The organism is Bifidobacterium sp. FKU (genome assembly GCF_026016385.1).
GTDB lineage: Bacteria > Actinomycetota > Actinomycetes > Actinomycetales > Bifidobacteriaceae > Bifidobacterium > Bifidobacterium infantis.
On sequence record NZ_CP092888.1, the window covers coordinates 230,305 to 287,975 of the forward strand.

The 57,671-nt window shown below is 59.9% G+C and carries 50 protein-coding genes, 2 tRNA genes and 1 pseudogene (2 of these 53 only partly in view); 36 read left to right on the forward strand and 17 right to left on the reverse strand.

The annotated features are described in order from the left end of the window. From MMB48_RS01035 to MMB48_RS01055, 5 genes are all read left to right on the forward strand, one after another. Positions 1-1,038, forward strand: the 3' portion of a protein-coding gene (locus MMB48_RS01035) for a DUF2318 domain-containing protein (protein WP_032744948.1). It extends 231 nt beyond the left edge of the window; only the last 1,038 of its 1,269 coding nucleotides appear in the window; its start codon lies beyond the left edge, outside the window; its stop codon occupies positions 1,036-1,038. 21 nt (positions 1,039-1,059) lie between these two features. Then, positions 1,060-2,364: an ABC transporter permease gene (locus tag MMB48_RS01040; RefSeq protein WP_032744947.1), complete on the forward strand. Its 1,305-nt coding sequence runs from the start codon at positions 1,060-1,062 to the stop codon at positions 2,362-2,364. A 33-nt stretch (positions 2,365-2,397) separates the two neighbouring features. Next, positions 2,398-3,621 carry an ABC transporter permease gene (locus MMB48_RS01045; RefSeq protein ID WP_032744945.1) on the forward strand — a complete coding sequence of 408 codons (1,224 nt, stop codon included), beginning with the start codon at positions 2,398-2,400 and terminating at the stop codon, positions 3,619-3,621. 15 nt (positions 3,622-3,636) lie between these two features. Continuing rightward, on the forward strand, positions 3,637-4,434 hold the full coding sequence (locus tag MMB48_RS01050) for an ABC transporter ATP-binding protein (RefSeq protein ID WP_032744943.1): 798 nt from the start codon (positions 3,637-3,639) through the stop codon (positions 4,432-4,434). Between the two features lie 113 nt (positions 4,435-4,547). Continuing rightward, positions 4,548-5,111, forward strand: a complete 564-nt coding sequence (locus MMB48_RS01055) for an FMN-binding protein (RefSeq protein ID WP_032744941.1) — start codon at positions 4,548-4,550, stop codon at positions 5,109-5,111. 5 nt (positions 5,112-5,116) lie between these two features. Here the strand turns inward: MMB48_RS01055 and MMB48_RS01060 are convergent, their stop codons facing one another. The 3 genes from MMB48_RS01060 to MMB48_RS01070 form a co-directional block, all read right to left on the reverse strand. Continuing rightward, positions 5,117-5,716 (reverse strand): TetR/AcrR family transcriptional regulator, encoded by a 600-nt coding sequence (locus MMB48_RS01060; RefSeq protein ID WP_012576652.1) that lies wholly within the window; start codon positions 5,714-5,716, stop codon positions 5,117-5,119. Positions 5,717-5,830: 114 nt separating this feature from the next. Continuing rightward, the gene (locus MMB48_RS01065; protein WP_032744939.1) at positions 5,831-7,993 is read right to left on the reverse strand and encodes a YhgE/Pip domain-containing protein; all 2,163 of its coding nucleotides are present in this window, start codon (positions 7,991-7,993) and stop codon (positions 5,831-5,833) included. Beyond that, complete coding sequence (locus MMB48_RS01070) at positions 7,990-10,620, reverse strand: YhgE/Pip domain-containing protein (RefSeq protein ID WP_032744938.1); 2,631 nt, start codon at positions 10,618-10,620, stop codon at positions 7,990-7,992. Before MMB48_RS01070 ends, MMB48_RS01065 begins: the two co-directional genes overlap by 4 nt. Before the next feature lie 741 nt (positions 10,621-11,361). Here MMB48_RS01070 and MMB48_RS01075 point away from each other — a divergent pair. Continuing rightward, positions 11,362-12,648 carry a putative ABC transporter permease gene (locus MMB48_RS01075; RefSeq protein ID WP_032744936.1) on the forward strand — a complete coding sequence of 429 codons (1,287 nt, stop codon included), beginning with the start codon at positions 11,362-11,364 and terminating at the stop codon, positions 12,646-12,648. A gap of 202 nt (positions 12,649-12,850) precedes the next feature. Next, complete coding sequence (gndA, locus tag MMB48_RS01080) at positions 12,851-14,308, forward strand: NADP-dependent phosphogluconate dehydrogenase (protein WP_032744934.1); 1,458 nt, start codon at positions 12,851-12,853, stop codon at positions 14,306-14,308. Positions 14,309-14,369: 61 nt separating this feature from the next. On the opposite strand, the gene pgl is transcribed toward gndA, so the two are convergent. The 3 genes from pgl to zwf all read right to left on the reverse strand — a co-directional run bounded on the left by pgl (position 14,370) and on the right by zwf (position 18,057). Then, positions 14,370-15,212, reverse strand: coding sequence for a 6-phosphogluconolactonase (pgl, locus tag MMB48_RS01085; RefSeq protein ID WP_012576657.1), 843 nt, complete (start codon positions 15,210-15,212; stop codon positions 14,370-14,372). A gap of 293 nt (positions 15,213-15,505) precedes the next feature. Beyond that, positions 15,506-16,522, reverse strand: a complete 1,017-nt coding sequence (locus MMB48_RS01090; RefSeq protein ID WP_032744932.1) for a glucose-6-phosphate dehydrogenase assembly protein OpcA — start codon at positions 16,520-16,522, stop codon at positions 15,506-15,508. Further along, positions 16,519-18,057, reverse strand: coding sequence for a glucose-6-phosphate dehydrogenase (gene zwf, locus MMB48_RS01095; protein WP_032744931.1), 1,539 nt, complete (start codon positions 18,055-18,057; stop codon positions 16,519-16,521). Before zwf ends, MMB48_RS01090 begins: the two co-directional genes overlap by 4 nt. A 151-nt stretch (positions 18,058-18,208) precedes the next feature. On the opposite strand from zwf, the gene MMB48_RS01100 reads away from it, so the two are divergent. Together MMB48_RS01100 and MMB48_RS01105 are read left to right on the forward strand one after the other, a co-directional pair. Then, positions 18,209-18,281 (forward strand) — tRNA-Lys (locus tag MMB48_RS01100). Positions 18,282-18,468: 187 nt separating this feature from the next. Continuing rightward, positions 18,469-19,035 (forward strand): hypothetical protein, encoded by a 567-nt coding sequence (locus MMB48_RS01105; protein ID WP_032744929.1) that lies wholly within the window; start codon positions 18,469-18,471, stop codon positions 19,033-19,035. Positions 19,036-19,241: 206 nt separating this feature from the next. On the opposite strand, the gene MMB48_RS01110 is transcribed toward MMB48_RS01105, so the two are convergent. Then, the gene (locus MMB48_RS01110; RefSeq protein ID WP_230581274.1) at positions 19,242-19,445 is read right to left on the reverse strand and encodes a CopG family transcriptional regulator; all 204 of its coding nucleotides are present in this window, start codon (positions 19,443-19,445) and stop codon (positions 19,242-19,244) included. 152 nt (positions 19,446-19,597) lie between these two features. Between MMB48_RS01110 and MMB48_RS01115 the strand changes: the two genes are divergently transcribed. Beyond that, entirely contained in the window at positions 19,598-21,172 is a 1,575-nt protein-coding gene (locus tag MMB48_RS01115) for a C69 family dipeptidase (RefSeq protein WP_032744927.1), read from the forward strand. A 214-nt stretch (positions 21,173-21,386) separates the two neighbouring features. On the opposite strand, the gene MMB48_RS01120 is transcribed toward MMB48_RS01115, so the two are convergent. Together MMB48_RS01120 and MMB48_RS01125 are read right to left on the reverse strand one after the other, a co-directional pair. Next, positions 21,387-22,421 carry a glycosyltransferase family 2 protein gene (locus MMB48_RS01120; protein WP_032744926.1) on the reverse strand — a complete coding sequence of 345 codons (1,035 nt, stop codon included), beginning with the start codon at positions 22,419-22,421 and terminating at the stop codon, positions 21,387-21,389. A 23-nt stretch (positions 22,422-22,444) separates the two neighbouring features. Next, entirely contained in the window at positions 22,445-23,266 is an 822-nt protein-coding gene (locus MMB48_RS01125) for a TetR/AcrR family transcriptional regulator (protein ID WP_168928625.1), read from the reverse strand. A gap of 174 nt (positions 23,267-23,440) precedes the next feature. Between MMB48_RS01125 and MMB48_RS01130 the strand changes: the two genes are divergently transcribed. The 5 genes from MMB48_RS01130 (at position 23,441) to MMB48_RS01150 (ending at position 29,200) form a co-directional block, all read left to right on the forward strand. After that, positions 23,441-23,734: a DUF2089 family protein gene (locus tag MMB48_RS01130; protein WP_012576670.1), complete on the forward strand. Its 294-nt coding sequence runs from the start codon at positions 23,441-23,443 to the stop codon at positions 23,732-23,734. A gap of 326 nt (positions 23,735-24,060) precedes the next feature. After that, positions 24,061-25,323 (forward strand): signal recognition particle-docking protein FtsY, encoded by a 1,263-nt coding sequence (gene ftsY, locus MMB48_RS01135; RefSeq protein WP_032744923.1) that lies wholly within the window; start codon positions 24,061-24,063, stop codon positions 25,321-25,323. A 307-nt stretch (positions 25,324-25,630) separates the two neighbouring features. Continuing rightward, positions 25,631-26,926, forward strand: coding sequence for an ammonium transporter (locus MMB48_RS01140; RefSeq protein WP_015438322.1), 1,296 nt, complete (start codon positions 25,631-25,633; stop codon positions 26,924-26,926). Between the two features lies 1 nt (position 26,927). Beyond that, positions 26,928-27,266 (forward strand): P-II family nitrogen regulator, encoded by a 339-nt coding sequence (locus MMB48_RS01145; RefSeq protein WP_007051565.1) that lies wholly within the window; start codon positions 26,928-26,930, stop codon positions 27,264-27,266. A gap of 107 nt (positions 27,267-27,373) precedes the next feature. Further along, positions 27,374-29,200 (forward strand): nucleotidyltransferase domain-containing protein, encoded by a 1,827-nt coding sequence (locus MMB48_RS01150; protein WP_032744922.1) that lies wholly within the window; start codon positions 27,374-27,376, stop codon positions 29,198-29,200. A gap of 33 nt (positions 29,201-29,233) precedes the next feature. Here the strand turns inward: MMB48_RS01150 and MMB48_RS01155 are convergent, their stop codons facing one another. Further along, positions 29,234-30,679 (reverse strand): MATE family efflux transporter, encoded by a 1,446-nt coding sequence (locus MMB48_RS01155; RefSeq protein WP_032744921.1) that lies wholly within the window; start codon positions 30,677-30,679, stop codon positions 29,234-29,236. 205 nt (positions 30,680-30,884) lie between these two features. Here MMB48_RS01155 and dnaB point away from each other — a divergent pair, with 205 nt between their 5' ends. The 6 genes from dnaB (at position 30,885) to MMB48_RS01185 (ending at position 37,905) form a co-directional block, all read left to right on the forward strand. Then, the gene (gene dnaB / locus MMB48_RS01160) at positions 30,885-32,414 is read left to right on the forward strand and encodes a replicative DNA helicase (protein ID WP_032744920.1); all 1,530 of its coding nucleotides are present in this window, start codon (positions 30,885-30,887) and stop codon (positions 32,412-32,414) included. A 2-nt stretch (positions 32,415-32,416) separates the two neighbouring features. Then, positions 32,417-33,898: a Mur ligase family protein gene (locus tag MMB48_RS01165; protein ID WP_032744919.1), complete on the forward strand. Its 1,482-nt coding sequence runs from the start codon at positions 32,417-32,419 to the stop codon at positions 33,896-33,898. A gap of 100 nt (positions 33,899-33,998) precedes the next feature. Then, complete coding sequence (locus MMB48_RS01170) at positions 33,999-34,751, forward strand: type 1 glutamine amidotransferase (RefSeq protein ID WP_032744918.1); 753 nt, start codon at positions 33,999-34,001, stop codon at positions 34,749-34,751. 148 nt (positions 34,752-34,899) lie between these two features. Further along, complete coding sequence (locus MMB48_RS01175) at positions 34,900-35,187, forward strand: phasin family protein (protein WP_032744916.1); 288 nt, start codon at positions 34,900-34,902, stop codon at positions 35,185-35,187. After that, positions 35,184-37,004, forward strand: a complete 1,821-nt coding sequence (locus tag MMB48_RS01180) for an ABC1 kinase family protein (protein ID WP_032744914.1) — start codon at positions 35,184-35,186, stop codon at positions 37,002-37,004. The genes MMB48_RS01175 and MMB48_RS01180 overlap by 4 nt, the downstream gene beginning before the upstream one ends. 64 nt (positions 37,005-37,068) lie before the next feature. Further along, positions 37,069-37,905, forward strand: a complete 837-nt coding sequence (locus tag MMB48_RS01185) for a YggS family pyridoxal phosphate-dependent enzyme (RefSeq protein ID WP_032744913.1) — start codon at positions 37,069-37,071, stop codon at positions 37,903-37,905. A 77-nt stretch (positions 37,906-37,982) separates the two neighbouring features. Here MMB48_RS01185 and MMB48_RS01190 read toward each other — a convergent pair whose 3' ends face one another. Beyond that, positions 37,983-38,996: a ribose-phosphate diphosphokinase gene (locus MMB48_RS01190; protein WP_032744911.1), complete on the reverse strand. Its 1,014-nt coding sequence runs from the start codon at positions 38,994-38,996 to the stop codon at positions 37,983-37,985. Positions 38,997-39,254: 258 nt separating this feature from the next. Between MMB48_RS01190 and rpsF the strand changes: the two genes are divergently transcribed. The 6 genes from rpsF to MMB48_RS01220 all read left to right on the forward strand — a co-directional run bounded on the left by rpsF (position 39,255) and on the right by MMB48_RS01220 (position 41,779). Beyond that, the gene (gene rpsF, locus MMB48_RS01195; protein WP_003828111.1) at positions 39,255-39,545 is read left to right on the forward strand and encodes a 30S ribosomal protein S6; all 291 of its coding nucleotides are present in this window, start codon (positions 39,255-39,257) and stop codon (positions 39,543-39,545) included. Positions 39,546-39,601: 56 nt separating this feature from the next. After that, on the forward strand, positions 39,602-40,261 hold the full coding sequence (locus tag MMB48_RS01200) for a single-stranded DNA-binding protein (RefSeq protein ID WP_032744909.1): 660 nt from the start codon (positions 39,602-39,604) through the stop codon (positions 40,259-40,261). A gap of 60 nt (positions 40,262-40,321) precedes the next feature. Further along, on the forward strand, positions 40,322-40,570 hold the full coding sequence (gene rpsR / locus MMB48_RS01205) for a 30S ribosomal protein S18 (RefSeq protein ID WP_007051545.1): 249 nt from the start codon (positions 40,322-40,324) through the stop codon (positions 40,568-40,570). 19 nt (positions 40,571-40,589) lie between these two features. Beyond that, entirely contained in the window at positions 40,590-41,036 is a 447-nt protein-coding gene (rplI, locus tag MMB48_RS01210; protein ID WP_032683268.1) for a 50S ribosomal protein L9, read from the forward strand. Positions 41,037-41,239: 203 nt separating this feature from the next. After that, positions 41,240-41,313: transfer RNA gene (locus tag MMB48_RS01215), tRNA-Lys, on the forward strand. A 229-nt stretch (positions 41,314-41,542) separates the two neighbouring features. Beyond that, entirely contained in the window at positions 41,543-41,779 is a 237-nt protein-coding gene (locus MMB48_RS01220) for a transposase (RefSeq protein ID WP_003828118.1), read from the forward strand. Positions 41,780-41,826: 47 nt separating this feature from the next. Here the strand turns inward: MMB48_RS01220 and MMB48_RS01225 are convergent, their stop codons facing one another. From MMB48_RS01225 to MMB48_RS01240, 4 genes are all read right to left on the reverse strand, one after another. Beyond that, on the reverse strand, positions 41,827-42,519 hold the full coding sequence (locus MMB48_RS01225) for a hypothetical protein (protein ID WP_032744907.1): 693 nt from the start codon (positions 42,517-42,519) through the stop codon (positions 41,827-41,829). A gap of 25 nt (positions 42,520-42,544) precedes the next feature. Next, positions 42,545-43,249 carry an ABC transporter ATP-binding protein gene (locus tag MMB48_RS01230; protein ID WP_032744905.1) on the reverse strand — a complete coding sequence of 235 codons (705 nt, stop codon included), beginning with the start codon at positions 43,247-43,249 and terminating at the stop codon, positions 42,545-42,547. 1 nt (position 43,250) lies between these two features. After that, complete coding sequence (locus tag MMB48_RS01235) at positions 43,251-43,859, reverse strand: ABC transporter permease (protein ID WP_228429005.1); 609 nt, start codon at positions 43,857-43,859, stop codon at positions 43,251-43,253. Between the two features lie 158 nt (positions 43,860-44,017). Beyond that, positions 44,018-44,944, reverse strand: coding sequence for an ABC transporter ATP-binding protein (locus MMB48_RS01240; RefSeq protein ID WP_032744903.1), 927 nt, complete (start codon positions 44,942-44,944; stop codon positions 44,018-44,020). A 555-nt stretch (positions 44,945-45,499) separates the two neighbouring features. Between MMB48_RS01240 and MMB48_RS01245 the strand changes: the two genes are divergently transcribed. The 3 genes from MMB48_RS01245 (at position 45,500) to MMB48_RS01255 (ending at position 48,619) form a co-directional block, all read left to right on the forward strand. Next, entirely contained in the window at positions 45,500-46,102 is a 603-nt protein-coding gene (locus tag MMB48_RS01245; RefSeq protein ID WP_012576686.1) for a response regulator transcription factor, read from the forward strand. 11 nt (positions 46,103-46,113) lie between these two features. Beyond that, positions 46,114-47,280, forward strand: a complete 1,167-nt coding sequence (locus MMB48_RS01250; RefSeq protein WP_013140531.1) for a sensor histidine kinase — start codon at positions 46,114-46,116, stop codon at positions 47,278-47,280. 217 nt (positions 47,281-47,497) lie between these two features. Continuing rightward, a complete protein-coding gene (locus tag MMB48_RS01255; RefSeq protein WP_229773788.1) occupies positions 47,498-48,619 on the forward strand; it encodes an MFS transporter in 1,122 nt (373 codons plus the stop codon). A 105-nt stretch (positions 48,620-48,724) separates the two neighbouring features. Here MMB48_RS01255 and MMB48_RS01260 read toward each other — a convergent pair. Then, positions 48,725-48,895, reverse strand: a pseudogene (locus MMB48_RS01260) (IS30 family transposase); the annotation flags it as partial. A gap of 319 nt (positions 48,896-49,214) precedes the next feature. Here MMB48_RS01260 and MMB48_RS01265 point away from each other — a divergent pair. The 4 genes from MMB48_RS01265 (at position 49,215) to MMB48_RS01280 (ending at position 53,777) form a co-directional block, all read left to right on the forward strand. Beyond that, positions 49,215-50,432, forward strand: a complete 1,218-nt coding sequence (locus tag MMB48_RS01265; RefSeq protein ID WP_032744682.1) for an MFS transporter — start codon at positions 49,215-49,217, stop codon at positions 50,430-50,432. Positions 50,433-50,527: 95 nt separating this feature from the next. After that, entirely contained in the window at positions 50,528-51,877 is a 1,350-nt protein-coding gene (locus MMB48_RS01270; RefSeq protein WP_151497894.1) for an alpha-L-fucosidase, read from the forward strand. Between the two features lie 327 nt (positions 51,878-52,204). Continuing rightward, a complete protein-coding gene (locus MMB48_RS01275; RefSeq protein ID WP_032744541.1) occupies positions 52,205-52,705 on the forward strand; it encodes a single-stranded DNA-binding protein in 501 nt (166 codons plus the stop codon). A gap of 337 nt (positions 52,706-53,042) precedes the next feature. Then, positions 53,043-53,777 (forward strand): MIP/aquaporin family protein, encoded by a 735-nt coding sequence (locus MMB48_RS01280; RefSeq protein ID WP_032744542.1) that lies wholly within the window; start codon positions 53,043-53,045, stop codon positions 53,775-53,777. 83 nt (positions 53,778-53,860) lie between these two features. Here the strand turns inward: MMB48_RS01280 and MMB48_RS01285 are convergent, their stop codons facing one another. Continuing rightward, entirely contained in the window at positions 53,861-56,527 is a 2,667-nt protein-coding gene (locus tag MMB48_RS01285) for an HAD-IC family P-type ATPase (RefSeq protein WP_032744543.1), read from the reverse strand. Between the two features lie 110 nt (positions 56,528-56,637). Between MMB48_RS01285 and MMB48_RS01290 the strand changes: the two genes are divergently transcribed. Together MMB48_RS01290 and rmuC are read left to right on the forward strand one after the other, a co-directional pair. Continuing rightward, positions 56,638-56,919 (forward strand): metal-sensitive transcriptional regulator, encoded by a 282-nt coding sequence (locus MMB48_RS01290; RefSeq protein ID WP_012576694.1) that lies wholly within the window; start codon positions 56,638-56,640, stop codon positions 56,917-56,919. A gap of 206 nt (positions 56,920-57,125) precedes the next feature. Continuing rightward, positions 57,126-57,671: the 5' end (the start) of a DNA recombination protein RmuC gene (rmuC, locus tag MMB48_RS01295; RefSeq protein ID WP_032744544.1), read on the forward strand. The gene runs 879 nt beyond the window's last position; 546 of the gene's 1,425 nt are visible here — the first part of the coding sequence; it begins with the start codon at positions 57,126-57,128; its stop codon lies beyond the right edge, outside the window.

Consider the following 57,671-nt stretch of genomic DNA (forward strand, 5'->3'; position numbering starts at 1 on the left):
GCGATCATTGCCGACATCCTCACCATCGTCGTGGTGGTGTTCGCACGCCGCATCACCACCAATTGGCAGCAGCACAAGGTGTTCATGCACATTGCGAACGCCGTGGCCGCCATCGACATCGCGCTCACCCTGTTCTACGCGCTGCCGGACGTGATCCTGCAGCTGACCATCTGGGTGGAGCCCGGCGACCCGATCTTCACGTCCGACATGTTGCTGCGCGCGCTCGGCTTCGCGCTGGGCCTGGCCATGTCGATTATCGTGGCCGCGATCTTCCGTACGATGCGTTCGACCGCGGTGCGTGTCTCGTTCACCGCCGCCGTGCTCGCGGTGCTGGCGATTCTGTTCGTCCGGCACCTGACCGGTGTCATGCAGATCCTGCAGGCACGCGGTTTCCCGATGGGCCACACGGGATTCGTGGCCCTCGCCTGGTCGATCAACCACAACGACTGGATGATCATGGCCCAGGCGTTCGTGTTCCTGATTCCGGCCATCGCCTCCGTGGCGGCCGGCTTCCGTATGCCGCTGACCGGCGCGAACGAAGCCATCGGCCGCAAGCACAAGGCGTTCCGCCGTCGCGCCGTGGCCTCCGCTGTCTGGAGCCTCGTGGCCATGATCGGCGTCACGCTGACCCTCACCGTCGGCGTCGCCGCGACCCATCAGACCATCACTCTTTCGCCGCCGGAAGCCTACTCGCTCAAGGACGGCGTGGCCACCATCCCCTTCAGCCAGGTCGAGGACGGCCACCTGCACCGCTTCGAATACAAGGCCAAGGACGGCACCGTCATGCGCTTCATCATCATCCGAAAGAACGGTGGCGCGTACGGCATCGGCCTGGACGCCTGCGAGAACTGCGGTGACGCCGGCTACTACGAGAAGGACGGCAAGATCATCTGCAAGAAGTGCGAGGTGGCCATCAACCTGGCGACCATCGGCTTCAAGGGTGGCTGCAACCCGATACCATTCCCGTACAAGACCGGCCACGGCAAGATCACCATTCAAACTACGGATCTGGACGCGCTGAGCGCCCACTTCCAGTGAGTCAGGCAGGAGGCAAGAATCATGTTCTTTCTGCGTATGATTACTCGCTCGTTCACCCGACAGCTGCGCCGGCGCCTGCTTATCGCGCTGACCGTATGCCTGTCGGCGACCGTGTCCGTATCGATGCTGGGCGTCGTGTTCGACGTGGGCGACAAGCTCAACGCCGAGCTGTCCACCTACGGTTCGAACATCACCGTGCAGCCCAAGGCGGACGCGGTCGTTTCCGACCTGTACAACACCGAGTCGGGCGGTGCGGCGTCCACCAGCGACCCGACCGCTTTTCTGAAGGAGTCGGACGCGGCCAAGATCAAGACGATCTTCTGGTCGTTCAACATCACCAACTTCGCGCCGCAGCTCAACATCCGCGCCATGGTGAACGGCACCAACGTGCCGGTTGTCGGCACGTGGTTCAACAAGGACCTCAAGATTTCCACCGGCGAGACCACCGTCGTGGGCGTGGAAGGCATGCGCTCGTGGTGGCAGCTGAACGGCAAGTGGCCCAAGGACGATTCCGATCAGGGCGTGATCGGCAAGACGCTGGCCTCCGAACTCGGTGTGACCACCGGCGACACCATCACCCTCAACAAGACCACCGCCTCGGGCAAGAAGAACGAGCAGAAAATCAAGCTCACCGGCGTCTACGATTCCGGCGACGAGGACAACGGCTCGCTCTACATCGCCTCCTCCACGGCCCAGGTGTTCGCCGACCTGCCCGATTCGGTCGACAAAATCGAGGTCAAGGCCCTGACCACGCCGGAGAACGACCTGGCCCGTAAGGCCGCCGCGAATCCGGCCGCGCTGAGCCAGGAGGAATGGGAGACCTGGTACTGCACCGCCTACCCGAGCTCGATCGCCTACCAGATCGAAGAGGTGATTCCGGGCGCGGTGGCCAAGCAGGTGCGCCAGGTAGCCGCGTTGCAGGGCAATGTGCTGCAGAAGACGCAGGCCGTGATGATTCTGATGACCGTGCTGAGCCTGATCGCCGCAGCCGTGGCCGTGGCCAACCTGATGGTCGCCTCGATCGGCGAACGGTCGGGCGAGCTGGCGTTGCTCAAGGCGCTTGGTGCCACCGATGCCGCGGTATCCCGTCTGATGCTGGCCGAAACGGCGGCAATCTCGCTGCTGGGCGCGATTGTGGGCGCGCTGCTCGGTTCCGGCGTGGCCCAGCTGATAGGCCGGGTGGTGTTCGGTTCCGGCATTACGATGCGGCCGATGGTGTTCGCGCTGGTGTTCGTGCTGCTGGCCGTCACCGTGCTGCTGGCGTCCGCCTCATCGATTCGTTCGATTCTGAACCTCAAGCCTGCGGAGGTGCTCCATGGTCGCTGAGTCTATCTACGTAGGTGTGGAAGGAGGAAACCGATGACCAACACCGGTATGTTCTTCAGAATGCTGTTCAGCGCCGTGTTCCGCCGGCGTTCGCGCGCGGTGATGGCTGTGGTGGCGTCGCTGGTCGGCGCGGCCACACTGTTCTGCCTGGCGATGATCTGCCTCGCCGTGCCGCATCAGATGAACGAGGAGATGCGCGCGTACGGCGCGAACCTGATTGTCACGCCCACCGAATCGACCAATGCCGACGGCAAGGCCGGCATCGACAAGGCGATGGTGCAGCACACCACTGAAATGGTCAAGGCCAAGGGTTCCGCGAAATACGCCACCTACCGCTACGAGAACGTGCGTGTCAACGCCTCGCCGTACGTGATGGCCGGCGTGAACGCGGCGCAGGTCAAGAACCTCAACCATCACTGGGTGGTCGATGGCTCGTGGCCGACCGACGGCAAGGTGCTGGTCGGACGTGACATCGCCGACGCCATCGGCCTGAGAATCGGCTCCGCCATCACCATCGGCTACCGTGCATCCGATAACGCCAGCGCCAACGGCACTTCGTCGAAATCCTCGATCGACCAGCAAACCAAAGACGGCCGTGTCTCCAGTGACATCATGGACACCTCCGGCACCGAATTCCGCGTTGCCGGTATCGTGGACACCGGCGGCAGCGAAGACTCGATCATCTACGCCACCAACGCCGACGTCAACAAGCTCACCGGCATCACGCGCGGCGTGGACGTCATCGAGTATTCGGCCGGCGCCAGCGATCTCGCGGGCCTGGTGTCCAGCATCAACGACATGACCTCCATGCACGTCAAGGCGCAGCAGGTCACCAAGATCACCGCCTCCGACACCCGCATCATCACCATGCTGCAGACGCTGTTCTGGATCGTCTCGTTGGTGGTGCTGGTGCTGACGCTCGTCGGCGTCGGCACCACAATCAGCTCGATCGTCTCGCAGCGACGCAACGAGATCGGCCTGCGCAAGGCCCTCGGTGCCAGCTCGCGTGCCATCGGCACCGAGTTCTACATCGAATCATCGCTCTACGGCCTGATTGGCGGCCTCATCGGCACCGCAATCGGCTACGGACTCGCCAGTTGGCTGTGCGTGGCGGTGTTCGAACGCTCCATCGGATTCAACTGGTGGCTGGCGCTGATCTCCGTGCTGTTCAGCGCGCTGGTCGCCATCGTCGCCTCCATCCCGCCCGTCCACCGCGCCACCCGCATCGACCCCGCCGTCGTGCTTCGCGAAGAATAAAGAAAGAGGAACGTCATGCTACTTGAACTCGACCACATCTCGAAGATCTACGGCGACCTGCATGCCGTGGACGACCTCAATTTGACCGTGCCGGAAGGCGAATGGCTCGCCATCGTCGGCTCCTCCGGCTCAGGCAAGACCACGCTGATGAACATGATCGGCTGCATGGACACGCCCTCCAAGGGCTCCGTGAAGCTGGAAGGCCGCAAGCTGGAGGACCTGAACGCCACGCAGCTGGCCGACGTGCGCAAGAACCTCATCGGACTGGTGTTCCAGAAGTTCTATCTGGTGCCGCACCTGACCGCCGTGGAAAACGTGATGGTGGCCCAGTACTACCATTCGGTGGTCGATGAGAAGCAGGCCATGGAGGCGCTGGAAAAGGTCGGCCTGAAGGATCGCGCCCACCACCTGCCCGGCCAGCTCTCCGGCGGCGAGCAGCAGCGCGTGTGCGTGGCCCGCGCGCTGATCAACGACCCGAAGCTGATTCTGGCCGATGAGCCCACCGGCAACCTCGACGAGAAGAACGAGAAAATCGTGCTCGACCTGTTCCGCAAGCTTCACGAGCAGGGCACCACGATTATCGTGGTCACCCACGATGCGCTTGTCGCCAGCTGCGCGCAGCGCGAGATCATGCTCAACCATGGCGTGCTCGTCGGTGAGAAGTGGAATGACGAGGATGCGCGCAAGGTCTACGAGGCGGCCGGCGGCAAGCCCGCCTCCACGGGTGCACAGGTCGAGGGCGCGCAGAACGGCGAGACCGCCATTGGTTTCGCTGACCCCACCAAGGCCGCGAAAACCGGCGGCGAGGAGTAGGGCCGTCAGGGGCATCGAGCAGTATGTGAGGAATACATGGCAAGCTGATGGTCTCTCCCCCAGTCAGCTTCGCTGACAGCCCCCTCGTCAGAGGGGGCTTAAGGAGCGTGAATATGACCGAAAAGAATACGTTGAAGAAATCCGCGACATTGGCGGCGGCCGGACTGGTCGTGGCTGGCGCGCTGCTGGCCGGGTGCGGCGAATCCAAGGCCACGCCGATGGACGATGCGTACGCCGGCAACTCGGGCGAGACCGAGAAGTCGCAGGAAGAGCAGTCGCAATCCCAGTCGAACGGCTCCGATAGCTCCGACGGCTCCGATTCCGGCTCATCGCACAACGACCCGTCCACCACCACGTCCGACAAGAAGGACACCGGCAACTACAAGGACGGCAACTACTCGATCAACGGCCAGTACGGCCCGGTCGGCGAGGATTCCATCGACGTCCATCTGACCATCAAGGACGGCAACGTCGAGACCGTCAAAATCATTGGGCACCCGTTCACCGCGATTTCCAAGAACCATCAGGACGACTTCGCCAAAGCCATCAACGGCGTAGTGGACGGCAAGCCCCTGAAGGGACTCAAAGTGGACAAGGTCGCCGGTGCCAGTTGGACCTCCGACGCCTTCAACAAAGCCCTCGAAGTCGCCCGCCAGGAGGCTTCGATTCAGGAGTAAGACCGCTACTTCAGCAATGCTGGCCACAGCAGATCGGCCATGCGCGAGGCCCAGGCGGTGTCGTCGTCCATCGCTTTGCCCTCGATGGCCTCATACGCCACCAAAGACCCGATAATCGTGGACAACAGCAACTTCTCGTCAACGTCCTCGCGAAACACGCCCTGCGCGACTCCCTGCTTGAGGAACGCCCCCACATGCTCCAGCCACGGGGTCACCACCTGGTCGACGATGTGCTGGAAGAACTCGGCCTCGCTGGACAATACAATGCCCACGCGCTTGACGTCGATGTCGTTGTCGCGCACCCAATCGACCAATCGCTGCAATAGTTGCGTGAAATGCTCACGCGTGGGGCTGGGCACTGGGCCGGAATCCGGGATGGCCAGATACATCGCGCTGATCTCGCGCAGCAGCTCGTCGGCATTATGGTATCGACGGTAAATCGTGGTTTTGGCCACACCGGAGCGCCGGGCCACCTCCTCGATGGTCACGCCGCTGATGCCGCGGTCCACCGCAATCTGCAGCGTGGCTCGCATGAGCTTGCGATCCGTCGCCTCGCGCGTGCGCTCACCGCGCGGTGTCGCCGTCGTACCTGTCATCTCCGTCATCTCTTCTCTTCGAAATATGCTCCCGTACGCTCCCGCTGGCGGGAGCTGGCTGGCAAAGCCAGACTGAGGGTGGTAAGTCCATGCCGTTTGTAGGCAACTCCCGGATAATACCTACTAGCCCAGCACTTTAGTGCTCTCGACTTTGGCCACATACCACTGGTTGAACCGCACCAGTGGCTTCCTGAGCAACAGCCCAAGCAACAGTAGCGGCGGCACGAATGCCAGCAGCATTCCGGCGGCCCGCCAGTAATCCATGTCGTAGATGCCGGCGATGGCCGCACGCATCATCGTCACCGCATGGGTGAGCGGCAAGAACGGACTGACTTTGGCGATGAAGTCGGGCAACATCTGCACCAGGTAGGCAGCGTTCGCACCCGAAATCTGCACGATGAGCATAAGCACGCCGATTGCCTTACCCACATTGCCGAAACTCACCACCATCGTATAGGTGAAGAACGAGAACACCAACGAGGCCAGCCATCCAGACAACATAAACAGCAGCGGATGCACGGCCTGCACGCGCAGGAACAGCAGATCGCCACCGAGCGACACCGTGGATTGCAGCAGCGCAATCAGTGCGAACACCCCGTAATGTCCAAGGAAGAGCCGATGCGGCCGTGGATCGCCCAATGCTTTGCGCGTTCGGCGAGACACGGTGGTTTTCAGCGTCACCACCATCAGCAGCGCGCCCACCCACAACGGCAGCAGCGTGTAGAACGGCGCCATCGACGAACCAAAATTCGCCACCGGGAATACGGCCTTGCGCCTGAGCTGCACCGGCGCGGCCAACGTACTGGCCAGCGTTTCGGGATCATTGCCCAGCACCTCTTTGACCATGCTCATATCGCCACTGTTTAGTGCGTCGCTCAGTGTACTGTTGAACGAAGCCAGTTCGGCACCGGCGGAACGCAGTTTGCCGGACACCTTGCCCAAGGTGGTGCGAGCGTCGCCGAGCATATCGCTGGCGTCGTCGGAAGTCCTTTTCAGGTCGCCGAGCGTGGAGTCCAACTGGGTGGCGCCGGAACTCAGTATGCCGGAGGCGTCAGAGACGGTGGACGACAGGGAGTCGATCTGCGGTTTCACCGTGGCCGTGAAATCCGACTTGATATTGGCGATACTGTTCTGCGCTTGATCGGCCAGATCCTTGACCTGCGCATGCTGATCCTGCGCGTCCTGATTACCTTGGCGAATATTGGTCGCCGCTGTATTCAGCGCTTGCCGCAGCCTGTTCTGCCGTGCGATTGAACGGTCAATCGCCGTGATGATGGATGAGTCGTTGCCCAGTATGCCGGCCAACGTGTTGCGAATTTCAGTGTATTTCTCCGTCTGCTTGCCAATGGCCGTGGCTTGACGGTCCAATTCGTCGGCGGCCGTGGTGGCACCATCATTCGCGTCGGAATACAGCTTGTCTATGGAATCGGACACCGCGCCGAAACTGGAGGCGCTCGCGTCCAGTGAGCTGCTCATCGCGTCAGCGGTGGTGCCCAGGGCTCCGACCACGTCGGTGACTCCCTGCTTGGCGCTGGCGAGATCCTTGCCTCCTTGTTTGGCGGCAGAGGAAACCTGCGTGATCAGCGAGTTCGAGGTGTCGAGCAAGGCGCCGGCCGTATCGGTCAATGCGCTGTATGTGCCAAGCAAATCCGCCGTATCGTCAAGCCGTGTGGCGAAATCGGCGATATTGGCGTTGAAGGTATTCAGTTGCTCTTTGGCTTCGGGCTTGGACAGCTGATCGGCCAGCGAAGACGCGATTTCCAGCCCTGCCGAAGTGATGGTCTTGGCGAACGTGGTGTTGATTTCCGCCGCCACCTCGTCCGTGCCCTCGTTGAGCAGATTCGGTGCCAGCGCGTTCTTCTTCTCGTTGCGGTAATAGGTCAGTTCGGCATGCTGCACATCGTCGGAGAAGAAGGTCATCATGTCTTTGCTGAACGACTTCGGAATTACGATGGCCGCGTAGTATTTGCCGGATCGTGCGCCCTCGACGGCATCGGCTTTGGACGTGATCGTCCAATCGAGCTGACTGTTGGCGCGCAGCGCGTTCACCACCTGATCACCGACCGTGACTTTCATCGGGATCAGGTCGGAACGATACCCCTCATCCACATTCGCCACCGCGAATTTCAGGTTCTTCATATTCGAGAACGGGTCCCAGCATGCGGCCACGTTGAACCAGGTGAACAGGCCGGGAATCATCACCAAGCCGATCACGATGATGATGGAGACCACGTTGCTGGTCAGGCGTTTGATGTCGCCGGTAAACAGTTTCCACATGGTGTTCATCGTGCGTGCCTGCCTTCCTTGGTCGGCGGAATAGTGGGGATGATTGCGGTAACGGCGGCGCTCGGGTCCGCTTCTTCGTGGCGTTCGGCGGAGGTGTCGCGACGCTTGGCCTTATGCCCGTACAGCATGGCGCGGATCGACTCGTCGGAGAGGTTGCCGAGCTCGGTTTGGCGGCGGATGGAATCGCGCATGAATTCCACGACCATCAGGAAGCCCATGATGATGAGCACCCATGCCAGCCATGTGCCCATGACCACGATTTTCTCGCTGGTGGTCAGCACAAACACGATAATGAGCGCGGCCGGCACCACGAATCCGGCGATAAGCGCACCCAGCAGCAGCCGGGGATAACGGTAGGCGAATTTGGCGGCCCGACGTTCGATGGCATGACGGTATTCGTCGCGGTCGGCCAGTGCCGCAATGGCCTGAGTGACACGGTATTCGCTGCCAGGCAGGTGCACCGGCTCGCCGATAATCATGTCGCTTTCCTTGATTTCCCGCGCGAACAGGCGGTTGAGATTGGCCAGTTTCGGCCGGGCACCGAGGCCAAGCGCAAAGGCCAGAACCGCGAAAACCAGCAATTTGCCGATATAGGCGAACCAGTGGCCGTCGTAGAAGCCGCCGATGGTTTCACGCATTGCGTCAATCGAATAGGTGAACGGCAGCAGCGGGTAGATGGCGCGGAAGAACGCGGGCATCATTTCAATCGGGTACAGGCCGGAGGCGCCCGGCACCTGCAGAATGACCAGCGCCACGCACACGCCTTTGCCCACGTGCATGAACGTGGTGGAGAGGGCGAAAATCACCGACATATACACCAGTGAGGTGATGACGCAGGTGAGCAGAAACACCGGGGCGCTCGCGCATTGAATGCCGATGACAAGATCGCCGATGGCCGTGACCAGGCCTTGGACGGCGGCCAGCGTGGCCAGCAGCAGGAAACGGCCGAGATAGCCTTGGGTTGGCGTGAGATCGTCGATGCCCTCGTCGTCGGTTTCGAGTTTGGGAATGACCACGAGCACGAACGCGCCCACCCACAAAGACAGGGTGGTGAACAGCGGTGCCATGCCGGAACCATAGGAGGCGACCGGGTAGACGGCCCGTTCGCTGATAACAGTGGGGGAGAGCATGAAGTCGGCGATTGTGGCGGCATCCAGTTTGCCGTCGGTGCCGATCAGGGAACTGAGTGAACTGGAGATGCTCAGGGCTTTGATGTCGGTGGTCAGCGTATCGAGCTTGGTTTGCACGCCGGCCAGCGCCTTATCGGTGTCGCGTAGCGCGGTCACCGTGGTGGAGGCGGCTTTGTCGAGTTGATCGAGGGTGCTCTTCGACTGATCGATGAGTGAGCCTTGCGACGTGATGCCGGTCGACAGAGTGTTGGCGGTCGAGCTGAGGGTGTTGAGGCCGGTGTTGAGCTGAGGAATGGCGCCGGAGGTGATGGTGCCGCGAGCGGTATTGGCCTCGCGCACCGTGGTTTGGGTGGCGGTATTGAGATGCTGCGCCAATCCGGCGGTGTCTGTGGAGGCGTTGCCGATAGTGGTGTTCAGGCTATCGAGGTTGCCCAGTGCGCCGGCAAGCTCGCTATTGCGGCTTTCCAGTGTGGCAATGGCGGATTGCAGCGGTTCTCGATCGGCGTTCGGCAGCCCTTTGAGTTGGCCGATGATGTCGGCGTTCGCTTGGTTGATGTCTTCCGCCGTATTGATCAGTCCGTCTACCTGCTGATTGGCGGCGCTGATGGTTCCGGCTACCGTGCCCACGCTTTGGTTGGCCTGTGCTGCGGCTTGGCTCAGCAGGCTTGAGCCTTGGTCAAGCGCTTCGGACGTGGAGGTGACGAAGCCGTTCAGGCTGGTCTGGGTAGTGCCGATCAGGGTGGAGACGCCGGCCAGGCCTTCCGCGGTGTCGATGCCAAGTGTGCGCGCGTCGTCCAGCGCCTGACGTGCGGTGCGTGTCTGCTCTGGGGTATCGGTGAGTTTGGTGGTGAGCTTGGCGATGGTGCTGCGTGTGTGCTGCACGTCGCCGGAGGCCTCGGCAAGGGCCGTGAGGGCCTTGGCTTTGGTGGTGTCTTCGGTGCTGATGACTTTGCCGCCAACCGTATTGATGACTTCGGTAAGTACTTTGGATACGGTGGAGACGAATGTGGAATTGACCGTGCGGTCCACAGTGGACGCGCCGACGTCGGTGACTTTGGGGGCGATGGCGCTGGCTTTTTCGTTGACGTAATACTCCAGAGTGGGCCGACTCTTGCCGCCGGTCACCACGCCGGCGAGATCGTCGGAAAAGTCTTTGGGGATGATGATGGCTGCGTATGCCTTGCCGGATTCCACCTGGTCCATGGCCTCGGCTTCGGTGACGAAGGTCCAGCCGAGCTGGTCGTTGCTTTTCAGCTGCTTGACGATTTGATCGCCGAGGTTTTGCTTGCCGATGAGCGCGTTGTCGGTGCCGTCGTCATTGTTGGCGATGGCGACGGTGATGCCTTTGGTATTGCCGTACGGGTCCCAGAAGCCGACGATGTTGTACCACGAATACAGTGGCGGGATAAACACCATGCCGAACAGGATCACCCATGCGGCCGGCACCTTGAACAGGCGCAGGAAGTCGCGTTTGAGGACCTTGAAGATATTGCCCACTGATACCTCCGGAGCTTGGTGTTGCTTGGTTGCTACGTTTTCCGTAGCGATACGTTAATCGTAGCGCTACGGTTGTAGTAGCGTAATACGGCTGCCGGAGATCAATGGGGTGATTGATGATGTCTTTGGCGGAATAACGCCGCTGCCCAGCGGCTTATCGTGCGTCGCTGGGCATTATGCCTAATTTTTGTGGCTGGGGTGCTGTGGGCTGGGGTGCTGTGTGTGTTGGTGTGAGGCTGCCCTCCATGGGGCGGTAAAACCTTCATCGGGCGGTAAGTGGCCCATGGGGCGGTGAAATCCCCATGGGGCGGTGGCTTAAAATGGCTTTATTCCGCGGAATGCGGTTTTGGGCTAACCGCCCCATGGGGTAATTACCGCCTCATGAGAGAGCTACCGCCCCATGGATAAACCGTTGTATCAGCTTTCGATGGTGCCGGATTGGCCATCGATGGCCGACTGCTCGTTCTGGCTGGATGACTGGTCGGAGCTGGAGTTGCCGGAAGTGTCAGAACCTGTGCCGGAGCTGTTGCCGGTGCCGGACTGGCCGTCAGTGCCTTGGCTGGAGCGAAAGGCGTTCCGGAACTTATTGACAAGATTTCTGGATGGTTTTTGGATGCTTTCTGAAAGCGATAGCGGGCTCGGTGTCCGGCAATGTAGACAGACATGTACCGGCCGTCCATCAAGTTCGGCAAAACTGCAATCGGGTGATAGTGTAAGGGGACGCTATGTGGGGAGGAAACCATGGTTGAATTCAAGGACGATGGCACGGCCGCTACCCTTGGCAAGACGCGAGAGAACCGTGACGCCGAGTCCGCAGTCGTGGCCGATCTGGTGGCCGTCGAATTGGACGACGCCGGCTTGAACCTGAACGCCAAGCGATTACCGATTCTGGCGCGCATCTATGGCGCGGTCGTGCTGCTGGACGGACTCGCCACATTGCCGATTATGGTGATTTCCATCCTCTATGCCGTGCGCGAGATTCTGGATGGTCATGTGCACGTCGATGCGATGAGCCTGACCTTCATCCTGTCCGCGGTCCGCGCGGTGGTGCTGGTGGTCAGCGCCGTCTGCCTGATCGTGTTCGGCGTGATGCTGCTGCGCAACCATCGCCGGTATGCCGCGCGCTGGACCTACGTGCTGATGCCGTTGACGTTGGCCGACGGCATGCTGTCGCTGGCCCTGACCGGCCTTGGCTTCAACCTGCTGCTGCCGCTGATTCAGATGATTATTCTCGTCGTGATTTCGGTGACCGCCGACCCCTCCCTGAGCGAGGAACGGCGCCTGCAGCGCGCACTCAAACGCATGGACGATCGCGATGATTATGAATCGGCGGTGGCGGCCGGCATGCTGGGCCGCGACCAGTCCGGCAAAGGCTACATCGCACTGGACTTCTTCAACATCTTCTGGCTGTTCACCATCGCCTCGGTATTCGGTCTGATCATGGAGACGATCTATCACATGGCGTTGTACAACGGCGAACTTCAGGACCGTGCAGGCCTGCTGTGGGGGCCGTTCTCGCCGATCTACGGCTGTGGCGCGGTGCTGGTGACCGTATGCCTGAACCGCCTGTGGAAAGCGAACCCGTTCCTGATCTTCTGTGTCTCGGCGGTGATTGGCGGCGCGTTCGAATACTGCACGAGCTGGTTCATGGAGGCGGCCTTCGGCATCACCGCGTGGGACTACACCGGCCGATGGCTGTCGATCGACGGGCGCACCTCGGGCCTGTTCATGTTCTTCTGGGGTCTGATCGGCGTGGCGTGGGTCAAATGGCTGCTGCCGCGACTGCTCGCCCTGATCAACCGCATTCCCTGGAAGGTGCGGTATTCGCTGACCGCCGTATGCGCGGTGCTGATGGTGATCGACATCGCCTTCACGCTGATGGCCTTGGACTGCTGGTACGGGCGCATGGCCGGCCAACCGCAGAATTCACCGGTCGCGGTGTGGTTCAGTGAACGGTATGGCGATGCGTACATGGCCAACCGTTTCCAGACCATGCACATCGATCCCTCCAAGGCCGGGCGCATGTGAGCGCGCCCGGCATGCGCCCGAGCGCTGCGTGCCATGAGTGCGTGGTGCGTGGGCGGCCTTCGTAAGATGGGCCTCGCGTGCGGACGGCAGCCGGGATAGACTTTCAAACATCGCGGGAATGACTTCCCGCTTCGCCGCGCCGGTCCGTGACGCGCGTGATGACGATGGGACAACCAAACGAAAGAAACGAAAGGCAAGGCACATGGCCGAAGCTGCAGCAAACATTGGTGTGATCGGACTGGCCGCGATGGGCTCCAATCTGGCGCGTAATCTGGCGCACCATGGCAATACGGTGGCGTTGTTCAACCGTCACTACTCGCGTACCGAGAAGCTCATGGACGAGCATGGCGCCGAAGGCAACTTTGTACCGGCCGAGACGCTCGAGGAATTCGCCGCGTCCCTGAAGCGTCCGCGTACCGCCATCATCATGGTCAAGGCCGGTGCTCCGACCGACGCGACCATCGCGCAGCTGGAAGAGGTGTTCGAACCGGGCGACATCATCGTCGACGGTGGCAACTCCTTCTTCAAGGACACCATCAAGCGTGAGAAGGAAGTACGTGCTAAGGGCTTCCACTTCGTGGGCTGCGGCGTGTCCGGCGGCGAGGAGGGCGCGCTCAACGGCCCGTCCCTGATGCCCGGCGGCACCGTGGAATCCTGGAAGACCCTGGGGCCGATTCTGGAATCCATCGCCGCCAAGGTGAACGGCGAGCCGTGCGTGACCCACATCGGTGCCGATGGCGCCGGCCACTTCGTCAAGATGGTGCATAACGGCATCGAATACGCCGACATGCAGGTGATCGGCGAGGCGTATGACATTCTGCGCCGTGGACTCGGCATGGATGCCGAAGAGATCGGCGACGTGTTCGAGGAGTGGAACAAGGGCGATCTCGACTCCTACCTGATCGAGATCACCGCCCAGATCCTGCACCACAAGGATGCCGAGACCGGCAAGCCGTTCGTGGACGTGGTCGTGGATCATGCCGGCATGAAGGGTACTGGTACGTGGACCGTGCAGACTGGTCTGGAATTTGGTTCTCCTGTGGCTGCCATCGGTGAAGCCGTGTTCGCTCGTGCACTGTCTTCGCACGGCGAGCTGCGTGAAGACGCTCAGAAGGAAGGTCTGGCTGGCCCGAACAAGACCATCGATCTGGCCGGAGAAGACAAGGCCGCGTTCGTCGATGACGTGCGCAAAGCCCTGTTCGCTTCCAAGGTCGTGGCCTATGCTCAGGGCCTGAACGAGATTCAGGACGGTGCCAAGGAATACGGCTGGGATATCAACCTGTCCGAAGTGGCCCGCATTTGGCGTGGCGGCTGCATTATTCGCGCCCAGTTCCTGCTCGACCGCATCACCGAGGCCTTCAAGGGCGATAACCCGCCGGCTTCCCTGCTGTTCGATCCGTACTTCGAGAAGATCATCGGCGAATCGCAGGACGCATGGCGTCGCGTGATCGTTCGCGCGGTGGAGGCCGGCATCCCGACCCCGGTGTTCTCCAGCTCCCTGGCTTACTACGATGGTCTGCGCTCCAAGCGTCTGCCCACCGCGCTGACCCAATCCCAGCGTGATCTCTTCGGTGCCCACACCTACGGCCGCGTAGACAAGCCCGGCGTGTTCCACACGTTGTGGGCGCAGGAAGGCCAGCCCGAGGAACAGCAGGCTTGAGCGTTTGCGACAATCTGTGGGCCGGGCCCCTCATTCAGGGTCCGGCCCACAGGAGGCGCCATCACAATGCGGTGACGGTTTCTTCGGTGGAGAACCAGGTGAACTCGTCCACTCCGTTGGCGTAGGAGGACGGGTAATCCGGGTTGTTGGGCTGCTCGAAGACATGGGCCAGCGATTCGGCTTTGCCGGCACCGGCGGCGAAGAACCACGTATGGCGTGAACGTGCGATGAGCGGCGCGGTCAATGAAACACGCAGCGGCGGCATCTTGGGGGAGTGGTTCACACCCACGGTGAGCCTATCGGTAACCTTGACCTCATCATGACCAGGGAACAGCGACGCATAGTGACCGTCCGGTCCCATGCCGAGAATCATCAGATCGATTACCGGTTCCGGACCAAGCTCACGGATGAGTTCGGCCCCATAATCGCGGGCGGCGGCGTCCAGCAATGCATCATTCGCGGCATCGGCGGCGGCGCGAACGGAATCGTCGGCGCTGTCGGCATCGGACATAACATCGGCGATCTCGTCGGCGGAACGAACGTCGGCCGCCATCTCATGGATATTTGATTCCGGCAGCTTGCCGTTGGCCACGAGCTGGTCAAGCAGCAGGCGACGGGCCTCCAAAGCATTGCGATCGGTGTCGTAAGCCGGCACGAAGCGTTCGTCGCTCCACCAGAAATGCACGCGCGACCAATCAATCGCATCAGCCAGCGGATCGCTCAGCACCAAGCCCAACGGCTGCGCGGCCGAACCGCCAGACAGCGCCACATCCACGCGCGTGCGGTGCGTGCCATCAGGCAATCGTTCGGCGAGCAAATCGAGTAGCGCCAAGACAAAACGTTGCGCGCCAGCCTGAATCATCAGATCTTTATTCGGATACACAATGAGTTTTCGAGTTGCCATGTATGGTCCTTATATGGGGTATGTGTCGTACTTTGCAATGTGGATTGTGTTGTCAGTTGACAACGCATAATACGGGTGGCATGCCGGGAATCCAGCCATTTGCAGCAATGAAATGTGTTGTCAGTTGACAACACAATGTACATTGTGCGACATCGCATATGTCACTTTATTACTCCGCGGTCATGAGCTTCGGCATCGCATGAGGTAGGAAACGATGAGCAACGGCGTTGGCATGGCTCGACCACAATTGCCGAACTCATGTCAACGCCGCTGTGGCAACGGTTCTACCGACTTCAGTGACGAATCAGATCCCAGCCTTCGTTGATGACCTCGGCGTAGATCTCATCGGGATCGATGCGGCGCAGTTCCTCGGTCAGGCAATCCTCAATGGTGCGCATCGGCACGGATACTTCCTGCGGAGTCTGGCCGGGCATCGAGATCAGCGCTTGGTCCTCATACGGGCGTTCCAGCGAGATCACACCGTCCTCACGGGTCAGGTACACGCCGGTCACAGCCTCGGCATCGGGTACGAATTCGGTTTCGACTGGCACTCCGAGCTTGAGGTGCAGCCATGCGCACAGCAGTTCCATCGGCAGGAAGTCGGCCTTGCCGGTCACCTTGGCAGCAGTGATGGGCAGGTGCGGTGGCTGGTCGAGCATCGAGGCAAGCATCGCGCGCCAGACGGTCAGTCTGGTCCACGACAAGTCGATGTCTTCCGGCGTCCAATTGCGGCGCAGACGTTCGATCGTGGCCTCAGGGTTGTTGGAATGCAACGCATCGGTGATGCGGCTTCGGGCCATCGCCCCCATCAGATCCTTGGCTGGGTTCGACGGCGGCGTGGTCGGCCACCACGCCACTACGGGCGCGTCCGGCACGAGCAGCGGGATGACCAGCGTATCCGGATGGTTGATCAGGCCGCCGCGCGGGCGCAGGATGATGATCTCTCCCGCGCCGGCGTCCGCGCCGAACCGCACCTGGGCGTTCAGGTTGGAGCCGCTCGGGGCGTTCGGCCCATCGGTCAGGTCGACGGCCGGATTGTCGCGATCCGCGCTCACCTCGGCGGCCGCGTCCGGCTCGCCATCGGCGGACCGGGCGACGGGATCGGTGTCCGGCACCACGGCGATCACGCGGCACGGATGCTCGCGGCTGGCCGAATTCGCGATCTCCAGCGCATGCTCCAGATCGGCGTCCTCGGTGGCGATCAGCAGCGTCAGTACGCGGCCGGTCGCCGATTCGCCGCGCTCCTCATGCAGTTGTTCGATCTTGTGCGCGATTTCGCGGGTGCGGGTATTCGGCATGTCGATGATCATGGCATCCTCCAATGGCGTCCGTCGCGTGCCAGCATGTCGTCGGCTTGGGTTGGGCCCCATGTGCCGGAGCGATAGGCTTGCGGCTGGCCGAGCGTGGACCAGAATCGTTCAATCGGGTCGAGAATCTCCCAGCTGAGGTTCACCTCTTCGGTGGTGGGGAACAGCGGCGGGTCGCCGAGCAGCACGTCCAGAATCAGTCGTTCGTAGGCTTCCGGCGAGTTCTCGGTGAAGGAGCGACCATAGCTGAAATCCATGTTCACGTCTCGGACCTCCATGGTGGAGCCGCCCGGCACCTTGGCGCCGAAACGCATGGTGACGCCTTCGTCGGGCTGAACGCGAATCACGATGGCGTTCTTGCCGAGTTCGCGCACAGCGGTCTGTTCGAACGGCAGGTGCGGGGCGCGTTTGAACATCACGGCGATCTCGGTGACACGCTTACCCAGACGCTTGCCGCAACGCAGGTAGAACGGCACGCCAGCCCATCGGCGGGTGTCGATGTCAAGACGGATGGCGGCATACGTCTCGGTGGTGCTTCGGGGGTCGATGCCCTTCTCCTCCAGATAGCCGACCACCTCATGCGATCCCTGCCATCCTCTGGCATACTGGCCGCGCGCGGTGTTGGCGGCAAGATCCTTGGGTAGACGCACGGCGGAAAGCACTTTGGTCTTCTCGGCGGTCAGATCCTTGGCGGTGAAGCTCACCGGCTCCTCCATGGCGGTCAGGGCCATGAGCTGAAGCAGGTGGTTCTGGATGACGTCGCGTGCGGCGCCGATGCCGTCGTAATAGCCGGCGCGGCCGCCGATGCCGATGTCCTCGGCCATCGTGATCTGCACATGGTCCACATAGTTGGCGTTCCAGATCGGCTCGTACATGGCGTTGGCGAAGCGCAGGGCCAGCAGGTTCTGCACGGTCTCCTTGCCGAGGTAGTGGTCGATGCGGAACACGGAACTCGGGTCGAACACCTCGGACACCACGCTGTCGAGTTCCTTGGCGCTGGCCAGATCATGGCCGAACGGCTTCTCGATGATCACGCGGCGCCAGGCGCCCTCGGACGAGCGCGACAGGCCGGAGGCGGCCAACTGCTTGGCAACCTGCGGGAAGGCGCGCGGCGGCACCGACATGTAGAAGGCATGGTTACCCTGCGTGCCGCGGTCGCGGTCAAGCTCCTGCACGGTGGCGCTCAGACGCTCGAAGGCCTCCGGGTCGTCGAACGTACCCTGCACGAAGCGGATTCCGGCGGCCAGATTGCGCCAAGTCGACTCCTTGAACGGCGTACGGCAATGCGCCTGGATAGCGGCCTTGACGAATTCGATGAACCGTTCCTGTGTCCAGTCGCGGCGGGCGAAGCCGGTCAGACCGAAGCTTGGCGGCAACAGACCGCGGTTGGCCAGGTCGTAGACGGCCGGCAGCAGTTTCTTCTGCGCCAAGTCACCCGTGACGCCGAAAATGACAAGGCTGCACGGGCCGGCGATGCGGGGCAGTCTGAGATCGCGCGAGTCGCGCAGTGGATTGCTCCAGTTGGGGGATTCACTCATATGGCCAAGGGTAGTCGTTCATGGCCGTGCATGGCCAGAGGGCGCGTGCGATGTGGGCGTGATATGGGCCATATGCGCGGACGGGCCGACGATCGTCGCGGCAAATCGCCGATTTGGTTTGTCGGATGAGCGCGTGTATCCTAGTAGAGTTGCCCCTCTAGCTCAACGGTTAGAGCAGCGTCCTTTTAAGTCGTGGGTTGTGGGTTCGAATCCCACGGGGGGCACCGAAAACCTTTGGAAACACTGAGTTCCAAGGGTTTTGTTTTACCCGGCGATATGGTTTCCAGACGCAATTAGACACAATGACCGCACTACCTATGCCCTCCGTTGGGCTGTAGCCGTCAGGCAAAGACCTGTCTAACCGCTAGTATCGAAACCCTTGGCGGATTACATAATCGGAGGGATGGTTCGATGGCCACGGCATGGGGCGACGAGAGCGTTCGCAAGTCGAACGTGCCCGAGTCCATGTATCTCATGGGGGCGTGCGTCTGCGACCTCGACGAGGATTTCACCCGCTCTCGGCTCAATACCGTCAAACCCAGAAACGCAAGCAAGCTCCATTGGCGGGACATGCAGCCCAAGCTGCGATTCAAAGCCATCGACGCCATCTCCGGCCTCGGGCTCACTCACGTCATCGTCGCGGCGATTCCCCTAGGCGATTGGAACACTGCCGAACGTGCGAGAAGGAAGTGCCTGGAAACCCTGCTACCGGTGCTGGAACGCGAGTATTCGGTTGATCGCCTCGTGCTGGAGCGGCGCGACAAGGCCCAGGACGCCAGGGACATCCGTTTCATCGACGCGTTGAGAAGCCGGCGCTTCATCGACTCCATCCGGGTCGATCTCGTGGCAGGTGCCGCCGATGCCAGGCTGTGGCTGCCCGACCAGCTGCTCGGCTCCTACGGCGACTGGCGGGCCGGCGAGCACCAATATGATGGATTCCTTGCCTCCGTGCGCACCATCGTTATCAGCGCCGGGTGAACGTCTTTGAAAGGCGTTACACTGTAACCAAGCCAACCCCGCTGGGGAAATGGAAGTGAGAGCCGGACGCCCCGAGTATCTTGGGGGCCGGCTCTTGCGTTACTTGCCGCCGTTCGTTGCCTGTCTCCCGATTCAGCCCACGGGCGCGGCGAGCTTGCGGCGCATGTATTCGCTGCGGCTGATGTGGTAGCGCCTGGCCGTTTCGGTCAGCTCGTGGACTTGGGCACGCGGATGCTGACGCTGATCATCTCCTCGTCCGGCTGGTCAAGATGCAGCCCATAGTGGACGCGCCCGGTCAGCCCGTCGGGCTCGGTCTCCGACTCGGCCATCCTCTCGTCACGCTCCACCTGCTCCTCGGTCATGCCGAACTTCGCCAGCAGCGCCTTATCGCGTTCGCTGAAGTCGCTCATTGCCGCCTCCTCAAGTGGTCGATTTCGTTCATGAACTTCTTGGTCGGCGGCCAATAGGGGCCGGCAGACCAAGCTCCAAAGGCATCGTCATGAGAGCGGGGCGCGTCGGCCGCGTCGCCTGCCGACCAGTCCGGCTCCTACCATGGTGTTCCATGTCATGCACCACGATCCTTGTCGGCAAAAACGCAAGCTACGACGGCTCCACCATCATCGCCCGCGACGACGATTCCGGTTCCGGTCGTTACGATCCCAAACGATTCATCGCGGTCGCCCCCGCCGATCAGCCGCGCCACTACCGCAGCGTGCTGAGCCATGTCGAAATCGACCTGCCGGACGATCCTTGCCGGTACACCATCGCCCCCAACGTTCTGAACAATCGTGGCATTCTGGCCGAAGCCGGAGCCAACGAACACAACGTGGCGATGAGCGCGACCGAAACCATCGCCGTCAACGAGCGCGTGCTCGGCGCGGATCCGATGGTCGAGCTCAAGCCGGCCCACGGCGAGCCCGGCGACGTCGACCATCGCAACGAACGGCCGGGCGGCATCGGCGAGGAAGACATCATCACCCTCGTGCTGCCATACGTCGCCACCGCGCGCGAGGGCGTCATCCGTCTGGGCGAACTGCTCGAAACCTACGGCACGTACGAGTCGAACGGCGTGATCATCTCCGACGTGGACGAAATCTGGTACGTCGAGACCATCGGCGGGCATCATTGGATCGCCCGCCGGGTTCCCGACGACTGCTACGCCACAATCCCCAACCAGCTAGGCATCGACGATTTCGATCTCGCCGACGCGTTCGGCGAACGGCGCGAATACCTGTGCAGCGCCGATCTGCGCGAGTTCATGGCCGCGCATCATCTCGACCGCACCATGGACGCCGCGCCGGGCCATTTCAACCCGCGCAAGGCGTTCGGCACGGCGACGCCGAAGGATCACATCTACAACACGCCCCGCGCCTGGTACATGCAGCGCCATCTCAACCCCAGCGAGGATTGGGATTCGCCGGCCGCCCGCCACACGCCGGAGTCCGACGACATTCCCTGGTGTCGCGTGCCGGAAGCCAAGATAAGCCTCGAAGACGTCGATTTCCTGCTGTCCTCGCATTTCGAAGGCACGCCATATGATCCGTACGGCACGCTCGGAACGGCGGAAAGCCGCCATCGCTACCGTCCGATCGGCATCAACCGCACCGGGCATATGGTGGCGATTCAGGTGCGCCCGTATGCGCCGGCCGTCAACCGCACGGTGATGTGGGTGTCGTTCGGTTCCGGCCCGTTCACCGCCGCGACGCCGTTCTACGCGAACGTCAACGATACGCCCGCCTACCTGCGCGACACCACGCCGGAAGTCTCGACCGGCAACCTGTACTGGGCGAACCGTCTGATCGCCGCGCTCGCCGACGCGCATTTCTACGAAACCAGCAATGCGATCGAAGAATTTGCGGAATCGGCCCGCGCGTACGGCCATCGTCTGGTGGAACGTACCGATGCCGAATCGCGTGAGATGACCGCGCAAACGAGCGCGTCCGAATCGCAAGAGAGTGCAGGGGCCGCGGATATTACGGAAAACGCAGGTAGTGCAACCATCGCCAGACTGCAGCAGTCCAACGAGGAAATGGCGGAATACTTGCGCACTCACGTTACGAAACTGCTCAACGACGTGCTCTACACGTCCAGCAACCTCATGCACAACAGTTTCGCCATGTCCGACCGCTGGAACTGAGCATAAAGCCCCGAAATCCGGCAAAACCCGTCCCAATGAGCCAGGTTTCCGCGCTCGGGGAAGTTCCGCATGAACGTAGGCTGTTGGAAGCGCCAGTGCTGCTTCCAACAGCCTCACGACTGCATCCTCGCCCCCGTACGTCAGTTCTGCCATATATAAGGCAGATAGTGCCATCCAGACCGTCGATTGACCATCAAATCGTCGGAAATCGCGATCAGTTGAACCCGACGACGTGTTCCGCCACGAAATATCCCTTGCGAATCACGAAATGACCGATCGACCCGCGCAAGTTCAGCGCGCGAGACATGGCCTTCTTGCGCACATCCTTGTAAATAGTGGGGGAGTGCGCCTTGATGTCGTCCCACATATCCTTCTTCTTCTCATAATTTTCCGGATCGCGAGACAAAATCATGAACACGCTTGCCACGGAACTTTCAATCGCCAGGAAGTGGATCATATAACGGTACAGGCCGTCCGGCACCGTGTCGCGTTCCGGGGTGGCACGCACCATGCACTGGTTGACGAGGCGTAGCTGGTCGACGCGGCGGATCATCACATCGGTCTGCACGCTTTGCCCGTCGCGCCCGATGAAATAGTGGTAGAACGGCGTATCCAAATATTTCATGGCCTTCACCCACGGGAACGGCTGGTACGCGTAAATGAAGTCCACGTAGAACGTGTGCTCCGGCAGTTGCATGCCGGACTCTCGCACCACGGCGGTGCGGTACGTCAGCGCGTGCATGAGAATGTATTCAGCCAAGCCGAAATGCCCAAGATCGTTCCAGGTCAGGCGCTCGCCGGCCTTCATGGCATGGCGGAAGTTCACCACATGCTTGTTGCGTTTGCCAACCTTGTCATACACATAATTGGTGACGAGCATGTCGATCGGCTCGGTGGAATCGGCCTCTTCGCGCAGCACGGTCATGACCTGTTCGAGCGATTCGGGGTCCACCCAATCGTCGGCGTCCACAACCTTCACATACATGCCGTTCGCCGCCGCGATGCCGGTGTTGACGGCCCCTCCGTGGCCCTTGTTCTCCTGGTGGATGGCGCGCACGATGCCTGGATAGCGGACCTCGAATTTCTGTGCCATTTCCAGCGTGCCGTCTTGCGATCCGTCGTCGACGACCAGCACTTCGATGTCGTCGGTGTTCGTCGCCGAAAGCAGCGAGCTTACGCAGCGATCGAGATAGGATTCCATATTGTATGCGGGGATCACAAAGGTGAGCGTCTTTGCCGTGCGGGCCATGAAAGTCTTTCGTCCTCACATATTCAGTCGTTGCGTTCAGTTTCCTGTTCAAACCGTAGCACTTCGTCTCCCGGCCCGGCGGGGCGGTGTGCGGTCTGCGCCGCCGAACCCGCGTCTCGCGATTCCGAATCCTCGCCGGTACCCTGACCGGGATCCGTCCGGACTTCATTCGACCGGCCCTGGTCGGCGCCGTCGGAATCGGCCAGGCGTTTGGCCCGGTGCCTGGCCTCCTTGCGTGCCTTGGCACCTTCGAAGAGCAGTTGGGGTTTGGAGTCGAGCCGGCTCAGCCCATGCCATGCCAGATCCACGATATATGCGGCCAACTGCTCCTTGTTCACCTTCGGGCGGTCCGCCCAGTATTGGCCGGTGAACACGGTCATGCCCACCAGCATCTGCGCATAGTACGGCACGCCTTTGGTGGAGAGTTTCTGCCGTTTGAACGTTTCGGAAAGGATGTCTTCGACGCGCACGGCGATGTCTCCCAGCAGTGAGCTGAACGAGCCGGACGGTTCGGTGCTGGGCGAGTCGCGCGCCAGTACCTGGAATCCCTCGGCGTCCTCTTCGATATAGGTGAGCAGTGCGAGTGCGGTGCGTTCCACGATCTGGCGTGGGTGCACGGTCGGATCATCCAACGCGCTGGTGAGCGTGCCGGTCAATGCGCGCATTTCGCGGTCCACCACCACGGCGTACAGGCCCTCCTTGCCTCCGAAATGCTCGTAGACGATGGGTTTCGACACTTTTGCGGTGGCGGCGATCTCCTCCACGCTCACTGCTTCAAAACCCTTCGACGCGAACAGCGAACGACCGATTTCGATGAGCTGCTCGCGCCGCTGATACGACGTCATTCTGGATGTATTGGCCATGCTGTCCAGTTTTTCACGCCCCGTGGATAGCTCCTTGACCGTCCGCCTCCACGTATCGTCCGATTCTGGTGAATCGGGCATGTGTGTCATATTGACAATGCTTCATTGCAGCTTTAATATATTCAATAAATAATAAATTTTATTAAAGGGGGTGATGTGGACCGTCTACCAGAATGGTTGGCCAACCTTGCGGAGGAGGATTTGGCCTTCATCAAGAACTTCGTGCTATCGTCAGGATCTCTGAAGCAAATGTCCCAGCTGTATCAAGTCTCCTACCCGACCATGAGGATCCGGCTTGACAGGCTTATCGAAAAAATACGGTTGAACGACAACGAGACGGAGGATCCATTCATCCTCTTGGTGAAGAGTCTCGCCATTGACGATAGATACGACGTCGACACGGCTCGAATACTCATAGACGAGTACAGAAAGAGAAAGGATGAATCATGAGCTGGACATGGATCGCAGTATTGATCGTATTATTGATTAAGATCCTAGGCGTAATCGCCGTATTCGTTCTGGTCTTCCTCATCGCGAGGAGTCTGATTCGCTACACAAATTCCCTAAAGAAAGGAAGCGGTCCTTCAAAGCAGACAGCGGAAGACAAAAGAATCACTCTTCATGATCTATAAAAACGTCACCAGATGTATCGAAGTCAAAATCGCATTATCGATGCCTTGCATGGCAGAGCACCTTATCCCCCTGGCGAATCGGACATTCGTGGTGCGTCCGCGGGGCGGAGCCGGTGTGTCCGTTGCGCTTCTTAGGCTGGAGCCATGGATACGAATGTGATTATTGCGATTGTCGCCGTCGCCGTCATCGCGGCAATTCTGGTGATCGGCGGATGGTGGTTCGGCAAGAGCCGCAAGGCTGCCGTGGCCAAGTCCACCGAAGCCGCGAAAGCCAAGGCCGATGCCCGTCTTGCTGCGGAAGCGGAGTCGGCCGCATCTGATTCTTCCACGGTGAAGCCGTCCGTTGATTCCAATGTTGATGCAGCTGAAAAAGCTCCGGCTGAAAGTCAGCAGAAGTCCTCAGCTCAAGCTTCCTCTTCCGAAACGGCGGCTCCTGCACCAGCCACCGAAGCCAAGCCCGAACCGGTTCATGACACCCCCGAATCCGCCGGCACACGCATGCAGCGTCTTAAGGCGCGGCTGTCGAAATCCGGCAATCCGTTCGGCAAGGCCCTGTTCAACATTCTTGCGAAGGATCAGCTCTCCGCAGCCGATTGGGAAGACGTCGAAGACACCCTTCTGCTTGCCGATGTTGGCGCGGAAGCCAGCGAACAGCTCGTCGAGGAACTACGCAACGACGCCCGAATCGCAGGCCAGTCCGATCCGGCCGAAGTGCGTGCCGCGCTGAAAGACAAACTGTTGAAGCTCGTCGGCACTGACGTCGACCGCCGGCTCAACGCCGACAAGGACGGCGCAAACAAGCCGAGCGTCGTCATCATGGTCGGTGTGAACGGCACCGGCAAAACCACCACCGCGGGCAAGCTTTCCCGCCTGCTTGTTTCCGAAGGCAAGCAGGTCATGTTGGGCGCCGCCGATACCTTCCGCGCGGCGGCCGCCGACCAGTTGGAAACCTGGGGCGCACGCGTCAATGTGCCTGTCGTCCGCTCCGACAAGGACGGCGCCGATCCGGCGTCCGTCGCATTCGAGGCCAGTGCCAAGGCCAAGGAAGCGAACGCGGACGTGCTCATCATCGACACCGCCGGCCGACTGCAGAACAAGTCGAACCTGATGGATGAGCTCGGCAAGATTCGCCGCGTCACCGAAAAGAACCTGCCGGTGGACGAGGTGCTGCTCGTGCTCGACGCCACCACCGGCCAAAACGGCATGGCCCAGGCCAAGGTGTTCGCCGAAGCCATCGGCATTACCGGTGTGGTGCTTTCCAAGCTCGATGGCTCCGCCAAGGGCGGCATCGTGATCAGCGTGCAGAAGGAGCTCGGCGTGCCGGTCAAGCTCGTCGGTCTGGGCGAAGGTCCGGACGATTTGGCACCTTTCGATCCTGAAGGTTTCGTGGACGGCATTCTCGCGTAAGCCAACGTCCACGTTGTGAGAGCGCAAAACGCGCGACTTACCTATAAACCAAGCCCCGAATCATGCTCGAAACATGGTCGTGGCTTCGTCATATCCGTTGGAATCGCGCCAAAATTTCCTCGAGCGGTCGCACGTACGCTTCCAGCCACGCTTAACAATCGCGTAACTTGGCGTAACGAAACCAAAACGAGACCGGCTTTAACTGACAAACTGTTAGCCCCCATAAGGGGGACGGCATTGTAGAGACAAATAAGACGCCGGCCGCACAAAGCCCCCGGTGCCATGAACGAAAGAGAGGGAGGTAGACATGGGAGCGATTGATTCCGGTAACACCGCATGGATTCTGACATCCGCGTCCTTGGTTTTCCTCATGACGCCTGGTGTGGCGTTCTTCTACGGTGGTATGGTTCGCGCCAAGGCCGTACTGAACATGCTGATGCTTGAGGCGGCCGCGCTGTCGGTCACTATGATTATCTGGACTTTGTGGGGTTGGTCCATCGCATACGCCGGTTCCGACATCGGAGGCATCTTCGGCGACCCGGCCAGCGGCTTCCTGCTGAAGGACTCCATGGTCGCGCAGGACGGCGTGTTCACCGCCACCGGTCTGAACGGCAACAACTACCCGGTTTCTGTGGACGTCGCCTTCCAGGTCGCCTTCGCGATGATTACCGTAGGCCTGATCTGTGGCGCCATCGCCGAGCGTGTGAAGTACAGCACCTGGATGATCTTCGTGGCGCTGTGGGTTACCTTCGACTACGCTCCTATGGCCCACATGGTCTGGAACGGTGGTCTGCTGTCTGCTGACGGCGCCATCTCCAAGGCCATCGGCGCGGCCGCCCACGATTTCGCAGGTGGTACCGTGGTGCACATCAACGCCGCAGTCGCCGCCCTGATTATCGTTCTCATCATCGGCAAGCGTAAGGGCTTCGGCACTCAGCCGTTCCGCCCGCACAACGTGCCGTTCGTGATGCTCGGCGCCTTCCTGCTGTGGTTCGGCTGGTTCGGCTTCAACGCTGGTTCCGCCTTCGCCGCCAACGGTACCGCTGGTTATGCTTGGGTTTCCACTTCCGCCGCTACCGCCGCCGCAATGCTTTCGTGGGGCTTCACCGAGAAGATTCGCTCCGGCCACTACACCGCAATGGGTGCCGCTTCGGGTATGGTCGCCGGCCTGGTCGCCATCACCCCGGCCGCCGATGTGGTTTCTCCGCTGTGGGCCATCGTGATGGGTGCCATCGCGGGTGTTCTGACCTGCCTGGCTTGCGGTCTCAAGTTCAAGTTCGGTTACGATGACTCCCTCGACGTCGTCGGCGTACATGGCGTGGGTGGTTTCACCGGCACCATTCTCGTTGGCTTCTTCGGCGAAGGCACCGGTCTGCTGGCTGGTGGCGACTGGCGTCAGCTCGTCGTCCAGCTGGTCATCGCTCTCGTCGCCATCCTCTACTCCGCGGTGATCACCGCGATCATCGCCTTCGCTCTGGAGAAGACCATTGGTTGGCGCGTCACCGAGGCCCAGGAAGTCGGCGGCATCGACCTTGCCGACCAGGGCGAACGTGCTTACGATTTTGCTGGTACTGCCAGCTCCGTCCTCAAGGAGGTGAAGTGAAATGAAGCTGATCACCGCTATCATTCAGCCTCATAAGCTCGACGATGTCAAGGAGGCCCTCGCGGCCGCCGGCGTGCACGGTCTGACCGTGTCCGAGGCCAACGGCTACGGCCGCCAGCGCGGCCACACCGAGGTCTACCGTGGCGCTGAGTACACCGTGGACCTGATTCCGAAGATTCGCGTTGAAGTGCTGTCCGATGACGCGGATGCCGAGACGCTGGTCGGTGTGATCATCAAGTCCGCCGGCACCGGCACCATCGGTGACGGCAAGGTGTGGGTCGCTCCGCTGGACTCCGTGGCCCGTGTGCGTACCGGTGAGACCGGTTCCGCCGCGATCTGATAACACAGACGTCCATGCCTAGAAGGGGATGGACTGCATAGGAAAGGTCCCCGCTCGCCGCGAATTGACGCCGTGCGGGGACCTTTTTGGCAATGAAAGATGAAGCAATGACTTCAGCAGTCGATGGCTTGAAACAACGATTCATGGATATGAGCCAGCCGGATGACGACGGCGTCTACCGGAATGGTGCGACCAAGCGCAAAGCTCGCACGGAATTGGCCATGCAATGCCTCACGGAGCTGTGGAATGCGGCCTGCAAGGATGTCTCTTTCCCTGTGCCCGACTCCGGCATCGGCTTCGCCGCGGTAGGCTCGCTGGCACGTGGCCAACTGGGCCCCAGCTCCGACCTCGACCTGGTCATCATCTACGAGCCTCGCACGTTGAACGACCAGCAGCTCAACGAGTTGGCCAACAAACTCTGGTACCCGCTATGGGACAGCGGTCTGGACCTCGACCACTCCATCCGCACGCGCGCCCAATGCGAGGAAGTCACCGACCATGACCTTCCCGCCGCCATGGGCTGGCTGGACGTGAAGCCCATCGCCGGCGACACCGCTCTGATCACCACCACCGCCACATCCATCCTCGAACGCTGGCGCAAGGCCGCCCGCAAGCGCCTGCCAGAACTGCTCGACTCCGCCAAAGCCCGACTCGACGAATTCGGCCGGCTCCAATACGTCAATCAGCCCGACATCAAGGAGGCCCGTGGGGGTTTGCGCGATGCGGTGCTCGTCTCCGCGCTCGCCGCCTCATGGCTGGCCGACCGCCCGCACGGCATCTACGACGAAGCCGTGGAACGTCTGCTCGACGTACGCGACTGCATCCATCTGGTGGCCGGCAAGGACACCAACCTGATGCTGACGCCCTATCAGGCCAAAGTAGCTGTCATGCTTGGCCTCGCCGATCCGACTTGGCCCGAAAACGAGCGTGCCGCCTACTCGATCGACGATTTGCAGACACTGCTTGCCCGTATCGGCCGGCGCATCTCCTTCTCGCTTGATTCCACCGCATCCCGCGCCGAACATTCGCTGACCCACGAAAAGCCGCGATTCGCGTTCTTCCAGATGTTCTCTCAGCGTTCTGGCGGCAAGCGCGAAGCCCCGCAATTCGACGTGGTGGCTCCCGGCGTGGCCAAGCACGAAGGCGAATTGGTGTTGGCGCCCGGTGCCGAGCCTGCCAAGGATGCCAAGCTGGCATCGCGTATGGCCGTGGCGGCCGGCGAATTCGGTTTGCCCATCAACCCGTCTACCTTGGTTAATCTGAAGCACTGCCCGATTCACGACAACCAGTGGGATGACGAATCGCGCGAGCTGTTTATTCGTCTGCTTGCATGCGGGCCGAATCTTATGGAAGTGTGGGAGAGCATCGACTTCGTGGACATTCCGGGTCGATGGATGCCGGAATGGCTCGGCGTCCGCAACCGTCCGTCCGCCTCGGCCGCCCACCGATACACCATCGATCGGCATATGGTGGAGGTCACGTCGCGTCTGGGGCGCGAGACACCGTCCGGTGGACGGTACGATGACGATCATTTCAAGGCGTTGCTGTTGGCCGGTATTACCCATGACATCGGCAAGCGCGCGTTCGTGGCCGATCACGCCGCCGAGGGTGCCCGCCATGTGCCGGTGATTCTCAAGCGTATGGGCTACGCGCCGGACATCGTCGACTGGGCCGCCGTGCTGGTGCGTGAGCATCTGACGCTATCCGAATTTGCCACGGGTAAGGACCCTTATGATCCGGCCGTGGCGGAGGAGTTGGCCGACCGTTTGCACCACGACAAGATGCTGTTGGATATGCTGTTCGACCTGACCCGGGCCGACGGCTCCTCGCTCGGTGCCACCGCCGGTGAGACCATCACCAAGCAATACGGCTGGTCCAAGTGGCGCGAACAAATCGTGCGCGGCATGTATTCCGCCGCCCGCGCCGCGATGTAAACGGAATCGCCCAGCGCTTTGCGCGGCCGATACCTACTTCATCCATGCGTCCGAACGCATGCGCAGCCCGTTGGACAGGCCGCGCCCGCCCATGAGCACCACGTTGAACGCGGCCCAGAGTACGGCGGTACGCATCAGGTCGCTCGTCAGCGCCGGCGTCACCATATTGGCCAGTATGAGTATGAGCGTCACATACACCACGGCGGTCAGCGTGCATGTGACGGCCAGATAGCGGTAGTCGCGCGCGCCGATAAGAACGCCGTCGATTGCCATCATCCAGCCTTGTAGCGGGAAGAAGATGCCCATCGTCACCATGCCGATGGCAATCAGCGTCTGAATATGTGGCGTAGGGGAGAAGAAGTGCCCGGCGAACAGGCCGACTACCGCAAAAGCCGTGCCGATTACCGCGCCGGTGACCAGTCCCGCACGCCCGGTCGCCCGCGTCAGCCGCCGCGCCTGCTGCACGCTGCCAGCGCCCAGCGTTGTGGCCACCAGCGTCTGGCCGGCGATGCCCACGGAATCCAGCATGTTCATCGCAAAATTCCAAGAGGAGTTCACAGCCTGAAACCCGGCCAACACGGCAGTACCCATGCGCGCGGCACAGGCGACCGTAGTCACCATGGCCGCACGAATCGCCAATGTGCGAATGAACAATGGCAGTCCGTCGCCCCCGGCTGCCGCAATACCGGCCAAACGAGGCCGCAGACTCGCACCATCCGCCCGGGACCACAGAATGGCGGGGATTACCAGGAACAGCCCCATGAACCACTGAGCCACCAGCGTCGCCACTCCGGAGCCGGCAATGCCCCAATTCAGCACAATAACGAACAACACATCAAGCACCGTGTTCACCACCGCGCCGCCCACCGCAGCGATCAGCGTGATACGAACCTTCTGCAAACCTCGGAAAATGCCGTTCGCCGCATATACCATCAGCATGCCTGGCGCGCCCAGCACGATTGCGCGCGTATAGGTCACGGCTTGTTCCAATACTTCGCCCTGACCGCCCAGTGCTCGGCATAATGGCTCGGCAGCCGCGAACAATCCCAATCCCAGCACGGTGCCGATACTCAAGGCCAGCCACAGGCCGTCAATGCCTGCCTGCAGTCCCTCGCGACGACGACCAGCTCCCAGCAGGTGCGCCACCTGCGCAGTGGTCGAGTAGGCCAGGAATATGCATAGTCCGACTGCCGTGAGGATGATGGTGGAGCCGATTGACAGGCCGGCCAACGCCGCATCCCCGATATGGCCGACGATGGCTGTGTCGATAAGGATGAAGGTCGGTTCGGCGATGAGCTGGCCGAAGGTCGGCAGGGCCAGCGCCACGATCCGGCGGTTGATGGAGCGGGCGTCGGTCGGGCCGTTGCTGACGTTTGTGTTTGCGCCGGCATGCGGGGTGCCGAAGCCATCGCGGCGTGTAGTATCGCCGGAACTGGTGGCTTTGGCGTCGGAAGAGTCTATGTGCACGCTCACACGCATATCACGCCTGACCACGTTGCGCAAGCACCTGTTGTGGGCGCGGAATGTTATCCCCAGACTATCCACTAAGTTATCCCCAGTATGTGGATAACTTAGTGGATTATCCCCAGAATTATCCCCAAAATGTGGATAACTTATTTTTCTATCCACATTTTGCTTTCTGCGTGTCGCGGCGCTGACTCATAGGTGAATGAGAAATGAACCGATGCGGGCAGCCGTTTCGTTTCCACGCGATATCGTTCACCTGCCACGCCACATCCTATACTTGAAAGCTATGGCAGAAGGAAGTGAACACTCGTATCAGAATGGGTTCGGCGGTGGCTTGGATCGTGGCGATCGTGGCGACCGCGCGGGCCGGGGCGGCGCACAGACGTCGGCGGCGGCCGGCGACCCGATTTTCGACCGTGTGCCCCCGCATGATGACGACGCGGAAATGGCCGTGCTCGGCGGCATGCTGATGAGTAAGGATGCCATCGGCGAGGTCTCGCAGACCATTGACGTCACCGATTTCTACCAGCCCAAGCATCAGACGATCTATAACGCGATCATCGATCTGTTTTCCGCCAGTCAGCCGGTGGACGTGGTGCTCGTGGCCAACCAGCTGTTGGCGGATGGCAACCTCGACAAGGTCGGCGGCGCGGACTATCTGCACAGCCTCGTCGCATCCGTACCGACCGCCGCCAATGCCATGTACTACGCGGAAATCGTCCATCAGCGGGCCATTTTGCGCAATGTGATCGCCGCCGGCACCAAAATCGCCCAGCTCGGTTATTCCGCCGAGGGGTCGCAGGCCGAGGACGTGGTTAACCTCGCCCAGTCCGAGATCTACGAGATGTCGATGGGCAAGGTGCGTCAGGACTATGCCGCCATCGGCCCGGTGGTCCACGATGCGCTCGACCAGCTGGACAAACTGCAGCAGGGTCTCGTCAACAAGGGCGTGCCGACCGGATTCCGCGACATCGACGACGTGACCCAGGGCCTGCAGCCCGGACAGATGGTTGTCGTCGCAGGACGTCCGGCCATGGGCAAGTCCACACTCGGCATCGACTTCGCCCGAGCCGCCGCGTTGCACCACAACATGACTTCCGTGGTCTTCAGCTTGGAGATGAGCAAGGTGGAACTCGCCCAGCGCATCATTTCCGCCGAAACCAATATTCCGATGGCCGCCCTGCGCCGCGCCGACGACATCACCCCCGAACGCTGGAACACCCTGAACCAGTTCTGGACCAAGATGCAGAACGCGCCACTGTTCATTGACGACAGCCCGAACATGAGCCTCATGGAGATCCGCGCGAAATGCCGTCGCCTGAAGCAGACCAACGATCTGAAGCTCGTGGTCATCGACTACCTGCAGCTCATGACCTCGGGCAAGGCCGTGGAATCCCGCCAGCAAGAGGTATCCGAATTCTCCCGTGCCCTGAAGCTCTTGGCCAAGGAACTCGAAGTGCCGGTTGTGGCCTTGTCCCAGCTGAACCGTGGCCCGGAAATGCGTAACGACAAGAAGCCGCAGCTCTCCGATTTGCGTGAATCCGGCTCAATCGAACAGGACGCCGACGTGGTGTTCCTGGTCCACCGCCCGGACTTCTACGACAAGGAGGACCGCCCCGGCGAGGCCGACATCATCATGGCCAAGCACCGTAACGGCCCGACCGAAACCTTCCACCTCGCCTTCCTCGGTGCCACGTCCAAATTCAAGGACATGCCGCAGGACTACAACAGCAATCAGGGGGTGTGAGGATGGCAAACAACGTTTCACGCGATGTTCCGCAAGACCAATCGTCCGTGGCACAGGCCCGCAAACCGTGGTATGCGTTCGCCACCGTGGCCGCAGGCCGCTTCGTGCGGTTTGCATCCCGCGTCACCAAACATGGCGGTTCGGCTTTGCCCGGCAAAGTCGTAGAAAAGATTGACCCTGGCTTCCTGACCCGTACGCTCGGGCAGTTGCCGCTTGGCGTGGTATTGGTGTCCGGCACGAACGGCAAGACCACCACCACCCGCATGGTCGCCTCGATGCTCTCCGATCTGGGATTGAAGGTGTTCACCAATCCGACCGGCTCGAACTTCGTGCGCGGCGTGGTTTCCGCACTGCTTACCGAAGTCACGCTCGGCGGCAAATTGGACGCGGACATCGCCGTACTTGAGCTCGATGAGGCGTACGCCGTCCACTTCGTCAAGCAGGTCAAGCCCCGTTATACCCTATTGCTCAACGTGATGCGCGATCAGCTTGACCGATTCGGTGAAATCGACACCACGGCCAAACTGCTCAGCCATGTGGCTGCGGCGACTACCGGCACTGTGGTACTGAACCGTGAGGACCCGCGTATCGCCGCGCTCGCCGCAAAGGCCCCGGCTGGCACCACAGTGCGATACTTCGGCCTCGCCGACGATTTGCGCCACTATTTCCCGTCCGATGACGATATGGCCACGACCGTGTCGGTGGAAGGTGTGGCCGGGCCGCTCCCTTCAGTCAGTACTCCCCTCAGTCCGCTTCGCGGACAGCTCCCCTCGGAGAGGGAAGCTGCCGCAGACACGGCAGAACTCCCCGCTGACGTGACACTTACCGCCGTGGGCGACCACAAGGCCACCTTCCAGATGGACGGCCAGGACTACGCCACCGACGTCAAACTTGAAGGCGTCTACAACTTGTACAACGCGGCCGCCGCGCTCGCCGTGGTACGTGCGGTGATGCAGGACAATGCCGCCGCATCCAAGGCCACCGCCGCAGCCAACGCCTGCGCCGTGTCCGCCGACGAGCTCATCGCCGCCGTTTCCCGCGTCACGCCGGCTTTCGGCCGTGGCGAGGTCATCGACGTCAACGGTTCCCCGGTCGAACTGCTGCTGGTCAAGAACCCGATGGGCTTCCGCCTCTCGCTCGCCAGCTTCGACCCGGCCAACGCGGACACCATGATCGCCATCAACGACGAATATGCCGACGGCCGCGACATGAGCTGGCTATGGGACGTGGACTTCACCTCTTTGCGCGCGTCCGGTGTCGCCATGGTCTCCGGCGTGCGCGCCTGGGACATGGCACTGCGCTTGGGATATGACCAAGTGCCAGTCGCCGATACGAACACCGACCTCGAACAGGCCGTCACCGCATTCGTCAACGCCAATCCCGGCACACGCAAGCACATCTACTGCACCTACACCGCCATGCTCAAAACCCGCGCCGTACTGGGCCGCATCACCGAAGTACGGGACGCTGGCGTGGGCAAGTAACTATCCTCTAGCGCCCGCGCGCCACCTCCCGCCTGCGGGAGGACATGGTGAGGAATAAGACTTCCCCTTAGCGGGAAGACATCGACAAGGAGAACGTGACATGGCCAGAATAATCGATGTGGTGTCCCTGTATCCCAAAGACATGAACATCTACGGCGATTCCGGCAACGTGCTGACTATCCGCCGCCGGCTGGAACTGTACGGTTACGAACCGGTCGTCCACCAGTACAATCAAGGCGACGACTGGCCCGACCAGGTGGACCTTATTCTGGGAGGCGGCGGCCAAGACACCGGCCAGAAGAAAATCATCGACGACTTCTACCATCGCGCCGACCTGCTGCGCTCGCTTGCCGCAGACGGTACGCCGATGCTGATGATCTGCGGCCTGTACCAGCTGTTCGGCGAGTATTTCGAGACCGTGGACGGCACCCGTCTGGATGGCATCGGCGTTATCGGTGCTTATACCGTGGGCCAGAACGTGCGTATGATCGGCAATCTTGTTGAGCATTCCGACCAGTTCGGCGATGTGATTGGCTACGAGAACCACTCCGGCCAGACCTTCCTGCGCGAAGGCGTTCAGCCACTCGGCACCGTCGATCAGGACAGCCGAGGCAACAATGGCGAAGATCATACCGAGGGCGCGCGCGTGCACAACGTGATCGGCACCTACATGCACGGCTCGTTGCTGCCTAAAAACCCCGCCATCAGCGATTTCCTTATCGAAACCGCCGTGACTCGTCGTTACGGTACGTTCGATACGTCCGATCAGGCCCCCGAACAAGCCAAGGAGCTCGCCCGGATCGATCAAGTAGCCACCAACGCGCGCAAGGCTGCCGCCGAACGTCCTCGGTGAATTCTCGGTGAGTCCTCGGTAAGTACCAATCAGCGAAAAATCAGTCGAAATCAGTCTGAGGGTCTAGTACATTGCCCTGTTGTTTGCGCTAGGCTTGGTGGTACGAGACATGGCACCAGGCCATGTCGGACCTCGAAGGAGGGGTATCATGGCTGATTTTAATCTTTTGGGTGATGGCCTGCGCAAGGTCCTGCTGGCGGGCATCGGAGCCCTTGCTACCGGATATGAGAAGAGCAGCGAGCTCGTCGACGAACTCGTCAAGAAGGGTGAGATTACGGTCGAGCAGGGCAAGGCGCTGAACACCGAGCTCAAGCGCAAGGTGAGCGAGACGGTGGATGACGTCAAGAAGGCCGCCGCCGAAGCCGGCGACAAAGCTGCTGCCGCAGCCGACACCAGTGCCGCCGACAAGCCCGCTGACGAGGGCAAGGCCGAGTGACCAAGCCCACACGCACTACGCCGGAATCAGAGTCGACCCCGCTTTCCAGCAGGGTCGACCCTATTCTGACGCCTGCGAAAGCCGAACGTGAGGCGGCGGCGAACCGGTCCGTCGACACGTCGGACACGCTCAAGCAGACCGTTACCAAGGCGACTCCGAGCGTATCCGACGAAACGCTGGCACTGTTCGGACGCAGGAACGATTTCGCCACGCGCTACCATCTGACGCGCCGTGGCAAGATCAAACGACTGGGGCAGATCACCAGAATCGTCAAGCAATTCGACGTGCTGCACGGCCTGACTCCGGTCAAGATGCGCCTCATGTTCGAGGCGCTCGGTCCCACGTTCGTCAAAGTGGGCCAGATTCTGTCGATGCGCTCCGAGATTCTGCCGCAAAGCTTCTGCGACGAACTCGCCAAACTGCGCGCCGACGCCGACCCAATGCCGTATTCCACGGTGTTGGATGTGCTTGCCGCCGAATACGGGCGTCCCGCCGACGAGGTGTTCGCGCATATCGACCCCAAGCCGTTGGGCTCTGCTTCACTGGCGCAAGTGCATCGCGCCACGCTGAAAACCGGCGAAGATGTGGCCATTAAAGTGCAGCGCCCGGGTGTGCGCGAAATCATGGCCCAGGACGTCTCCATCATGCGCTCCATAGCCAAGGCCGCCACTAAGGTGATTCGCACCTCACAGATCGTGGACTTGAAGGGCGTGGTCGAGGAGCTGTGGGACACCTTCGAATCGGAGACTGACTTTCTGATCGAGGCCCGCAATCTCGCCGAATTCAAGCGTTTCGCCGCCCGATTCAAATACATGGACTGCCCGACGGTGTACGCCGAACTGTGCACCGAGCATGTGGTGGTCATGGAGTACATCGACGGCATCTCCGTCTCCCACCCGGGCCAGCTCATCGACGCCGGTTATGACTTGAAGGAGATCGGCACCAAGCTCGTCGACAATTACGCCACACAGATTCTCGACGACGGCTTCTTCCACGCCGACCCACATCCCGGCAATATCCTCATCCGGGGCGGCCAGATCATACTTATCGACCTCGGTATGACCGGTCGGCTCGACCAGCGCACCCGTGCAGTCCTCAAAGAAATGATTTTCGCCGTCGCCAAACAGGATTCGCCCGCTCTGGCCGAGGGGCTGCTGCGATTTGCCGGCACCGAGGCCGATCCGGAGGACTATCCCGCGCTATTGGCCGATCTGGACGTGATCGTCAAGGAATTCGGCACCGTGGATCTGGCCGAACTGGACATTGCCGCTTTCCTGACCGCACTGACGCAGATGGCCGGCCGCCACAACATCGAGGTGCCCAGTACGGTGACCACCGTCGGCCGCGCGTTGGTTACGCTCGAAGGCTTACTGGACGAGTTCATTCCTGATGTGAATATGATCGAAATCATTTCCGACCATATCGCCACGTCGAAATCGCTGAAGAACGCCACCAAAGACGAGATCAAGTCGCTGGGCGTTGAGGGGCATCAGGCTTTGCATGCCACGCTCGGCACCATGACCGAACTCAAGACCGTGGCCCGTATGCTGACCCGTGGTCAGTTGCGCGTCAACATGGAACTGGTCGGCTCCGAAGAGCCGTTCCAGCTGCTTTCGGATATGGTGAATCGTCTGACGATGGCCCTGATTGTGGTCGGTTTGTTCGTTGGCTCGTCGATTGTCTACTACGCCGGCATGAAGCCGATTATCTTCGGCATTCCGGTCATCGGCTTCATGGGCTACGTCGTGGCCTTCGCCCTCGGCGTATGGATCGTCATCGACATCTACTTAAAGGGCCGCAAGACCAGGAAGCGATGAGGCGCCGGCGCAACGCCTTCCCGTATGGGTATGATGGAATGTCGATTCACCGGGGAGAACAGCAATGACGGCATACATGGAGCATAAGGACCTGACGAACGAGGTCATCGAGCGCGGGCGCGCGAATGAGATCGCCGATGGCGTGCATCGGGTGCTCGACCGTATCGCCGAGGCCGAGGCCGTCGCCGGTCGCAGGAGCGGGTCGGTGCGGCTGCTGGCCGCCACCAAGACCCGTGACGTGGGTGAGATCCTGGCCGCGATCGACGCCGGCGTGCGCTGCATCGGCGAGAACCGTCCCCAGGAGGTCACCGTCAAGGCCCCGGGCCTGGCGAAGCGTCTGGCCGAACGAGGGTATGCGCTAGGCGTGGTCCGCGACGCCGCTTCGGGCGATGACACCTTGGCCGGGGCCGGACGACATGTCCCGTTCCATCTCATCGGCCAGTTGCAAGCCAATAAAATCGGCAAGGTGTTGCCGGCGGTGGACACCATCGAATCCGTGGATTCCATCGAACTGGCGGAGAAGATCGCCCGCCGCGCCACCATGCGCGGCATCACGGTCGGCGTGTTGCTGGAGGTGAACGAATCCGGCGAGGAATCGAAGTCCGGCTGCGCACCCAGCCACGCCATCGACTTGGCTCAGCGCATCGGTGCGATGGGCGGACTGCGCTTGCAGGGATTGATGACTATTGGTGCCCATGTGGATGATGAGCGCACGATTCGTGCGGGCTTCGCGCATCTGCGCCGCACTCGTGACCAGATTCTTGCCTCCGGTGCCGAAGGCACGGCCGACTGCACCGAACTGTCAATGGGCATGACCCACGACATGGCCTACGCCATCGAAGAAGGCTCCACCATCGTGCGCGTCGGCACCGCCATCTTCGGCGAGCGCGCTTTCATCTGATTGGAGCTATACGAAAAAAACGCCGCTTGACCAATAGTCAAGCGGCGTTTTTTTCGTAAGGATTTTCGGCGTATCAATCACGCATAGATATTGCGCGGGCGCATGTCTTCGGGCAGGCCGTCGAGCAGAATCGCCACAGAACCTTCCTCGAACACGGAGCGAATACCCGCGGCCAGCAGCGGTGCGCAAGACAGCACGGTCATATTCGGCAGGCGCTTCTCTTCAGGAATCGGCACGGTGTCCATAAACACGATTTCATGCGCGCCACAGTTGGCCAGTCGTTCCACGGCCGGGCCGGAAAGCAAGCCATGAGTGGCGACCAAGGTCACCGACTTGGCGCCGGATTCGTTCAGTGTGCGCACGGCTTCGCAGATAGTACCGGCGGTATCGACCATGTCGTCGATGACCACGCAGTCGCGGCCGTCGACATCGCCGATAATGCCATGTGCCTCGGCATGGTTCGGGCGGGTGATATCACGCTGTTTGTGGATGAACGCCAGCGGCAGATTGCCTAGCTTGGCGGCCCACTGTTCGGACACCTTGATACGGCCGGCATCCGGGGACACGATGGTGGTGTTGCCCAGATCAAGGGTGGAACGCACGTAATCGAGCAGCACCGGCATGGCGGTTAGATGATCGACCGGACCATCGAAGAAACCCTGCTCCTGAGCGGCGTGCAGATCGACCGTCATAATGCGGTCGGCACCGGCGGCGTGGAACAGATCGAAAATCAGACGGGCGGTGATGGGCTCACGACCGCGGTGCTTCTTATCCTGGCGCGAGTAGCCGAGGAAGGGCACCACCACGGTAATCGACTTGGCGGAGGCGCGCTTCAAAGCGTCGATCATGATGAGCTGTTCCATGATCCACTTGTTGATATCGCCCGAATGACACTGCAGCACGAACACGTCCGCACCACGCACCGGTTCGGTGAAACGCACGTACATCTCGCCATTGGCAAAGTCATAGGACGTGGTTTCGAGGATTTCGGTTCCCAAGCATTCGGCCACCTTCTCAGCTAGCTCGGGGTAGGCGCGGCCCGTGACCAATACGAGTCGTTTATCCGGAGTGCCTTCAAGAATCGCCGACATGCTTTCGCATCCTTTTGTGTTGCAGTGTTTTTAGCCTTAACCAGTGTACTAGCACCCCACCGCAGCGCGTGCCGTGAAGTGGGGCTGTGTTGTAAGAGTGCTGCAATCGTTGATGAACATGCGGCACTGTCCCGCCCTGACCATAAGATGGGTAAGTTGCTCACAGGGTGAAGTGCATCTGCATCGCCCTATGATTAACACGCATACACACTCCTGCCACGGAACGTCCGTGGCCGAATAGTCCGAAGGAGGTGGGTGATGTCTGCGCACAAGTACGAACTGATGTTCATCGCCGATCCTGAGCTGGATGAGCGCGGTCTGAAGAAGCTGACCGAGCAGTATCTGGAACTCGTCACCAAGGAAGGCGGCTCTTTCGATGAGCCCGATTACTGGGGCCGTCGCAAGCTCGCCTATGAGATTGCCGGTAAGACCGAAGGCAACTACGTCGTGGTGAAGTACACCGCCGAGCCCGCTACCAGCGATGAGCTCGACCGTGTTCTGAACCTCAACGAATCCGTGATCCGTACGAAGATCCTTCGTAAGGGCTGAATCAAGCGTTTAGCCAGCTGAACAGCTGGTATTCAAGGTAAGTAAGAAGGACCGTTATGGCAGGCGAAACCGTCATCACCATCGTGGGCAACCTCACTGCGGACCCCGAGCTGCGCACTATTGGCAGCGGCGCGACCGTGGCGAGCTTCACGATTGCTTCTACCCCGCGAACCTGGAATCGTCAGACCAACCAGTTCGAGGATGGTCAGGCGCTGTTCATGAGGTGCTCCGCTTGGCGTGATCTGGCCGACCACTGCGTCCAGTCCCTGAAGAAGGGCATGCGCGTGATTGCCACCGGCCGCCTCCAGCAGCGTTCCTATCAGGCACAGGATGGTTCCCAGCGAACCGTCGTGGAGATGCAGCTCGATGAAATCGGGCCCTCCCTGCGTTATGCCACCGCACAGGTGACCCGCCAGTCGTCCGGTCAGGGCGGCTTCCAGGGTCGTTCCGGTGGTCTCCAGGGTGGTCAGCAGCCCAATCAGGGCTATGGCAACCAGGGTGGCCAAGGTGGTTATGCCGGTGGCCAGGGCGGTTACAACGGTGGCTATCAGGGTGGTGGCGCTGGATACTCCCAGCAGCCTGCCGCTCCCGCCAACCCGTCCGCTCCTGCGGCCGACCCGTGGAGCAATGCCGGTGCATCTGATGCCGGTAGCTTCTCCACGTTCGGCGCTTCCTCCGATTTCGGCGGCGGCGACGATTCCGACCCGGAGTTCTGATCAGTACTTACCTCCCCGCTGCCAGCAGCAATCAATATCAAGATTTATAAGGAGAACATCATGTCACGTAAGAGGCCGCAACCGCCGGTCAAGCCGTTCAAGAAGAAGCCGAACCCGCTGAAGGCCGCCAAGGTCACCGAGATCGATTACAAGGACGTCGCGCTGCTGCGCAAGTTCATTTCCGATCGCGGCAAGATTCGTTCCCGTCGTATCACCGGCGTGACCGTGCAGGAGCAGCGTGAGCTGTCCAAGGCGATCAAGAACGCCCGCGAGATGGCCCTGCTGCCGTACGCCACCTCGGGTCGCTGAGTTAGGGAGGCTTTGAACAATGGCTGAAACCAAGGTTATTCTCACCAAGACCGTGGCCAACCTGGGCCACTCCGGTGACGTTGTCGACGTGAAGGCCGGCTACGCCCGCAACTACCTGTTCCCGCAGGGCCTCGCTTTCGCGTGGACCAAGGGTGCTGAGGCTCAGATCACCGCTATGAAGCGCGCTCGTCTGGCCAAGGCCGTCGCCACCCGCGAGGACGCCGTCGCCGCCAAGGCCGCCATCGAGGGCACCACCGTCGAGATCGCCGCCAAGGTGTCCGAGTCCGGCAAGCTGTTCGGTGGTATCTCCAACGAGGCCATCGCCATCGCTCTGTCCGACAAGGCCGCGGTGAACCCGAAGGCCATCGAGGTCGAGACCATCAAGACCACCGGCGATTTCCCCGCCAAGGTGGCCCTCCACCCGGAGATCACCGCTTCCTTCTTCGTGAAGGTCGTGGCCGAGTGAGTCATTCCGGCCTAGTGCTGGAATCACACAGACCAAGAGTCTGAGCTTAAGCATCATCCCCCGTGCGGTTCGCGCCGCATGGGGGATTTTTGTATTGGTGTTTAAAAACGCTGGAAATAGGCGCGACACGCCGAGAGTTGCATCCGCTTCAAATCTGAGTATATTTAACACCTGTTGCAAGGAACACTTCAACATCTAACCAAGCCCCTGTAGCTCAGTTGGTTAGAGCAGCTGACTCTTAATCAGCGTGTCCAGGGTTCGAATCCCTGCGGGGGCACAGTTCGGAAGGCTCCGGTCGATTATCGGCCGGGGTCTTTTTGTTTTCCGGCTTAATTCTGCTGATGAAATCCTCGTCCTGGCGATAGTAGGTATCGTCGGTCAGATCGCTAATGGTTACGCCGAGTTCTTTAGCGGCGAGATACATCTTCTTCGGTCGAATTTCTGATCCCCCGTTGGGCCGTTGGCGGCACCGGGATCTCGGCTGCTGGAGGGTGGGGCCGGCCGCCATGATGCCGCGCGTCGACTGCCCCATGTGCGGCGTGGTCGTCGCATCGGCGCCGGGGGGCGGAGCCCGGCGGCCGGTTCACCCGGGCTGTTCGAACGCGGGGCTCGAGGCGTTCAACAACGGGATCAAGGTCGCCATCCGCATGGCCTACGGCTTCCACCACGTCACCAACCTCATCGGCCTGGTCATGCTCAGATGCGGCGGACTCGACATCCGACTGCCACAACCCGCAATCTAACCCACGAAAACAGCATAAGCCTTACTTTTTCTGGGGATGTGCATTGGTCAAATTACGTCTTCTTTCGTGATATGTCGAGCTTTGTTGATTGTTGAGCAGAGCGCCGTAATCGCAAAAACGAGGCAGGTTCCGATTTCGATGACAACCGTCCAGCCTTTGGCGTCGCTGTTGGCAAAGCCGTTGGCGGCTATGGAGCCGAGGATGATTGCCGCTACGATTGCGGTGACGCCCGAGCCTCGCAGCAGTCCAATCAGCCCGCTGATGACGCTTACGCTGGCGGATAGTATGGCAACGCCGAGAGCTTCGACCATCATGCTTGCCAATGCGGGGAGACGGGAACCGTCTCCGGTCAATAGTGCGTAGGGAATCAGGGGCGCCGACATGCCTGCCCATGTGGCGAGGAACGTGCCGGACCAGATCATCGCGTTTTTCACCAAGAACAATGGGGCTCTGCCGCAGGGCCATGCATAGGTGATTACGCGGCCCGTGCCGGAGTAGGCCGGAATGATGATACGGGCGTAGTGGGCAGTTGAGGCGATGGAGCAGCCGGCGGTGGCGACCGCGCAGGTCACGGCCACCGTTAAGTCGGAAACCAGGAAACCGAGATGATCGACTCGGGCGATACCCACGATCCTGAAGAACAGCAGCGACAGCGAGCTGCCGATAAGAGTGGCGGCCAGTAGAAACAGGTAGAACCTATACGAGGTGTATTGTCGTTCGATGCGGTAGACATCCAGCATGGGACATGCTCCTTGGTTGTTTGTGTTAGTCCTGAGTGTGGCGGAAATAGTAGGATTCCAGATCGCTGATGTCGCTCATGGCATGTTGCGCTTTGACGGAACCGTGATTGATGACGATGACCTGGTCTCCGATGGTTTCGAGTTGGGCGAGCATGTGCGCACTGATGATGGCCGTGACTCCTCGTTTGTTCTCTTCCCGGATGATGCGGCAAAACAGCTTCATACCCGTGGGGTCTAACCCGTTCATCGGCTCATCCAGGAGCAGGAGCGTGGGATGATGCGCCAGGGCCGTTGCCAGTGCAAGGCGCATGCGGTTGCCCATGGACAAGGTATCGGCCGGTAAATCCCCCATGGAGGCCAAGCCGACCCGTTCCATTGTTTCGTCGGGGGACCAGTCGCATCGCATGAACGCTAGATGCTTGTGGAGGATGGCCCGTACGCTCATGCCTCGCTCGAAGACGGGAATGCCGATCAGCATGCCGACCTGTCTCAATAGCATGTCGCGGTTCTCGGGGTTCATGATACGGCCGCGGATATTAGTTTCACCTTGGTCGGGGGCGATCAGGCCACCCAAGGTTTTGAGCAGCGTGGTCTTACCGGCCCCGTTCGGGCCGATCAGGGCGATGGTTTCTCCGGGATACGCGCTGAATGATATGTCGTTCAGGACCGGTTTCCCGTCGATAGTTTTCGACACCCTGTTGCAGTAGAGAGTTGCCGACAGTGATTTCATTTCATCTCCTTTTGGATAATCCCGCAAGGCAACCGGCCACGCCGGTAAGACACCATGCGAAGACTACGAATAAATCAATCGAATGGCTTATGTTGCTGCCGGGGAATGCGGCATCGGTGAGCATTCGGTGCATCGGTACGAAGGGCATCCAATCATGAATGGTAAGAATTATTGATGGTAATTTGTCGGACGGGTATAGAATCGGTGCGAACAGCATTGTTGCTAGCATGATTAGCTGACCGACAACCGTTACTCCACCGCAAGGTAGCCATATAGCCAACATGTACCCCAATGACAGGTTCCCCAATGCACAGAGAAGTAACATCATGACTAAATTTGAGGTCGCCATCTGTATGAGTCCAAATTTCATTGTTGAGGCAACGAATCCGGCAACGACACCCGGAATGGACACCGCAATCCAGATAATGAAGTCAGCTATCAGGAGACAAATCCTCGGTACCGGCAAATTACGCTGATATTCAAGTAATCCTTCGGAAATGGATTCCGATAATAGCTGCGGAGCAATAGTGCACCCCACCGCCACCAGACCAAGCTGCCATACACCTGCAGAGAGTTGCTCAGCCTGACTGGTGGTGAGACTTCCCATCATCAGAGTAAGACCGTATACGATTGCTAGCGCAAATACTGTCTGTACCATGGTGAAAGCGATAAATAGATATCTATGCCGTACAAAGCTCCATTTTAATAGAGATGTGAGCATTCGCGCACCGCATATAAGCCGCGATTTATTCAGTCCACTCTCACTTATCATCGGACGTCGATTATCCTTTCATATGCTTCGCGCAACGTGCCGTGTTGCACCGAGAACGACAGTTCTGGCTCATCGCCCATCAGCATGTTCAGCCGGCTCAGTAGCATTTTGGCTTGTTCCGACGAGCAGACATAGCGTAGCCGACCGTCCTCAGCCAGTACCGGAGTTGCAGCTAATTCCGTCAAAACCAAAGAGGGATCCGCAGTGTTGACTTCGATCCGTATAAGTTCGTCAATAGAAGTGAGTTGGCGTGGTGACGCATTACATACGAGGCGACCGCAGTCGAAGATCAACAAATTGTCGGCCACCGAACCTATCTCATCTAGATTGTGAGTCACTACAAGTATTGTTTTGCCTTGGTCGGCTTCCTGCCGGAGTATTTTCCATACTCTGCTTCGACGAATCGGATCCACATCGTTGGTCGGTTCGTCCAGCAGTATTACGGAAGCCTCCTGAACGAGAGCCATCCCCAAAGAGACTAGGCGTCTGCAGCCACCAGATAGATTCTCTCCTGCGACATGCGAATATTGCTCAATGTCCAGACGACCCAAGAAGTCATTCGTTAGGCGAACCGCACGACGACGAGATATGCCACGCATGCCGGCTGCGCAGCATAAAGCCTCGACAGGAGTGACCCCGCGCAAAGGGACATGTGGCTGCGGCATATACGCGCATAGACGTCTCAGCTCGGCTGCATGGGATATTTCTCTTCCGGAAAAAAGTATGGTTCCAGAAGTCGGTTTCACTGATCCGCAAAGCGACCCGAGTAACGTGGTCTTACCTGCACCATTATGTCCGAGAACTCCTGTAAGTGTCCCTTTGGGCAATGAAAAACTGACATCCCGCAGCGCCCATACGTCGGAAGAGAATCTCCCGAACCGCTTATTTAAATCTCGCACGGATAAACTACAGTATTGCTCCATTTCCACCTTCCTATCGTTTACACTTCAAGTAAGCCAATAGTCAAAGCAATGGGCCTTTGCTCTGCTCCCCGGACTGTTGTTCCCGTCCATTTGAGCGGGTATTCGTTAGGTTACGGAGAGTCTCGCCATGAGCCAAGGTCTCATCCTCGAAAATGAGGATTATCCGCTGCTGACAGGCCGTCGATGTACCTTGCAGGCCTTGGCAGATGATGGGATGGCAGGCGTGGCCTTGCTATCTGCATCGATGTCAACAGCCATCTGTGGTGTTTCTAGGGGGGCATATCGGGCGTCAACGTGTTTTGAGCCTGCGTCCTTCTCGCTTTAGCACATGTGCCGATTCCCGGATGGGGAACCGCACTACGAAATTTGGCCTACACATCAAGAGGCGCCGTGAAATCGGCCGCCGGCTTAGACCGAACTCGTGTAGCTGTCGAGGCGGCCATTGGAGAGAACATGTATCATATGCGTGTCAGACTTCCGATGACCCTTGGATGTCCGTTCCTGTTTCGCCACATTTTAGGGGGATTCATGAGATCTTCACCGACACTCTTGATCATGGATAACGACCGGCTGGCATTGCGATTGCTTTCAGCCAGTCTCAAACGCCTACTTCCCGGCTGTACGGTTCTTGCACCAGTCGATACTGGCGCTGAGGCCATAGCCGTCTGTACTTCGCATCACTGTCCGGATCTGTTGTTGGCGGATGTCTCCATGTCTGATATCAACGGATTGGTGGTGTGCCGGACGATTAGAAAAGAGAATTGGAAGACATCCGTACTCATGATGACATCATTCAGCGTCGCCGAATATGCTGCAGAAGCGGTGGCTTCGGGAGCCCAGGGAATCATACATAAGGACAATCCGAAAACAATCGCCGAGGCTTTGCTGCAGATAAAGGAAACAGGAATCTGTTCTGATCGTTTTCTGAATGCCCACGATTCGTTTTTGCGGCTGAAGTCAGAGAAGAACAAGGATCTGTCCCCTCGTGAAATGGAAATCGTTGATCGATGGGCGCGAGGGAGATCGATGTCCGACATAGCGGAGGAATTATCGATCGGTCAGACCACGGTGCGGACCCATCTTGAACATGCCGCGTCCAAGCTGGGGGTAGCGAACAACCGTGCATTGATTTCCGCCTGGATGCATCTCAATCGCTGATGAGGATTTCCATGAATACGGCGTTTACGTTTCCGTCAAAAATAATTCGGCGCTATGTGGCACATCCCTGCTTGTCCCTTCTGTCGCTGCTGGGGCTGTCTCTTGCCCTGATGGAGATAATCCAGATTGGTCCCATGCCTCTTCTGCCGGCAATGCTCTATGGAGTGCTTGCGGTTTCCTTTGTCCTTCTTCCTGCCATTGGAGGCCAAGCATGTTGGGCCATCATTGTTGCAGGTTCCGTGATCTCCATCTCCCTCACTCAGGACAGTCCCTTCGTTATCAGCGGCATGCTCATCGCTCTCGGCATTCTTGCGTTCTCCGGAACCGTGCCTGAATGGCTGATCGCAATGCTGATTTGTTCCTGTACGTATATAGCGCGAAGCGTTATGGTGGAGAACTTCAATGTTTTCGTTTCCGTGTCGGTCACGGTCATGTTCTTGGCCAGCTTGCTTGCCGGCAGATTGGTAGCGCTTCGCCAACAGGCTTTTATCAGAGAAGAGCAAAGGCTGAAATTGCAGATTGAGCTTCAGCAGCTTGATTATATGAGGCAAAAGAATCGTCTTGCGATACAGATACATGATTCCTTGACCAATAATCTTTCGGATATCTCATTAATGGCCCGGGTTCATATCGATGAAAACATACCTGACAGCGATGATTGGGCAATCGTTCTTGAACATAGTCAAGAGGCGTTCACGCAAGTGCACGACATCATAGACATCCTTTCCTCGGAAGACAAGGACGCGAAATCAGAAACGACGTTCATGGTTGAACTGCGTAATCTGCTGGATGAAAGATGCAGCCATCTTCATGCGCTGGGGTATGACGGAAATACGGCCATCGACGGATGCTGCATCAAAGCTTCGCCGGAAGAAAAGGAAGAAGCGTTATCCCTGATAAGAGAACTCTGCAACAACATACAGCGTCACGGTTCCCCACGCAATGGCTCGTTCGAGTTGCTGGTCAAGCTATCACCATCGTCAATGGAAATTAGCGAGATGAATGATATTGCAGCCGGATCGGCGCTGACTGCATTCGAACAATCGGGAAGGGGCCTTTCACTGCACTCAAAACGAATACAGGAAATGGGAGGCGAACTTAACTATAGAAGCGATGATGGATTGTGGGTGCTCTACGCCAAAATTCCGCTGAGTCATATGGAGACAACAAAAACTTGAAACCAAGTACAGCGAGAACTTTTAAAAAACAACAAATAATCCATCACAGATTAATACTCCAGTATGACGAATACAACAATCAAAACGCGGAAATATCATTTTATTTTGTATTACTCGGAGGAGGAGCCAGGTAATGATTCAGCGCTATAGTCAAGGGACGTCAGCAAGAAGAATCTTCCCCATATTGCTGATTGCGGAAGGATTATGCCTATCGGGCATGAGCGTGGATCTGACAATCACCTCACTGACCGGTTCGTCCCTCGCGCCAGCACCATGGATGGCAACATTCCCGATAGCGTGCATATTCATCGGTACGGTGATCGGCACACCGGCAATGGGACGCTTGGTGGGGCGATTCGGCTATCGGCAAGTATTCGTCTTCGGCGCCCTTCTAGCCGTCTTGGGTGGAATATCCTCAGCCACGGCTTTGCGATTCCACCAGTTCCCATTGCTCTGTATAGGGACGTTCTGTGTGGGCATATACCAGTCGGGGACGAACTACTACCGGTATGCCGCAGCCGATTCCATGCCCGGCAAAGAAAGCAAGGCAATCAACGGAATCCTATCGGCAGGAGCCATAGCAAGCATCATCGGCCCGGTTCTGGCGACATTCTTCGGCACTGCGACCAACATCGAATACGAGGGATCATATTACGTCGTCAGCGTGCTCGCCGCCTGCGCGGTAATCGTGCTGCTGGCGCTCCCGAAAATTCAGTCGCCAACTCCCGCGCATATGCGCGACAAAGCTACCGCGAGCACAACCCCCAATTATCCGGCATTGCTGACCCGACCCCGGTTCGTGCTGGGCGCGACCATCAGCTTCGTCGCATCATTCGTCATGGTGCTCGTGATGAGCGGCGCACCCATAGTCTTGGAGAGCACGTTCTCCCAAAACGCGCAAACCAGAATGGTCGCCATGCAACTGCACATGGTCGGCATGTACCTGCCAACCCTGTTCGCCATCTTCATTTTCCACAAGAAAAACAGCGAAATGGCGCAGGCGTTGACGGGGTTGATCATCGGCATGCTCGGCACAGTCGTCGCACTCGCCGCGTCGGCTTCGTATGCCGTCACTCTGGATCTGCTGCTGATCGGAATATCCTGGTCGCTGTGCTACGCCGCAGGCAGCGCCCTGTTGACAAAATCCTATACGGAGTCGGAACGTTCGTGGGCGCGAGGCGTCGGCGAACTCGCTCCCGTATTGGGACAGGTGCTGGGAAGTGTGCTCGCTGGCGTGCTGCTGGCCGCGGGGTGGAAAACCGTATTCGTCACCGTGCTGGCGATGATCGTATGCGCGCTCATCGCCATGGCAGGATATCGCAATAAAATCAAGTCATGAGCGCAAATGACATGTCCTTAGACGACATAGCCTAAGGACGTATATTGTATACCGTTGCAAACTAGAACAAACTAGCTTGCAACGGCGAGCGAGGAACCAACCCTAGTCCCAGGTCAGCGAGTTCCTCGGGAGCTTGAGCAGGTATTGCATTTTCCGGATGACGGCCTGCTGGACGTGTTCGGCGTCGTGCCCGTCGGACGGGTGCAGGAGGATCGTGAATCGTGTCGAGCGTTCCACGAGCGTGCCGATCGCGCTTTTGTTGGCCGCGCCGCGCACATCTCGCCACGCGTCGCGTACTCCACACCCTCGAACACCCACCTGTTCACTTGGCCCTCCCGTCAGTCAGCCAGGCGTTGCGACGATCGCTGGAACCCGCCACGAAAGTTTTTTGTCGGGCGGGGGGTAGCTTTTCCTAGTGACGGCAGCCGGATGGCGTGCAGTCGGCAAGATACAGAGAAGTATGTGCAATATACGGAGAAGTATATGAATGCGATAAGTATTGCGCTTCCATTCAGACAGTGGAATTACTTGCGTTGTATGGCGAAAGACGACGCCGTCTTCCGCCGAATAAAAATAGAAAGAAACGAGTCTGACAATGGCATTAGATGTTGGCAAAGCGTTGAAATCCAAGACCTTGGTGGTCGGCGTCTTGTCGATGTCGTTGCTGATGTCCGCCAGCAATGCAGTCAGCGGTACCATACCGGCGATGAAGGAGGCGTTCTCCGACTATTCCGCGGCGAACGTCGAACTGCTGACCACGGTGCCGACGATCGGCTCGATGGTCGGCACGGCATTGACCGGCCTATTCGCCAATGCCATCGGCAGGAAGAAAATCGCGATGGCGGGATTCCTCATATCCGCCGTCACAGGCGTGATTCCGGCGTTCTTCCCGTACTATTGGCCGATTCTCATATCGCGTATGTTCTTCGGCTTCGGGTCGGCGCTGTTCGTCACCTTGAGTGTGTCGTACATCACCGACCTGTATGACGGCGATATGCAACGCAAGCTGCTTGGATGGAGACAGGCGGTCGGCAATCTTGGCGACGTCGTGCTGCTGTTCGTCGCCAGTCTGCTGATCACCATCAACTGGCAATCCACGTACCTCATCTTCTTCCTGTTGTTCGTCCCCATGGTGCTCGTGGGCATGTTCATTCCGAAGGAGTTCGATAACTTCAGCATTCGCAGCGCGCTCGTCGACGATGAGGGCCACGTCGTCGACAAGAGCGCCTCGCAGAAGCAGACGACGAACTGGCAGGTGCTGTGGCTGGCGTTCATCTTCCTGATGGTCTCCATGCTTTACAACGTCATGTCCATCAAGCTCGCCAGCTACGTGGTCGATGAAGGCATCGGTTCAGCATCGCTCGCCACATTGATCTTCAGCTTCCTCGTCGTCGCCACCATCCTCTCCGGCGTGTTGTTCGACAAGGTCGCCAAGGTCACCAAGCGCCTGACGGTGACCATCTCCGAAGTGGTCATCGGCATCTGTTTCATCGCCACTGCGCTGACGAAGAACGTGCCGCTGATGTTCGCCCTGGTGCTGATTGCCGGCTTCGCATGGGGCATCATCAACCCCGCGCTGACCGCACGATTCGTGGACTACTCGCCCGCGCACTCGATGAACCTGACCACGTCCATCGTGATTATCGGCATCAACATCGGCTGTCTGATCTCCCCGTACTTCTTCGCGCTGACGGCAAGCGTCTTCGGCAATTCCTCGGCCGGATTCGCCATCATCGTCGGTGGTGCGCTCTACCTCGTGATGGTGGTCATCGAGCTGATCACCCTCAAGGTGGACAAGAAGCTCACGGTGTGATTCCCGCGGCGACGGAGCCGTACCGGAACCGGACGACGGCAACCAACAACCAGCAACCAATCAGACACACAGACAACGAACAAAGGAGTTTCAACATGGTGTTGTTCATGGCCGATCCGCAGCGTCCCAAGATGTATGAGAAGTTCGTGCACGATACACCCGAATGGTTCAAGGGCGCCGGTCTCGGCATCTTCGCCCACTGGGGTTCGTATTCGGTGCCGGCATGGGCGGAGCCGATCGGTGCGCTTGGCACCTTTGACGATCCGGTGTACTGGAACACCCACTGCCCGTATGCGGAATGGTATTGGAACACGATGAGCATCAAGGGCTCGCCGGCGGCCGAGCATCAGAAGGAAGTCTACGGTGACATGCCGTATGAGGACTTCATCGACATGTGGAGGGCCGAGGCGTTCGACCCCGCGGACATGGCCGACCTGTTCGCACGCGCCGGTGCCCGGTACTTCGTGCCGACCACGAAGCATCACGAAGGCATCACGCTGTGGAAGGCCCCCGACAACGATGGGTGGAATACCGTGGACCGTGGTCCGCATCGCGATCTGGTCAAGGAATTCGCCGACGCCATGCGCGACAAGGGACTGAAGTTCGGCGTGTACTACTCCTCGGGCCTCGACTGGCACAAGGAGCCCAACATGCCGATTCTCGGCGACGGGGAATACGGGCCGCAGAGCGAGGACTACGCCCGCTATATGTACTCGCATGTGATGGACCTCATCGACAAATACCAGCCGTCCATCCTGTGGGGAGATATCGACGTGCCGAAGATCTCGGAGGAGGACAACGATTTCAGCGTGGCCCGACTGTTCGAGCATTACTACGACGTGGTGCCGGATGGTGTGGTCAACGACCGCTGGGGCCTGACCCATTGGGACTTCCGCACCGTCGAATACGAACAGGGCAAGGAGCTCATGGGCAAGGGCATGTGGGAGATGACCCGAGGCATCGGCTACTCCTTCGGCTACAACCAGATGGAGGACGCCGACTCCTACATGACCGGTCCGGAGGCGGTGAAGTTGCTCGCCGACGTGGTCTCCATGGGCGGCAACCTGCTGCTCGACATCGGCCCCGACGCCGCCGGACGCATCCCCGAACTGCAGCGTCAGTGCCTCGAGGGCATGGCCGACTGGATGGACGTGAACTCGCCGAGTATCCATGATGTCGAACCGGTGCCGGAAGCCTCGCCTTCCGGAGAGGGGGACGGCGAGCCATGGGTCCGTTGGACCGGAGACGGCAAGAGCGTCTATGCCGTCGTCGATGCTGCGGGCAGGGTTCCGCTGCGCATAGCCGCCGATGCTGTGGACGCGGATTCCGCCGTGACGCTTGGCGGATCCGCAGTCGCCGTGGACGCCGACGGCGACGTGCTGACCGCCGATGTTCCGGCCTCGGAAGTGGCGGGGCCGCAGGTCGTGCACTTCGTCCGTCGCTGACGGATTGCGCTGAAGGTGCCGTATTCGATATACAGCTATATTATCGGATGCGGCACCTTGTCATATGCGCGCGTACAGGGTAGAAAATGGGCATCGTTCCTCCTTGGAAAGGTATCGAGGATTTCCCCTCCCGAAAACATAATTAGACAATATGTCTAATAAAAAATTATCCGTCCGGACGCAAGTTTTCAAGTCGTCGTCGGGCGTGCGATTCCGTTTCCTGGGACATGAAAAAACATTCACGGAGATCCCGGTTCAAACACTTCCTTCCCTGATCGCGGTCCATCATGGAAGCCGTCATGCGCGGCGACCACGGAAGGAAGAATCATGACGGCAAGCAAACCAACGAACGTCCTCGAAGGCAATCTCGCGTCGGAACCGAAATACCGGCAGGCCAATAGCGAGAAACAGGCGCGAATCGTATTCCGAGTCGTCCACAACGAACGATACTTCGACCGGCAATCGCAGCAATGGCTCGACGGCCGCAAGACCACGGTCGATGTCAGCTTCTACGGCCCAGCCGCCGACGGAATCGCCAAGAAGATGAATGACCATCCGGACATATTCGTCAAAGGCGCGAAGGTCATCGCATTCGGCGAAGTCGCGGAACCCGGCGCTTATCTGTCAGATGACGGTCAGCCACGCAGCCGCATGGCCATGCTTGGCCGGCGAATCGTCCCTGACCAGATCGCCAACGCGGAACGCGCGCTGAATGCCCAGCGAAAAGACGCGATGCAATGGATGACTGCCGCTCCGGCTGTAACTCCCGTCGCTCAGGCGGCTCCCGGCCAGACGTATGTGGGCGGCTTCGCGGCTCCGCTGATGTGACGCTGCGTCGCCAAAAGCCGAAATGCCGTCCGTTGTGGACGACTCGGAATACGATCCGCCGAAGAACAATAAAAGAGGTGAAGCCCGTATCTCGCAACCACTGAGATTCGAGGTCGCTTCGGCTGATTCCGGTGGCTTTCTGGGCATTGCATTCGGCTGGACATTCGACATCGCATCCTGCCGGCATTTCGTCGTGGGGCAAAGTGTACAATCGCCACGTTTGCTTTCGCGCCCAGCGTAAATCGCGTCGCCGGCTCCGCGAACGGATTTCCAATCACACAGAATGCCGTGAACAGTCAGCCATGCCTGTTGCGCGGCGAAGAGAAAAGAAGAAGCAGTGGATTATCCTCTCTTTACCAAGCTGGCCGCCGAGTTCTTCGGCACCGCCATTCTGATGATCTTCGGCAACGGCTCCGTGGCCAACGTCGAGCTCAAGAACACCAAGGGCCACCACGCCGGCTGGCTGAACATCGCCATGGGCTATGGCTTCGGCGTCATGTTCCCGGTGCTCATGTTCGGTGGCGTATCCGGCGCTCATATCAACCCGGCCATGACCCTTGCTCAGGCCATCAACGGCCTGTTCCCCTGGAATGAAGTGCTGCCGTACATCGTCGCCCAGCTGCTCGGCGCCCTGCTTGGCCAGCTCATCGTCTACATCACTTACTACCCGCACTACCAGGAGACCGAGGACGCCGAGGCGATTCTGGGCACCTTCTGCACCACTGACGCGGACAACCAGAAGGTCAACTACTTCCTCAACGAGATGTTCGGCACGCTCGTGCTGGTGTTCGGCGCACTGTGCTGCCTGACGCTGCCGTGGGGCAAGGCCGACGACGCCGCATCCTCCATCGTGGTCGGCTTCATTGTGTGGGGCCTCGTGACCTCCATGGGTGGCCCGACCGGCCCTGGCCTGAACCCGGCCCGTGATCTCATGCCGCGACTGCTGCACGCCATCCTGCCGATTCCGAACAAGGGTACGTCCCGCTGGGGCGAAGCCTGGATCCCGGTTGTGGCCCCGATTGTCGGTGCCATTATCGGTGTCTGGCTGTACGTGTTCTTCTTCGCCAGCTGATTCGTTGATTGATTCATGCATGCAAATGGCCTCCGCTCGTTTTGGGCGGAGGCCATTGTCGTTGAATCAGGTAAACGCAGAGACTACTGCTCCAGGAACACCTGCGGGGCCTTCATGAAGTTCGTGGCGCAGTGTTCGCCGCAGAAGTAATAGGGCTTGCCCTCATACTCGCGCGTGATCGCGTCGGCATTCACCGCCACGGTCATGCCGCACACCGGGTCGGTGGCGGTTTCGCCGTCGGTCGGGGTGACGTGGTGCATGTGCATTCCCATATCCATAGTGTTCTCCTTGTTGGTTGGATTATTGGATTGGTCGGATACGTGATTGGTTGGATTCAGCGTGGTGCGATCGTCGATGATGATGGTCGGCTCGTGAGGCGCGTTGGATGTGGTGGAGCCGGTGATGTTGGCGGCGTTGGCTGATTCGGCCGATCCGGCTGATTCGATATCCGCCGTGCTGTTGCCCGAGCCAGCGGTGCTATCGGCAGCACCCACGTTGATATTCGCCCCATGCAGCCTGTTCGCGTTCAGCACCAGGCACACCGAGCTCAACGCCATCGCCAGACCCGCGATCATCGGGCTCAACAGCCAGCCGGTGAACGGGTAGAGTGCGCCGGCGGCCACCGGAATGCCGATGACGTTGTAGCCGAACGCCCACCCCAGATTCTCGCGGATGTTGCGCATCGTGGCGTTGGACAGGTTGATGGTCTTGATGATGCCGCGCAAGTCGCCGCTCATCAAGGTCACGTCCGCCGACTGCATCGCCACGTCCGTGCCGGTGCCGATGGCGATGCCGAGATCCGCCTGGGCCAGCGCGGGGGCGTCGTTGATGCCGTCGCCCACCATCGCAATCAGAGTGCGGGATTGCGCGGCCGTGCGGGAGGCGCCATCCGCGGACTTGGCGGCGGCCTCGTCGCGTTCGCGCTGCAGTTTGGCGATCCAGTAGGCCTTGCCGTCCGGCTTGACCTCGCAGATCACCGTATCGATGCCGACTTCGCGGGCGATGCGCCTGGCTACCTCGGCCTTGTCGCCCGATAGCATCACCGTGCGGATGCCTCGTGCGCGCAACGCCGCGATGGCCTCGCGCGAGCCTTCCTTGACTGTGTCCTGCTCGTAGCTCGGCTTGTCCCAGTCGGCGGCCGCGTCCACCACGCCGCGCGTGATGGTGCCGGTCTTGTCGAACACCACGGTGCCGATGCGACGCGCCTGTTCCAGCGCCTTGGCGCTGGTGACCAGCACGCCGTTGGTGGCGCCCAAGCCCAGTGAGACCGTCACCGACAGCGGCGTGGCCAGTCCCAGCGCGCACGGGCAGGCGATGATCAGCACGCTGACCGCGGTGACCAGCGCATGCGCCAGTTGCGGCACCGGGCCCAGTGACACCCAGATGGCGAACGTCCAGATGGCGATGATCATCACCGCCGGCACGAAATACCGGGCGATCTTATCGGCCAGCTGCTGCACCGGCGCCTTGGTCGCCTGGGCGCGGGCCACCATCGCCGCGATCTGCGAGAGTACCGTGTCCGCGCCGACCTGGGTGGCGCGCATCACGCAGTCGCCCTTGAGCAGCACGGTGGCCCCGGTCACCGGGTCGCCTGCGGTTTTGGAGACCGGCTTGGATTCGCCGGTGATCATCGATTCGTCGATATGCGCCTCGCCGGCCACGATGATGCCGTCTGTGGGCACGCGCTCGCCGTTCTTGACGACCAGCAGGTCGCCGGTGGCGATGGCGTCGATGTCGGTGTCCGTGAAATACGCCGGATTGCGCCATTCGATGCCGTCCACATTGTCTGCGGAAGTGGCGTTGAGTTTGTGCGCGGTGCGCGGGCGCAGTTTGATGAGCGACTGCACCGCCTTGCCGGTGCCTTCGCGGGCCTTGGTTTCCAGAAGGCGGCCGACCAGCACCAAGGTGATGACCACGCCAACCGATTCGAAATACGGTTCGCGCGAGCCTTCCGGGAACACCCACGGGGCGATGCAGGTCACCAGCGAATACAGGTAGGCGGCCAAAGTGCCCAGTGAGACCAGCGAGTTCATGTCGGGGGAGTGATGCGCCAACGCGGGGAAGCCGACCGTGTGGATCGGACGCCCGCAGTAGAACATCACCGGCGTGATCAGGATGGCCTGCAACCACGGGTTCACCATCCAATGCGGCACCAGCGTGGGATTGGCCATATGCAGCATGGTGACGGCGAATACCGGCAACGTCAGTACCGCGCCCACAATCACCAGCTTCGTCAGCGCCTTGATCTCATTGGCACGTTCAGTCGCCTCTCGTCGATCGGCCTCCGCCGCATCCACGGCGGTAGGTGCCGTATACGAAGCATCAGGATGAGGAAGGGGCGTGTTCTCATCCGAGCCGTCCTCTCCCTCAACCTTCAACATCCCATGCACCATATTCATGCCGCACGCAAACGGATACTCGCCCGGCGGCAACGCCGGCAGTTCCACGTCGGTGGTGGCGTTGCCCGGCAGCATGGCGTCAAGTCCCAGATCAGCAAACACCACATGCGAGGTGCATTCGCCGGTCTCCTGCCGGTCGAAGGCTAGTGTGATCGGCGTACCCGCACGCATGCTCACCACGGCGGGGGAGTACCCGCCCTTGACGGTGATTGTTGCGGATTGGCGTTCGCCGGAAGCGTCCATGGCCCCGGCCGTTGCCTTCTGCGTTCCGAAGAAGAATCGCAGGACCAGCCATGTCAATGCGGCCGCCACTATCAGCGCCGCGACGGTCGAGAAAATGCTGAACTCCATAACTGTTCCTTCCCACTCCTGATGTACTGAACAACAGTGTATACCCTATACCCCTAGAGGGTATATAATGGGGTGTGTTCAGCTGACGGATAAGTATCAGGGGGTTTGCGATGCATGGTTATGACGAAGACAAGGCCAAGGTCATCGCACGATTACGCCGTATCGAAGGGCAGGTGCGCGCCATCACGCAGATGGTGGAGGATGACAAATACTGCATCGATATTCTGACGCAGATTTCGGCGTCGAATTCGGCGCTGAAATCCGTGGCGTTATTGCTGCTGGACGATCATCTCAACCATTGCGTGCGGCAGGCGTCGGTCCAGGGCGGCGAGGTGGCCGATGAAAAACTTGCGGAGGCTTCCGCGGCCATTGCGCGTCTCGTCAAATCGTGACGAGTTCTGCCGCATGATGACGCGCGCTGGCAAATCATGAAAGGCCGTCTGACGCTCGGATACGACACGGCATAATAACGGTTGATGCTCGACTGCGATAAGGCCAAGCGTCCAATGTGGGCTGCTGAGCGTCCGTTTAACGGCTTGAAATCGTCGAGTTCGGTAAAAATTTACCGTCATTCACCATCGATGACATACTGGGTACCATGTTTGAGCAAATAGGAACCGTGATTATCGTCATCGTCGTGCTAGTGGTTGGTGCAGGGCTTGGCCTCTTCGCCGGCTTCGTGCTGGGGCGCCATAAGGGTCAGGAGATGGCTCGAGGCGTCAAAAGCGAGGAGCTGGAGGAGGCCAAGACCTCGCTGGAGAATGCGCGATTCGAGAATGCTGAGCTCAGTGCTCGCAATGCTGCCGCACAGGCTCAGATTGAAGGCGTGAACCAGCAATTGGCTTTCGCCAAGTCACAACTTGCCCAGGCGCAGCAGGCTGAGCAGATTCGCATTCAGCAGGAACGTGAGCGTGCGGCTGCGGAGGCGGAACGGAAGCGTCAGGCGGATGCTCGGGACGCCGAGGCCAAGCGTGCTGAACAGGAAGCACGTTTGAAAGAACAGAGCAAGGTGCTCGAGGCGCTTGCGCCAGTGGCCAAAAATCTTGATACCTTGCAGAACAAGGTCACGCAGATCGAAGAGGGCCGCAAGAGGGAAATGGGCGCATTGGGAGCCCAACTCAAGGGGCTCAACGACCAGCAGGCC

Bases quoted from the DNA above. Each gene is read 5' to 3' on its own strand.
- MMB48_RS01190 (WP_032744911.1), bottom strand. From the start codon at position 38,996: ATGTCGGCGATTCTTGAAGGCACTCCGGATAAACGACTCGTATTGGTC.
- rpsR (WP_007051545.1), top strand. From the start codon at position 40,322: ATGTCACGTAAGAGGCCGCAACCGCCGGTCAAGCCGTTCAAGAAGAAG.
- MMB48_RS01110 (WP_230581274.1), bottom strand. From the start codon at position 19,445: ATGAGCGACTTCAGCGAACGCGATAAGGCGCTGCTGGCGAAGTTCGGC.
- MMB48_RS01250 (WP_013140531.1), top strand. From the start codon at position 46,114: ATGAATACGGCGTTTACGTTTCCGTCAAAAATAATTCGGCGCTATGTG.
- dnaB (WP_032744920.1), top strand. From the start codon at position 30,885: ATGCGGGCAGCCGTTTCGTTTCCACGCGATATCGTTCACCTGCCACGC.
- MMB48_RS01175 (WP_032744916.1), top strand. From the start codon at position 34,900: ATGGCTGATTTTAATCTTTTGGGTGATGGCCTGCGCAAGGTCCTGCTG.
- MMB48_RS01055 (WP_032744941.1), top strand. From the start codon at position 4,548: ATGACCGAAAAGAATACGTTGAAGAAATCCGCGACATTGGCGGCGGCC.
- MMB48_RS01255 (WP_229773788.1), top strand. From the start codon at position 47,498: ATGAGCGTGGATCTGACAATCACCTCACTGACCGGTTCGTCCCTCGCG.
- MMB48_RS01285 (WP_032744543.1), bottom strand. From the start codon at position 56,527: ATGGAGTTCAGCATTTTCTCGACCGTCGCGGCGCTGATAGTGGCGGCC.
- MMB48_RS01090 (WP_032744932.1), bottom strand. From the start codon at position 16,522: ATGATCATCGACATGCCGAATACCCGCACCCGCGAAATCGCGCACAAG.
- MMB48_RS01265 (WP_032744682.1), top strand. From the start codon at position 49,215: ATGGCATTAGATGTTGGCAAAGCGTTGAAATCCAAGACCTTGGTGGTC.
- MMB48_RS01120 (WP_032744926.1), bottom strand. From the start codon at position 22,421: ATGGCCCGCACGGCAAAGACGCTCACCTTTGTGATCCCCGCATACAAT.
- MMB48_RS01040 (WP_032744947.1), top strand. From the start codon at position 1,060: ATGTTCTTTCTGCGTATGATTACTCGCTCGTTCACCCGACAGCTGCGC.
- gndA (WP_032744934.1), top strand. From the start codon at position 12,851: ATGGCCGAAGCTGCAGCAAACATTGGTGTGATCGGACTGGCCGCGATG.
- MMB48_RS01200 (WP_032744909.1), top strand. From the start codon at position 39,602: ATGGCAGGCGAAACCGTCATCACCATCGTGGGCAACCTCACTGCGGAC.
- MMB48_RS01045 (WP_032744945.1), top strand. From the start codon at position 2,398: ATGACCAACACCGGTATGTTCTTCAGAATGCTGTTCAGCGCCGTGTTC.
- MMB48_RS01275 (WP_032744541.1), top strand. From the start codon at position 52,205: ATGACGGCAAGCAAACCAACGAACGTCCTCGAAGGCAATCTCGCGTCG.
- MMB48_RS01290 (WP_012576694.1), top strand. From the start codon at position 56,638: ATGCATGGTTATGACGAAGACAAGGCCAAGGTCATCGCACGATTACGC.
- MMB48_RS01220 (WP_003828118.1), top strand. From the start codon at position 41,543: ATGATGCCGCGCGTCGACTGCCCCATGTGCGGCGTGGTCGTCGCATCG.
- MMB48_RS01145 (WP_007051565.1), top strand. From the start codon at position 26,928: ATGAAGCTGATCACCGCTATCATTCAGCCTCATAAGCTCGACGATGTC.
- rplI (WP_032683268.1), top strand. From the start codon at position 40,590: ATGGCTGAAACCAAGGTTATTCTCACCAAGACCGTGGCCAACCTGGGC.
- MMB48_RS01270 (WP_151497894.1), top strand. From the start codon at position 50,528: ATGGTGTTGTTCATGGCCGATCCGCAGCGTCCCAAGATGTATGAGAAG.
- MMB48_RS01245 (WP_012576686.1), top strand. From the start codon at position 45,500: ATGGATAACGACCGGCTGGCATTGCGATTGCTTTCAGCCAGTCTCAAA.
- MMB48_RS01240 (WP_032744903.1), bottom strand. From the start codon at position 44,944: ATGGAGCAATACTGTAGTTTATCCGTGCGAGATTTAAATAAGCGGTTC.
- MMB48_RS01125 (WP_168928625.1), bottom strand. From the start codon at position 23,266: ATGACGTCGTATCAGCGGCGCGAGCAGCTCATCGAAATCGGTCGTTCG.
- MMB48_RS01140 (WP_015438322.1), top strand. From the start codon at position 25,631: ATGGGAGCGATTGATTCCGGTAACACCGCATGGATTCTGACATCCGCG.
- MMB48_RS01185 (WP_032744913.1), top strand. From the start codon at position 37,069: ATGACGGCATACATGGAGCATAAGGACCTGACGAACGAGGTCATCGAG.
- pgl (WP_012576657.1), bottom strand. From the start codon at position 15,212: ATGGCAACTCGAAAACTCATTGTGTATCCGAATAAAGATCTGATGATT.
- rpsF (WP_003828111.1), top strand. From the start codon at position 39,255: ATGTCTGCGCACAAGTACGAACTGATGTTCATCGCCGATCCTGAGCTG.
- MMB48_RS01075 (WP_032744936.1), top strand. From the start codon at position 11,362: ATGGTTGAATTCAAGGACGATGGCACGGCCGCTACCCTTGGCAAGACG.
- zwf (WP_032744931.1), bottom strand. From the start codon at position 18,057: ATGAGTGAATCCCCCAACTGGAGCAATCCACTGCGCGACTCGCGCGAT.
- MMB48_RS01225 (WP_032744907.1), bottom strand. From the start codon at position 42,519: ATGCTGGATGTCTACCGCATCGAACGACAATACACCTCGTATAGGTTC.
- ftsY (WP_032744923.1), top strand. From the start codon at position 24,061: ATGGATACGAATGTGATTATTGCGATTGTCGCCGTCGCCGTCATCGCG.
- MMB48_RS01115 (WP_032744927.1), top strand. From the start codon at position 19,598: ATGTCATGCACCACGATCCTTGTCGGCAAAAACGCAAGCTACGACGGC.
- MMB48_RS01170 (WP_032744918.1), top strand. From the start codon at position 33,999: ATGGCCAGAATAATCGATGTGGTGTCCCTGTATCCCAAAGACATGAAC.
- MMB48_RS01230 (WP_032744905.1), bottom strand. From the start codon at position 43,249: ATGAAATCACTGTCGGCAACTCTCTACTGCAACAGGGTGTCGAAAACT.
- MMB48_RS01235 (WP_228429005.1), bottom strand. From the start codon at position 43,859: ATGATGGGAAGTCTCACCACCAGTCAGGCTGAGCAACTCTCTGCAGGT.
- MMB48_RS01105 (WP_032744929.1), top strand. From the start codon at position 18,469: ATGGCCACGGCATGGGGCGACGAGAGCGTTCGCAAGTCGAACGTGCCC.
- MMB48_RS01165 (WP_032744919.1), top strand. From the start codon at position 32,417: ATGGCAAACAACGTTTCACGCGATGTTCCGCAAGACCAATCGTCCGTG.
- MMB48_RS01155 (WP_032744921.1), bottom strand. From the start codon at position 30,679: ATGCGTGTGAGCGTGCACATAGACTCTTCCGACGCCAAAGCCACCAGT.
- MMB48_RS01060 (WP_012576652.1), bottom strand. From the start codon at position 5,716: ATGACGGAGATGACAGGTACGACGGCGACACCGCGCGGTGAGCGCACG.
- MMB48_RS01150 (WP_032744922.1), top strand. From the start codon at position 27,374: ATGACTTCAGCAGTCGATGGCTTGAAACAACGATTCATGGATATGAGC.
- MMB48_RS01050 (WP_032744943.1), top strand. From the start codon at position 3,637: ATGCTACTTGAACTCGACCACATCTCGAAGATCTACGGCGACCTGCAT.
- MMB48_RS01065 (WP_032744939.1), bottom strand. From the start codon at position 7,993: ATGAACACCATGTGGAAACTGTTTACCGGCGACATCAAACGCCTGACC.